This window comes from Leptospira wolffii serovar Khorat str. Khorat-H2 (genome assembly GCF_000306115.2).
Classification (GTDB): Bacteria; Spirochaetota; Leptospiria; order Leptospirales; family Leptospiraceae; genus Leptospira_B; species Leptospira_B wolffii.
In genome coordinates, this window is record NZ_AKWX02000014.1 from 25,001 (window position 1) to 73,472 (window position 48,472).

General features: G+C 45.5%; 45 protein-coding genes and 2 tRNA genes (1 of these 47 only partly in view). 23 read left to right on the forward strand and 24 right to left on the reverse strand.

Annotated features, from left to right (window positions below; genetic code table 11):
* The 3 genes from LEP1GSC061_RS12275 to LEP1GSC061_RS20855 all read right to left on the reverse strand — a co-directional run.
* Positions 1 to 513, reverse strand: the beginning of a protein-coding gene (locus tag LEP1GSC061_RS12275; protein WP_016545811.1) for a GNAT family N-acetyltransferase. It extends 954 nt beyond the left edge of the window; 513 of the gene's 1,467 nt are visible here — the first part of the coding sequence; it begins with the start codon at positions 511 to 513; its stop codon lies off the left edge, out of view.
* Between the two features lie 231 nt (positions 514 to 744).
* A complete protein-coding gene (locus tag LEP1GSC061_RS12280; RefSeq protein WP_040508683.1) occupies positions 745 to 1,218 on the reverse strand; it encodes a DUF4411 family protein in 474 nt (157 codons plus the stop codon).
* A 4-nt stretch (positions 1,219 to 1,222) separates the two neighbouring features.
* Positions 1,223 to 2,401 (reverse strand): ImmA/IrrE family metallo-endopeptidase, encoded by a 1,179-nt coding sequence (locus LEP1GSC061_RS20855; RefSeq protein ID WP_016545819.1) that lies wholly within the window; start codon positions 2,399 to 2,401, stop codon positions 1,223 to 1,225.
* Positions 2,402 to 2,545: 144 nt separating this feature from the next.
* On the opposite strand from LEP1GSC061_RS20855, the gene LEP1GSC061_RS12290 reads away from it, so the two are divergent.
* Positions 2,546 to 3,673 (forward strand): Fic family protein, encoded by a 1,128-nt coding sequence (locus LEP1GSC061_RS12290; protein ID WP_016545792.1) that lies wholly within the window; start codon positions 2,546 to 2,548, stop codon positions 3,671 to 3,673.
* A 171-nt stretch (positions 3,674 to 3,844) separates the two neighbouring features.
* The gene (locus LEP1GSC061_RS12295) at positions 3,845 to 4,612 is read left to right on the forward strand and encodes a hypothetical protein (RefSeq protein WP_016545807.1); all 768 of its coding nucleotides are present in this window, start codon (positions 3,845 to 3,847) and stop codon (positions 4,610 to 4,612) included.
* A 42-nt stretch (positions 4,613 to 4,654) separates the two neighbouring features.
* Here the strand turns inward: LEP1GSC061_RS12295 and LEP1GSC061_RS12300 are convergent, their stop codons facing one another.
* Positions 4,655 to 5,845, reverse strand: a complete 1,191-nt coding sequence (locus LEP1GSC061_RS12300; RefSeq protein ID WP_016545791.1) for a trans-sulfuration enzyme family protein — start codon at positions 5,843 to 5,845, stop codon at positions 4,655 to 4,657.
* A 289-nt stretch (positions 5,846 to 6,134) separates the two neighbouring features.
* Here LEP1GSC061_RS12300 and LEP1GSC061_RS12310 point away from each other — a divergent pair, with 289 nt between their 5' ends.
* From LEP1GSC061_RS12310 to LEP1GSC061_RS12320, 3 genes are read left to right on the forward strand one after another with little or no spacing between them, the layout of a single operon-like run.
* Entirely contained in the window at positions 6,135 to 6,515 is a 381-nt protein-coding gene (locus LEP1GSC061_RS12310; RefSeq protein WP_016545774.1) for an ArsR/SmtB family transcription factor, read from the forward strand.
* Positions 6,516 to 6,573: 58 nt separating this feature from the next.
* Positions 6,574 to 6,957: a hypothetical protein gene (locus tag LEP1GSC061_RS12315; RefSeq protein ID WP_016545825.1), complete on the forward strand. Its 384-nt coding sequence runs from the start codon at positions 6,574 to 6,576 to the stop codon at positions 6,955 to 6,957.
* A 39-nt stretch (positions 6,958 to 6,996) separates the two neighbouring features.
* Complete coding sequence (locus tag LEP1GSC061_RS12320; RefSeq protein ID WP_016545805.1) at positions 6,997 to 7,470, forward strand: VOC family protein; 474 nt, start codon at positions 6,997 to 6,999, stop codon at positions 7,468 to 7,470.
* Positions 7,471 to 7,521: 51 nt separating this feature from the next.
* Here the strand turns inward: LEP1GSC061_RS12320 and LEP1GSC061_RS12325 are convergent, their stop codons facing one another.
* Positions 7,522 to 8,004 carry an SRPBCC family protein gene (locus LEP1GSC061_RS12325; protein WP_016545780.1) on the reverse strand — a complete coding sequence of 161 codons (483 nt, stop codon included), beginning with the start codon at positions 8,002 to 8,004 and terminating at the stop codon, positions 7,522 to 7,524.
* A 177-nt stretch (positions 8,005 to 8,181) separates the two neighbouring features.
* On the opposite strand from LEP1GSC061_RS12325, the gene LEP1GSC061_RS12330 reads away from it, so the two are divergent.
* Together LEP1GSC061_RS12330 and LEP1GSC061_RS12335 are read left to right on the forward strand one after the other, a co-directional pair.
* Complete coding sequence (locus LEP1GSC061_RS12330) at positions 8,182 to 8,988, forward strand: helix-turn-helix transcriptional regulator (RefSeq protein WP_016545790.1); 807 nt, start codon at positions 8,182 to 8,184, stop codon at positions 8,986 to 8,988.
* Positions 8,989 to 9,017: 29 nt separating this feature from the next.
* On the forward strand, positions 9,018 to 9,485 hold the full coding sequence (locus tag LEP1GSC061_RS12335) for an ankyrin repeat domain-containing protein (protein WP_156844555.1): 468 nt from the start codon (positions 9,018 to 9,020) through the stop codon (positions 9,483 to 9,485).
* Positions 9,486 to 9,497: 12 nt separating this feature from the next.
* Here LEP1GSC061_RS12335 and LEP1GSC061_RS12340 read toward each other — a convergent pair whose 3' ends face one another.
* From LEP1GSC061_RS12340 to LEP1GSC061_RS12380, 9 genes are all read right to left on the reverse strand, one after another.
* On the reverse strand, positions 9,498 to 10,349 hold the full coding sequence (locus LEP1GSC061_RS12340) for an alpha/beta fold hydrolase (protein ID WP_016545784.1): 852 nt from the start codon (positions 10,347 to 10,349) through the stop codon (positions 9,498 to 9,500).
* Between the two features lie 80 nt (positions 10,350 to 10,429).
* Positions 10,430 to 11,164, reverse strand: a complete 735-nt coding sequence (locus LEP1GSC061_RS12345) for a hypothetical protein (RefSeq protein WP_016545776.1) — start codon at positions 11,162 to 11,164, stop codon at positions 10,430 to 10,432.
* 10 nt (positions 11,165 to 11,174) lie between these two features.
* Positions 11,175 to 11,933 carry an alpha/beta hydrolase gene (locus LEP1GSC061_RS12350; RefSeq protein WP_016545808.1) on the reverse strand — a complete coding sequence of 253 codons (759 nt, stop codon included), beginning with the start codon at positions 11,931 to 11,933 and terminating at the stop codon, positions 11,175 to 11,177.
* A gap of 67 nt (positions 11,934 to 12,000) precedes the next feature.
* Complete coding sequence (locus LEP1GSC061_RS12355; protein ID WP_016545809.1) at positions 12,001 to 13,584, reverse strand: aldehyde dehydrogenase family protein; 1,584 nt, start codon at positions 13,582 to 13,584, stop codon at positions 12,001 to 12,003.
* Positions 13,581 to 14,972 (reverse strand): proline dehydrogenase family protein, encoded by a 1,392-nt coding sequence (locus LEP1GSC061_RS12360; RefSeq protein WP_016545781.1) that lies wholly within the window; start codon positions 14,970 to 14,972, stop codon positions 13,581 to 13,583. The genes LEP1GSC061_RS12355 and LEP1GSC061_RS12360 overlap by 4 nt, the downstream gene beginning before the upstream one ends.
* A gap of 295 nt (positions 14,973 to 15,267) precedes the next feature.
* Complete coding sequence (locus tag LEP1GSC061_RS22145) at positions 15,268 to 15,705, reverse strand: chitobiase/beta-hexosaminidase C-terminal domain-containing protein (protein WP_016545801.1); 438 nt, start codon at positions 15,703 to 15,705, stop codon at positions 15,268 to 15,270.
* 238 nt (positions 15,706 to 15,943) lie between these two features.
* A complete protein-coding gene (locus LEP1GSC061_RS12370) occupies positions 15,944 to 19,057 on the reverse strand; it encodes an efflux RND transporter permease subunit (protein ID WP_016545778.1) in 3,114 nt (1,037 codons plus the stop codon).
* Positions 19,023 to 20,315, reverse strand: coding sequence for a TolC family protein (locus LEP1GSC061_RS12375; protein WP_016545787.1), 1,293 nt, complete (start codon positions 20,313 to 20,315; stop codon positions 19,023 to 19,025). Before LEP1GSC061_RS12375 ends, LEP1GSC061_RS12370 begins: the two co-directional genes overlap by 35 nt.
* A 644-nt stretch (positions 20,316 to 20,959) precedes the next feature.
* Positions 20,960 to 21,442 carry a TfoX/Sxy family protein gene (locus LEP1GSC061_RS12380; RefSeq protein WP_040508688.1) on the reverse strand — a complete coding sequence of 161 codons (483 nt, stop codon included), beginning with the start codon at positions 21,440 to 21,442 and terminating at the stop codon, positions 20,960 to 20,962.
* 212 nt (positions 21,443 to 21,654) lie between these two features.
* Here LEP1GSC061_RS12380 and LEP1GSC061_RS21505 point away from each other — a divergent pair, with 212 nt between their 5' ends.
* Positions 21,655 to 21,798 carry a hypothetical protein gene (locus LEP1GSC061_RS21505; protein WP_016545794.1) on the forward strand — a complete coding sequence of 48 codons (144 nt, stop codon included), beginning with the start codon at positions 21,655 to 21,657 and terminating at the stop codon, positions 21,796 to 21,798.
* Between the two features lie 253 nt (positions 21,799 to 22,051).
* A complete protein-coding gene (locus tag LEP1GSC061_RS12385; RefSeq protein WP_156844556.1) occupies positions 22,052 to 22,501 on the forward strand; it encodes a hypothetical protein in 450 nt (149 codons plus the stop codon).
* A 9-nt stretch (positions 22,502 to 22,510) separates the two neighbouring features.
* On the opposite strand, the gene LEP1GSC061_RS12390 is transcribed toward LEP1GSC061_RS12385, so the two are convergent.
* Positions 22,511 to 24,790: an NAD(P)-binding domain-containing protein gene (locus LEP1GSC061_RS12390; RefSeq protein ID WP_016545799.1), complete on the reverse strand. Its 2,280-nt coding sequence runs from the start codon at positions 24,788 to 24,790 to the stop codon at positions 22,511 to 22,513.
* A 151-nt stretch (positions 24,791 to 24,941) separates the two neighbouring features.
* On the opposite strand from LEP1GSC061_RS12390, the gene LEP1GSC061_RS12395 reads away from it, so the two are divergent.
* The gene (locus LEP1GSC061_RS12395; protein WP_156844557.1) at positions 24,942 to 26,489 is read left to right on the forward strand and encodes a hypothetical protein; all 1,548 of its coding nucleotides are present in this window, start codon (positions 24,942 to 24,944) and stop codon (positions 26,487 to 26,489) included.
* A gap of 25 nt (positions 26,490 to 26,514) precedes the next feature.
* Here the strand turns inward: LEP1GSC061_RS12395 and LEP1GSC061_RS12400 are convergent, their stop codons facing one another.
* The 6 genes from LEP1GSC061_RS12400 to LEP1GSC061_RS12425 form a co-directional block, all read right to left on the reverse strand.
* On the reverse strand, positions 26,515 to 27,771 hold the full coding sequence (locus tag LEP1GSC061_RS12400) for a PQQ-dependent sugar dehydrogenase (protein WP_016545775.1): 1,257 nt from the start codon (positions 27,769 to 27,771) through the stop codon (positions 26,515 to 26,517).
* 94 nt (positions 27,772 to 27,865) lie between these two features.
* Positions 27,866 to 27,938, reverse strand: a tRNA-Ala gene (locus LEP1GSC061_RS12405).
* Between the two features lie 86 nt (positions 27,939 to 28,024).
* Positions 28,025 to 28,098 (reverse strand) — tRNA-Ile (locus LEP1GSC061_RS12410).
* Positions 28,099 to 28,237: 139 nt separating this feature from the next.
* Positions 28,238 to 28,912 carry an SH3 domain-containing protein gene (locus LEP1GSC061_RS12415; RefSeq protein WP_156844558.1) on the reverse strand — a complete coding sequence of 225 codons (675 nt, stop codon included), beginning with the start codon at positions 28,910 to 28,912 and terminating at the stop codon, positions 28,238 to 28,240.
* A 105-nt stretch (positions 28,913 to 29,017) separates the two neighbouring features.
* On the reverse strand, positions 29,018 to 30,229 hold the full coding sequence (locus tag LEP1GSC061_RS12420) for an acyltransferase family protein (RefSeq protein WP_040508690.1): 1,212 nt from the start codon (positions 30,227 to 30,229) through the stop codon (positions 29,018 to 29,020).
* A 3-nt stretch (positions 30,230 to 30,232) separates the two neighbouring features.
* Positions 30,233 to 30,865: a Crp/Fnr family transcriptional regulator gene (locus LEP1GSC061_RS12425; RefSeq protein ID WP_040508691.1), complete on the reverse strand. Its 633-nt coding sequence runs from the start codon at positions 30,863 to 30,865 to the stop codon at positions 30,233 to 30,235.
* A gap of 161 nt (positions 30,866 to 31,026) precedes the next feature.
* Here LEP1GSC061_RS12425 and LEP1GSC061_RS12430 point away from each other — a divergent pair, with 161 nt between their 5' ends.
* From LEP1GSC061_RS12430 to LEP1GSC061_RS12465, 8 genes are all read left to right on the forward strand, one after another.
* Positions 31,027 to 32,115 carry an SMP-30/gluconolactonase/LRE family protein gene (locus LEP1GSC061_RS12430; protein ID WP_016545814.1) on the forward strand — a complete coding sequence of 363 codons (1,089 nt, stop codon included), beginning with the start codon at positions 31,027 to 31,029 and terminating at the stop codon, positions 32,113 to 32,115.
* A gap of 21 nt (positions 32,116 to 32,136) precedes the next feature.
* Positions 32,137 to 33,312 (forward strand): acyl-CoA dehydrogenase family protein, encoded by a 1,176-nt coding sequence (locus LEP1GSC061_RS12435; protein WP_016545782.1) that lies wholly within the window; start codon positions 32,137 to 32,139, stop codon positions 33,310 to 33,312.
* Positions 33,313 to 34,356, forward strand: coding sequence for a phosphotransferase family protein (locus LEP1GSC061_RS12440; protein WP_016545820.1), 1,044 nt, complete (start codon positions 33,313 to 33,315; stop codon positions 34,354 to 34,356). It abuts the gene before it with no gap.
* Positions 34,357 to 34,362: 6 nt separating this feature from the next.
* On the forward strand, positions 34,363 to 34,758 hold the full coding sequence (locus LEP1GSC061_RS12445) for a DUF6285 domain-containing protein (protein ID WP_016545824.1): 396 nt from the start codon (positions 34,363 to 34,365) through the stop codon (positions 34,756 to 34,758).
* A 7-nt stretch (positions 34,759 to 34,765) separates the two neighbouring features.
* Entirely contained in the window at positions 34,766 to 35,497 is a 732-nt protein-coding gene (locus tag LEP1GSC061_RS12450; RefSeq protein ID WP_016545803.1) for a histidine phosphatase family protein, read from the forward strand.
* A gap of 135 nt (positions 35,498 to 35,632) precedes the next feature.
* Entirely contained in the window at positions 35,633 to 37,750 is a 2,118-nt protein-coding gene (locus LEP1GSC061_RS12455) for an ATP-binding protein (RefSeq protein WP_016545816.1), read from the forward strand.
* 101 nt (positions 37,751 to 37,851) lie between these two features.
* On the forward strand, positions 37,852 to 39,747 hold the full coding sequence (locus tag LEP1GSC061_RS12460; RefSeq protein WP_040508703.1) for a PAS domain-containing sensor histidine kinase: 1,896 nt from the start codon (positions 37,852 to 37,854) through the stop codon (positions 39,745 to 39,747).
* 96 nt (positions 39,748 to 39,843) lie between these two features.
* The gene (locus LEP1GSC061_RS12465; protein WP_016545789.1) at positions 39,844 to 40,227 is read left to right on the forward strand and encodes a hypothetical protein; all 384 of its coding nucleotides are present in this window, start codon (positions 39,844 to 39,846) and stop codon (positions 40,225 to 40,227) included.
* A 165-nt stretch (positions 40,228 to 40,392) separates the two neighbouring features.
* Here LEP1GSC061_RS12465 and LEP1GSC061_RS12470 read toward each other — a convergent pair whose 3' ends face one another.
* The 3 genes from LEP1GSC061_RS12470 to LEP1GSC061_RS12480 all read right to left on the reverse strand — a co-directional run bounded on the left by LEP1GSC061_RS12470 (position 40,393) and on the right by LEP1GSC061_RS12480 (position 42,198).
* Positions 40,393 to 41,007: a glutathione S-transferase family protein gene (locus LEP1GSC061_RS12470; RefSeq protein ID WP_016545817.1), complete on the reverse strand. Its 615-nt coding sequence runs from the start codon at positions 41,005 to 41,007 to the stop codon at positions 40,393 to 40,395.
* A 116-nt stretch (positions 41,008 to 41,123) separates the two neighbouring features.
* Entirely contained in the window at positions 41,124 to 41,558 is a 435-nt protein-coding gene (locus tag LEP1GSC061_RS12475) for an MAPEG family protein (RefSeq protein ID WP_016545785.1), read from the reverse strand.
* Between the two features lie 61 nt (positions 41,559 to 41,619).
* Positions 41,620 to 42,198: a PaaI family thioesterase gene (locus tag LEP1GSC061_RS12480; protein ID WP_016545827.1), complete on the reverse strand. Its 579-nt coding sequence runs from the start codon at positions 42,196 to 42,198 to the stop codon at positions 41,620 to 41,622.
* Positions 42,199 to 42,445: 247 nt separating this feature from the next.
* On the opposite strand from LEP1GSC061_RS12480, the gene LEP1GSC061_RS12485 reads away from it, so the two are divergent.
* The 5 genes from LEP1GSC061_RS12485 (at position 42,446) to LEP1GSC061_RS12505 (ending at position 47,688) form a co-directional block, all read left to right on the forward strand.
* Positions 42,446 to 43,477, forward strand: coding sequence for a zinc-binding dehydrogenase (locus LEP1GSC061_RS12485; RefSeq protein ID WP_016545773.1), 1,032 nt, complete (start codon positions 42,446 to 42,448; stop codon positions 43,475 to 43,477).
* Positions 43,478 to 43,552: 75 nt separating this feature from the next.
* A complete protein-coding gene (locus tag LEP1GSC061_RS12490) occupies positions 43,553 to 44,365 on the forward strand; it encodes a hypothetical protein (RefSeq protein WP_016545802.1) in 813 nt (270 codons plus the stop codon).
* 8 nt (positions 44,366 to 44,373) lie between these two features.
* Positions 44,374 to 45,141: a hypothetical protein gene (locus tag LEP1GSC061_RS12495; protein WP_016545783.1), complete on the forward strand. Its 768-nt coding sequence runs from the start codon at positions 44,374 to 44,376 to the stop codon at positions 45,139 to 45,141.
* Between the two features lie 93 nt (positions 45,142 to 45,234).
* Entirely contained in the window at positions 45,235 to 45,954 is a 720-nt protein-coding gene (locus tag LEP1GSC061_RS12500) for a hypothetical protein (RefSeq protein WP_016545818.1), read from the forward strand.
* 279 nt (positions 45,955 to 46,233) lie between these two features.
* A complete protein-coding gene (locus tag LEP1GSC061_RS12505) occupies positions 46,234 to 47,688 on the forward strand; it encodes a hypothetical protein (protein WP_246838793.1) in 1,455 nt (484 codons plus the stop codon).
* Positions 47,689 to 48,472 lie beyond the last annotated feature (784 nt).

A 48,472-nucleotide genomic window follows, 5' to 3' on the forward strand; every position in this document is an offset into this window, starting at 1 on the left:
ATCTTTTTCATCCAAATTATAGACGAATGTTCTTTCGACTATTTCAGGTATTTGGACCTTGCCGGGAAATAATCTCGAAAGCAGGTCGCTTACTTCGTTTAGACTGAGGACTCTGTCCTGAAGCCCAAGAGACTTAGCTTTCTTTCTCAGGTTTTGGTCTTCTGTAACGAAATAATCGACTGCGTTATGATAGACGGAGGCAAGCATCTCTATATCAATTTCATCATGCGAATTAGGTCTTGGCTTTCCGATGATCTCAGTCATCTCCGTTGATAAGATTGGTGGTTTATGCAGTTCTTTATATTTTTGATACGCCTCTAATCGGATTTTGCCTCGTACCTGATCCTTGTCGTTTGATATGTCCCTTTTTCCCGCAGGATGTAGGAAAATTTCAATATTATTGTTTCTACAGATTGAAGTGAAATCTAATGCTGACTGACGTTTCGGCTCTATATCCTCGCCGTGAACTGGTTCGAGGGGAATCAGTATGTTGGTGTCGATTAGAATCTTCATGGACTCTTTTTCTATAATCGGAACTAACGGATTGATTTTTAGATATTTAATTTGCAATTTTTTGCGCAAGGAATCAAATTCTACTATTCATATATTCTGTTGTCTCCATCATATTTAACACTCCCATTCTTACCTCTTGAAAGTTTTAAACCATTTCGACTATTTTCATTCCATTCCGGCTTGGTCTCAGAACTCTTTTAGCTCTTCTGTAAAAGAGACAGTTGGAAACCTTTAAAACTTCCAGCCTTCCATTTCGATCAGCTTGCCAAAAGAAAGGCACTTGACTTTGTAATCTCTAGCAACATCTGGAATTTTTAATTTTTTCTTGGAGTCGACAGCCGATTTTTCCTCAGTTACAATAATTGTATCAGTATATTTCGCTAATGCGATAACGTAGGGATCGGCTTGGATCTCTGCAATGTTTAGATCGATGATTTTAGGATGGGACTTCATGATCTCCGAAAGAATTTCTTGGGGTTTTTCTTCCAATTCTATAAAGGCAGGTTTGTGGAGTTTGGCCCATTTGAGTAGATCGTCGGACCCTCTTTCTAATTCGTCTAATACTTCTCTCGGTGAGATAATGATTCCTTGATTCAGGGCTTCGCCGACTTTCTTCCAAAGACTTTCAAAAATTGTGGGCGAGTAATGATGGCACCACGCAGTAATATACGAACTCGTATCCATACAATACTTTTGGGTTGGCATTACTTTAAGATCCGAACACTATTCCGGATAGAGAATTTAAATATTGAGTACGTATATTGAGAAATTGACCTGCTTGGAGGGGATTTAAAAGATTATTGTTATAAGCAGATAAAACTATAGAAGAGTATTTTCGACCATTGCGATTTAAATTGGTATATAAATGAGTGTTTACTCCACCCCCACCTTTCTTTTCCTTGCGGGCATTTTTGTATTTGATCCAATCTTTTTGAAATTCTCTTCTAAATTTTTTATATTCATTCTCACTAATAAGTCTTAGTTGGAAAACTCTTCTGGCGATTACCTCTCGACTTACGATGAAATGTTTACTAAGTTCTTCGATTTGCTTTATTTGAATTTTTGTTTTTGGATCATAGTTTTCCTGAATAAAATTGTAAATTTCCTCACTAGGGCAGAGTAAATTTGCGGAAAATTGATTACACCAGATTTCAATCTTGTCGGTATCATTCTTCGGAGTTTTGTCCTCAAATTCTAAATCACAAATTCCTCCTTCGCGTAACAAGATATGACCTAATTCATGAAAAAGAGTAAAGATTCTTCCGTGATAAGAATCTTCGGAATTAATTGCGATTACAGGAAATGGTAGGGCCGGGATGCTAAACCCACGAAATTGGCTTAGATTAATATTTTCAGTTTGGAAAACTAAGATATCCTTGGACTCAAGAAGACTTATGCAGTATTTTAGAAATTCTTCCGGCTTCTGATTTTTATACTGATATTCTCTATTAAAATCTAAAAAGCGCAATGTATCTGCTATCGGAGAGATTGGATTAGATATATGGGTTGCAGAAGGGTAGGAGGAAAAAGGCTTAACGTCTAATTCTTTTGCCAATTCAGCTGCGGTTTCCCTTCTAGATTCTGCCCATCGAAACATAAATAAAGCTTCTGGTAGAAATTGATTATCGGAGCGATTTTTTCTGAAATCTTTCGGCTTATTTTCAGATGGCGGTGGGGTAGCGAGAAAGAATATTGCAGGGGGTCGTCTTAAGCAATTGGCTAGCTTTCTAACCTGACTCATAGAAGGTAAGGAGCCTCCTTTTTCCCAGTCCAAAAGTTTTTCTGGCTTGGTATCCACTTTTAAGGCCAAACTTTCAACTGTATGACCAGATTCCTTTCTTGCCCAGGTCAATAGGCTAGGGTTGATTTTAGCTTTTGCTGTAATCATCTGTCCTCATGCATACTATATAGGTACTAAGTATATGAATCAAATGAATTTTAGCGGCTTCTTTCTTCTTATTTATTTAACTTTATCTCCATAAACTTAAATAATCTCCTTGCTTATTTAACCTTCTTGAAGATGCTCCTTCCTATGAAGTTCAAATCCGGTTCTTTTGTGAATACTGAACTAGGATTCCGTGCATTTCGGCCGGAATTTCTGAATGGGACGTATCGGTTCGACGAAGTAGAACTCCAGACGCTTTTGGAGCAGGCGAACTTAAAGCTGGGTGAGTTGAATGGGTATGCGGAAATCGTCCCAGATGTCGATCACTTCATTTATCTGCACGTAATCAAAGAGGCGACCGTTTCGAGTAAGATCGAGGGAACTCAAACGAAAATGGAGGAAGCGCTTTTACACGTCGAAGAGGTGGAACCGGAAAAAAGGGACGATTGGCAGGAAGTGAATAATTATATTTCTGCGATGAATGAGTCTATAGAAGGTTTGTCGAACCTACCTTTGTCTTCCCGGCTCTTAAAGCAAGCGCATCGAACCTTGTTGACCGAGGTGAGAGGAGAACATAAGCTTCCAGGTGAGTTTCGCTCTAGCCAAAATTGGATAGGAGGTTCTTCTCCTAAGAACGCCTTGTTTGTTCCTCCGATTTGGCAAGACGTAAATCCTCTTATGGGAGATCTGGAAAACTTTCTTCATAATGAAAATACGGGATTGCCTCATCTGATTAAAATCGCTCTTGCTCATTATCAGTTTGAAACAATTCATCCGTTCTTGGATGGCAACGGAAGAATCGGTCGTCTCTTGATTACATTATATTTTATTCATGCCGGAGTTATGAAAAAGCCTCTTCTGTATTTATCCGATTTCTTCGATCGAAATCGGTCCGATTATTATGAGTATCTAATGTCGGTCCGTACTCGGCACGATTTGAGGAGCTGGCTCCGTTTTTTTCTTATGGGGACCTTGGAAACGTCTAATAAGGCTATCGCTGGTTTGAAGAAAATAATAGAACTTAAGAAGGATTGCGAGACGAAACGAATTCCTAAATTGGGTAAGAAGATGAATACTGCTCTCGTTTTGATGCTGCGATTATTCAATCAACCTTTGATTCGTCCTGTGGAAGTCGCAGAGATTACCGGGCAATCCTTGGTCTCTACTTATAGTCTCATAGAAGACTTTGTTCGATTGAATATTTTAAAAGAAATTACGGGTGGGCAAAGGAATCGTATCTACATTTTTCAGGAATATTTCCGAGTTTTCGAATAGTCGATCTCTCATGACCGATTGCATTTAGAAAGGCGCTAATCGGCATATTCTTACGATATATTCATTGCTTATTTCTTATTAATCGCTTGCCATTCCTTCCCTTGGATTAAACTGAAAGGCTTTCTTTCTCCTGTCTTACGGATCAGGAAAAGAAGGACTGGATGATAATCGATGAAACAAAAACGAAAAGATCTTCTGCAAGCAAAGAGGGCCCATAAGAAATGGCGTCGGGATCCGGATGCATTTACTATTGGAGAATGGAAATTCTCCACTCCTGATTTTCATAATTTGTCGGAAGTCCAAAACCAAACTCCGAAAGAAGCCCGGGAGAAAAATTCCGTTTATGAAGAAAGGGAATTTTCCAAGCCGTACATTCCGGGCGATTGGTGGTATGCGACCCGGGAGAATCGTATCGTCTATTTCGTGATTTCTACTCCGGAGTTTTATGCCTCCTCCGAAGAGCTTGAAGTTGAAGCGCATTTAGAGAACGAAATCTCGGATAGATTTGGGATTCCTTACCCTTCCATTCATTCTCGCCGGATCCATCTTTCGAATCTATGGGAGACTCGGATGGAGATGGGAGTAAACGATCTGGCAATTGAAAGAATCGTAAAACAAAAAATCGGAATCAACATGGATGTGCTTTCTGGGGATTTGGATCGCATAAATGGGGAAGGCGATCGACTATCTGATATAAAAATCCGATCCGTCGCCAAAAATGATTTTATTATAACCATCCCCAACTCTTGGTTTTTCGAGAAAACATACGGAGAGATTCTACAAATCTGTTTGAAAGCAAGAGCGTCAAGTAGACCTTATGTTTCCAAATGGGAGGAGCTGTCCTACCGGATCAGGCGGGATGGAATCTTTGATTGGCCTCGGATCCAAAAAGAATTACAACGCTCCGGTTCTCAGATGAAAGATAAAAAAGCCCTTTAACTTGCAAAAAGAGAAAACCCTTTACCTCAATGCCCCCATCCCTCACAACAACTCCAATACACTCTCCAGATCTTCCCAGAGATCGTCAGGATCTTCGAGACCGACCGAGAAACGAAAGATCCCTTCTTCCGCATATTTACGAAATTCCGCCTCTTCAGCCGGACTGAGTCGAAAAGAATCTTTCAGGATCTCGTCTGTGGAGAGATAAAAAATCAGACTTCTATGGTGCCCTAAAGAAACCGCGTAGTGGATGTATTTAAGTTTTTCTGAAAATAGTTTTGCGAGCTTTTTCGGATTTTGTGTTCGGAAGGTTATCATTCCCGAGAAATTTTTCATCTGGGATTTGGCCAGTCCGTGTTGCGGGTGAGAGGGAAGGCCCGGATAAGTGACTTGCAGAATTTTAGGATGTTCTTCCAACTTCTTTGCGACCGCGAATGCGTTTTCTTCGTGAGCTTTCATTCGGAGGGGAAGCGTGGCGGCTCCTCTTAGGATCAGCCATGCGTTAAAAGGACTCAGTACGCCTCCGTTGCGGATGGCATCTATCCTCATTCGGTCGAGTCTTTCTTTTTTTCCGAGGACTGCTCCTCCGATTGCATCGCCATGGCCTCCTATATATTTAGATAAGGAATGGATTACGTAGTCAGCTCCCAACTCCAACGGTTTTGTAGATATCGGAGTTGCGAATGTGGAATCTACAACGAGAGGTACCTTTGATGATAGGAGAATCTCCGCTATTTCGGCAAGCGGAGTGAGCCGAAGGATCGGATTACAGGGAGTTTCCGCGTATACTAATTTTGTTTTGGGAGTGATCGCTTTCTTCAGATTTTCAGGATCCGAGAGATTGATCCGTAAAACATCTACTCCTAGCTTGGGCAATAGATGATTGCTTAATTCGGATACCGCGGCGTAAGACACGTCGCTTAGAATGAGTTGGTCTCCCGGCTCCAATAAATGTAGGAACAAATTCGAAGCGGCCGCCATTCCGCTGGCAAAAGCGATGCAATCCTCCGCATTTTCTAGTGAGGATAACTTCTGCTCCAATTGCCTTACGGTTGGATTTCCCCATCTCGTGTAAAAGTAAGAGGATTCGTCCATTCCTTCCACCGAGAAGGAGGCATCCGGATCTGTTAGAAAAGAAGTGGACATCACTAAATTGGGAGAACTGGCCTTCGTGATCGGGTCCGGGATTTCTCCGCCATGAATTGCTTTAGTTCTAAGTCCCGGTTCTTTCATTTGTTTCCTCCGATTCGGATTTTCTCCATCTCTCTATTTGGTATTCTCAGGGTGGAAGGACAGGAATTTCTCGGGATGTACGGCTTTTTTACCCTATTCTTGGATAAGTTTCTATCCAAATGTCCATCGCTCCATTTTGTCCGCGTTAAGGATCCGAAGGGCTTTAGTCCCGAAGGGATGAGGGCCTCCGCCCGAACCCGTAGGAGCCTGGCCCGGCCGGAAGGCAGGGCAACGCCCTATAAAAAATACTTGCTTTCTACTTTAATATAACCATATGGTTATATATAATATGGGTTATGCTCTAAAAAAAGAAGATCGCTTGGACGCGACTTTTGCGGCCTTAGCGGATCCTACAAGACGCGCCATTCTTGCAAGGTTGGCAAATGGGGAGGCTTCCGTTACGGATCTGGCCAAACCATTTAAGATGAGTCAGCCCGCCATCTCCAAACATTTGAAGGTGTTGGAAAAAGCGGGCCTGATTTCCCAAGGTTCGGAGGCACAGCGCCGCCCTCGTCGTATCGAAGCGACTCCTTTAGGGGAAGCGAACGAATGGTTAGAATCTTACCGTAAGCTTTGGGAAGCACGCTTTGAGAAATTGGACGAATTGTTGGAAGTCCTACAGTTGGAAAAAGGTATAAAGAGATCGAGGCTTTCTAAGAAATCTAAGTGATTTTCCTTTTCGCGAAGTCGTTTCTAATATTTATGAATTTGAGTTAGAGAGGTCGAGTATGGATAAGAAAATTTGGAAAAGTGTTTGGGCGGTTTTTGCCGCTCTTTTGGCGATCTTTGTGGTGACTACGATCATAGATATTATTCTTCATGGGATCCGCTTTTTTCCGGGTTGGGACCAGAAACTGAACGATCTTCACGCGGCCGTGGCTTCCGTTTACCGCGTCTTAACGGGTATCATGGGCGGTTATATCGCCGCGAGATTAGCTCCGAGTAAGCCGATGACTCACGCATTAATCTTGGGTTTTATCGGGGTCGTCATTAGCTCCTTAGGAGCTATTTTTATGGGGGGAATGGGACCTGCTTGGTATTCTATCGGTCTCATAGTTGTTTCCCTTCCTTGCAGCTGGCTGGGTGCCATGCTTTACGGTACAAAAGTATAATATTATAGAAATGAAATAAATAGAGTTGCGGAGATGAATATGCAGAAGATTACACCTTTCCTTTGGTTTGACGGTCGGGCGGAAGAGGCGATGAATTTCTATACGTCCATTTTTAAGAACGCGAAGGTGGGCGATGTGAGTCGTTATCCGAAAGACTCTCCTTTTCCGGAGGGAACCGTGATGTCCGCGAGTTTTTCTTTGGACGGCATGGATTTTATCGCTCTGAATGCGGGGCCTCAGTTTAAATTTACGGAGGCTATCTCTTTCTTTGTGAGTTGCGAAACTCAAAGCGAGATCGATCATTTTTGGAGCAAGTTAAGCGAAGGCGGGGAAGAACAACCTTGCGGTTGGCTCAAGGATAAGTTCGGGATTTCTTGGCAGATCGTTCCTCCGATTTTGGGCAAGCTTTTGTCGGATAAGGATCCCGCAAAATCATCCAGAGTCATGCAGGCTATGCTTCAAATGAAAAAGATCAATATCCAACTTCTTCAAGAAGCTTACGGCAAGAACTGAAATTTTTCGAATTTCCGTCGGTGGGAACGATTCGCTGAGAGCTTAAGGACATTAGGCGGATAGCTCTTTTAGCAAACTTGCGAGTCTGTCGTAACTTTGGCCCGCTCCGCCTTCCATCGGAGATTTGATGACGATGTCTCTGGCTTCTCGGGATTCATATAAAATGGTTAAATAGAAGGTCGTCTTGCCCGCTTTTTCTATGAATAGATTCGTAAGAATGGACTCTCCCGGATACCAGGATTCGTCGAAAGCTTCGGTGCACACGATCTTCTCGGGCGTTTGAATCTCCTTATAAACTCCTCCTGCCCCCATGTCCTCTCCAGTCTTTATATGTCTCCAGAGGTATCTGTATTTTCCTCCTACTCTCAGGTCTACTTCGCATTCCGCTAGGCTCCAGCCTTCGGGACCGTACAACCAACGCTTTAAAAGTTCCGGCTTGGTAAAGCAATCATACACTAGATCCCGAGACGCGTTGAAGACTCGGGTCATTATTATTTCCCGATCTCCCTTGGCTTCTACTTTCAATTCCTTCATCTCCGACCTTCCTTTTTTGAGTTCTCTCAGAGCATATTCTTAGTATTTTATATAACTATTTGGTTATTGAATAAGTTTTGCAATCTTTTTTCTCTTTCCGGAAGGGCGATCAAGAGCGTAAGCATTCTGGATTTCTCTGGACGTATTCTATCTGCCGGAATATTCTCATCTAAGCTCATGATTAGATTCATCTCTCCAGCGAAAGATTTATCCGATTTTGTGAAGGAATACTGGGTATGGGAAGGAATTCGATCCTCCGAATTACCATGGATCCTTCCTTCTTACGAGCCGGAGCTGGTATTTCATTTTTCGGAGCCTCCCGTTCTTCTCTTTCCGGATTCTTCCCGTTATAATTTGGATCGGGTTCATTGGATCGGCCCTCAGACTCGTCGATGGAAAGTTGAATCTAAAACGCCTTTGGAACTGGCATCGATTCGGTTTCATCCCGGTGCCTTATGGGAGCTATATTCTATTTCCTCGGCGGAAATTTCCGATCGCTTTCCTCCTGTGTCGGAAGTCTTGGAGTTTGGGTCGGATAAGAATTTTAGAATATATCGGAAGGACTCCGATCTTTCCGCTCATTTGGATTCTTTTCTACGCTCTAATATGGGGAAGAAGAGAGAAATTCCCGATTTTTTGAAATCGGCTTTAGAGGCCCTAAAAAAAGCCGCGAGGGTCGATGAGTTAGCTTCAGCGCTTGGAATTTCTCGTAAACAATTGGATAGAAAATTCAAAAAGATCTACGGACTTTCTCCCAAGGATTTTAGAAAATTGCATAGAGTCTTAACCCTGGTTCGCAATCCGATGCATTATAAAAACATAAATGAACATGTTAGATTGACGGATATCGCTTTGGAGAGCGGATATTCCGACCAACCCCATTTAATAAAGGAATTTAAGGAGATCTCTGGGATTTCTCCGAAAGAATGGTTCGATTTTTATAAAAAGATGTCCCATTTTTACAATTCGGATTCCGAGAAATAGGTTATAAAGGGAATTCGAGAGGGCAAGATATGAAGACTATTTTGGATGCAATTCGTAGTTACGGATATCGGACTAAGATGAGAGAATTCGTCTCGGCCATTTCCGACGGGAAGTTGGAGGATTTTAGGAACCTATTAATCGGATTAAGAAAGGAAGAGGATTTCCTGGACGCTTCTTCCATGCTTTTAGGCGTATCTTGCTCGGACACGAGCGATTTTTACTATTTGGAAGAGTTACTTTCCTGTGGCTTGGATCCGAATCGGTCGAATTCTTTCGGTATTTATCCTTTGCATATAGCCGTCGAGAATGGGAAACTCGATGCGGTAAAACTTCTTCTCTCCTATGGGGCGGATCCGAACGTTAGAGATTCGAACGGCGTGACCCCATTGCATATTTCCTATAGTTACGACGGACTTGCGGAAATTTCCGATCTACTCATTCGCAACGGAGCAAATCCGAATCTGAGGGACAATATCGGAAAGCGCTATTTGATGTAGATTTTTTTTTCTTTATGGGGCGAGATCTTCTATAAGAATTTTCTTAACTAAATCGAATCTCTTCCAGGGTATGAAATGACCTTCTCCCGTAAGCAAATAGGTTTTAAGGATTCTTTGGGGAGGAAAATTCTTCCGTACAAATTCCAGATTTTCAGGAGAAACCAATCCGTCTTCTTCTCCCTGAACGACGATCGTATCCGCTTGTATTTTTTTCCAATCCGGAGCAATCTCGGTCAATTGCTCTTTTAAAGGCAGCATTTCCTCGTTACTGTTCTTCCAGTCCTTTCCTAAAAGCGGTCCGATTATTTTCGCTATACGATTGTACCATCTGACTTCTTCGGTTCCCGGATCCATAGCCGGAGCGAGTAGAATCAGAGATCGGATTCTATCCGGAGAAATCACCGCCATTCTTGCCGCGACCGGCCCTCCGTAGGAATGTCCGAGTAATATTATATTTTTCTTTTTTTCCTTTCCCAAGATCGAATATAGGGAAGTAACCAGCTTTTCCGCTTGGGCATTCACATCCGGGATGGCCTTGGGAGATTTTCCGAATCCGGGTCGATCCATTCCGAGTAGACAATATTTTTTTTGTAGCTCCGGATCTTCGAAATAACGTAGATAATTCGCCCAATTTCCGGGAGATCCGTGTACAAACACCAAGACTCTTCTTATAGAGCCTTCTTCGCATCCTTGGACGATCCAATGGATGGAATCGTCTTCCGGAACGATAGGAAATTCTCTGTAAGAAGTTCCGGACGCTTTGAGACGCAACAAGGCTTCTTCTCCGCTCATACTCATTTCTTCATAAGGAGCGCATCCGATTCCGATTAGGAATATTGGTATTAGGATCCGGAAGATTTGCATTTGTATTTCTTCGAATAGTTCCTACAAAGCGAGTGGGAGTTACACGTAAAAAAACGACATCCTCTCCTTTTCGAAATCGCTCAATAGAGTATTTTGACGAAAAGAAAAATTCCCAGGTTCAAGGCAATGAGAGAATAGAGTAGAATTGGCGGAGAAGGTTCGAGTCTCTCGTCGATCGCCTTGTGGAAGCATTTATTGAGGGATTCTTCCAGAGATTCTTTTGTGAAAGATTCGTTTTCGGAATGCTTTTCGACTATTTCTCTGGCTATTTCTTCCAGATGTAAGCTCTTTAATATCTTGCGTACGAAAATTCGAACGATTGCCGGCCAAGAATCCTCTTCGTTTAGAAGTGCCGGAATATTCTTCAATTTCGCCAAGATAGCTTGTTTGACCGCTCCCGGATTTTCCGAATCGACTTTTTTCCAGATTTGATTGGTTGCAAATCGGGAAATATTATCCACGAACCAACCCTTATGCTCCGATATGAGTTTTGCGATTTCCCGACTCATCATATGAGACTTTACGGAAAGTAAATATGCGATCGGGAAGCCTAGTCCGAAAGAAGTGATCAGTAATACGATAGGCCACATCCCTATGAGCAGGAATAGGAGCGCAATCACGGCTCCGATCCCTCCGGCCCTTGCGATAGGCATGGCACCTATTTGGGATACGATGGACTTCATTTCCGGTATGCAAAGTATTAAAAAGATCACGTTGAATATGAGCCCTAATACCAAGGCTAGAAAGGAAAATAGTAGGATCTTTCCGGAGCTTTTGGCCGCAGTTTTCGCTAAAGAGATTAATTCGTCTTTCATCTTTTTTGATTCACTTCGAGTTTCGTTTTAACCAATCCAGCATGACCGAGTATATCTTTTCTTTTCCCGGCTCATCCACTAACCAATGCGCGTGTCCCGGGAAAACTTCGTATTCCGAGTTGGAGTATCTTCTGGCTATGGCTTTGGTGACTCGATTCGGTATGATTCTATCTTCCTTGCCTGCGAGAACTAGAACGGGGCAATCCACTTTATTTGCGTCTATCCTGTTTCCTGCAAAGGGATCGAAAAACCAGAAAGCCAATTCGAACAAGGCTCTTCCCGATTCCCAGTTTAAGGAATTATAAAGTTCTCTTCTTTTTTCTTTGGGGATCCTGTTTAATAGTCCGAAGTTGGCGCCTCGAAACGTGGGTTGGAAGGGTTTGGCCCAGAACTTCCATTTGAAAGGAACTTCGAGCAATGTGTATAACGGTGCGATCCCTAACGGAAATATTCCTCTGGGTGCCGCAGGAGCGAAGAGCACGAGTCTACTCGCAAGTCCTTCCGCCGCCAAGGCCTGAGCCAGCCAGCCTCCCATAGAATGCCCGATCAATACGGGCTTTTCCCAACCCTTCGCTTTGATTTCCTTGGTGAGATAGGAAACGTAATCAACCAATCTATAACTTCCCAATTCGGGGGGAGGGTTGGAACTGGGAACATGGAAGGGTAGGGTGGGAGCGAAGACCTCGTGCCCTGCCTGAGTTAGGGCATCCTTTAAAGCGGATAAAGTTTCCGCGCGGCACCACATTCCATGGATTAAAACGATCTTCATTCTTCCTTCCTTATAAAGGAGGAAAGAGAATCCCGTTCAAAGTATCGGTCAAGAATAAAACCGAGGTTTATGTTTCGGGAATGAAACCTCTACGCATGGTATTTTCCGTAATGCTAACGGGTTCTAAAAACTGCCTCAAGTAATCGGGGCCTCCCGCCTTAGCTCCCACTCCGGATAGTTTGTATCCTCCGAATGGTTGTCTATCCACGATAGCTCCCGTGATTCCTCGGTTGATATAAAGATTTCCGACTTCGAAATCCTTCTTGGCCGCTTCTATATTTTTAGGATTTCGAGAATACACACCGCCGGTAAGCGCATAGTCCACATCGTTTGCGATCCGAATCGCTTCTTCGAAATTCTTAGCCCGAAAAAGAGTCAGATAGGGACCGAAGAATTCAGTTTGTCCCAACGGAGAAGAAGGGTCCTTGCTTTCGAAAACGATCGGCTCAACGAAATTACCGGAGTTTTTCAGATCCTCGGGTATCGTATATTTGCTTAGAATAGAACTCCGAAATTGTTCGGCGATTTCTTCCAGTCTTTGTTTCGCTTCGGAATCGATCACCGGACCGATCTTAACCGAAGGGTCTTCTGGAGCGCCCACCTTCCAGGATTGGAGAGCGTCCACCAAACGTCTCTTAAACGGTTCGTAACAGGACTCCACCAAAATCAATCTGGACAAGGCGCTGCATTTCTGCCCTTGGAAACCGAAGGCGGATTGCAATGCTCCGCTTACCGCCTCGTCTAGATCCGCATCCTCGTCCACGATGATGGCGTTCTTCCCTCCCATCTCCGCGATTACCTTTTTTACGAATTTTGAATTTTGGTTGGCAGCTTCCCGGATCATTCCGAGCCCAACCGCGCGGGAACCCGTAAAATTGACGGTATGAACGGATGGGTGTCGAACTAAATAGGCTCCTACTTCTTCTCCCTTGCCGGGTAAAAAATGTATGGAAGACGGGGGAGCTCCGGCCTCTAGGAGAATATTAAAGAATTCGAAAGCGATGGCGGAGGATTGTTCCGCCGGTTTCATAAGGACTGTATTTCCAGTCACTAACGGCGCAACCGTCATCCCGCATAAAATGGCCAACGGAAAATTCCAGGGAGCAACGACTAAAGTGGTCCCTCTGGGAATGTAAGAGTAAGCGTTTTCCTCTCCCGGTAGATTGCGAACTCTGGGTTGAAAAACGGTTTCGGCTTCTTCGGCGTAAAATTCGCAAAAGTCGATGGCCTCCGCGATTTCCGCATCTATGTCCTTGGCTCCTTTCCCGACTTCTAAGGAGAGAATGGCGCTTAGCCGATTTTTTCTCCCTCTTATGAGTTTGGCCGCTTTTTTTAATACGGAAATTCTTTCCTTTGGATCGGTCTTTTTCCAGGTCTCAGAGTATGCAGTTGCTTCTTTGGCCGCTCTTTCCGCATCTTCTATGCTAGCGTAATGTGTTCTTGCGATCTCTTCCGAAGTTCGGGCCGGATTAGTCCATACCGCCATTTCGCCGGTTCGGATTTCTTTTCCGGAAATCACCGGACCGAAACGAAAGGGGAGCTCTTTTCTCACCTTTTGGATTTCGGAGAATAGCGCGGATCTTTCCTCTTCTTTGGAAAAATCCCTTAATGGCTCGTTCTGAAAAATGGAATGCTTACCGTTATCGCTCATATTGCTTTTCCCGTATCCAGGTATAGGAGTTTTTCCCGATCCTTTTTATTCGCGTTTATGTTTCTTAGAAACCCTTCGTTCGTGGAATTTTCTAGTAGCCTTCGGACCAAATAGGCCATACCGGGGATCACTTCCCCGATAGGAGAATATTCTCTGACTCCTATGCCTAAGGATCGAATCGCCTTCTTGAAGGAATCTCCCATGCCGTAGAGCATTTGAACTTCGAAGAAATCCTTAGGAACGGATCTTTCTTCGGCACCAACTAATGCGGATGCCAGGCTTCTTATATTATGCGAAGCGAATGCGGGACGGATGAAGGGATACGCGTCTAGAAGTATTACGGTACATTCTTCGTAATTTGCGTCCGTCTCGTTTTTTTTCAGGAAGACGGGAGGTTCCCAACCTTTCTGTAAAGCCTGGGTCATTTCGTATTCCCAATAGGCCCCTTTAACCAGGCGGATCGTCAGAGGATATTTTCTTTTTTTAGAATATTCTATGATTCTACGTAAGTCTGTTTGAGAGGACCTTAAATAGGCTTGGATTACGATTCCGAAATGGGGATAGTCCGCGAATTCCGGTTCGGAGAATATTTGCATTGCGGTATCGAGTAGGATCTCCTTCGTCTCGTACTGTTCCATATCCAGATTAATGAATATATTCTTGTTCACAGCCGACTTAAGAATCGGTCTTAATCTTTCTTTTAGGGCGGATACGGAGGAAGAATGGGCTAACGGATCCAATTGAGAATAGAGAGAAGAGCATTTCACGGAAACATTGCCTACCGGCTCGTTTCGGAAATTTTCGCTCCTGATTCTGGAGAGCTCGGAGTCGGAGTGTATCCCTTCCAGTAACTCGAGATACTTACGTGAGTATTCCCGGGCTTCCTTTTCGGATAGAACGGCTTCTCCCAAGATATCGACTGTCGTGCTTACCCCGTTTTCGTATCTGGAAAGAATCTTGTCCCTTCCTTCTTTATAATTTGTTCCTAATATGAAGAAACGGGCCACCAGACGAATTCCCAGCTTAGCGCCCCATGCCGCGAGGGCGGAGCTGATCGGATTGGAAAGCACTAGGGCGAGAGGAAATAATAGGATCCTAGGTAATTCCACCGGTGTAGATAGGAAGTACAAGCGGATGTATTTCGATATTAAGGATAATGAATTCAAGCTCGGAAATAGGTCCGCGAAACGGAATGCCTGGAGTTTTAATCTAGGCCTGTGATCCATGAATCGCAGACCGAAGGAAAATATTTTGTAGGAACTAAAAGGGCCGCCTTCGAAGGAATCGCTTAGGAGAAATAGCTCTTTTCCCTTATCTATAATCCTATTCTCCGCCGGATTTCCGGGGTGAGTGTCCGGACGATCTTTTTTATTTTCCGAGGTCTTCATTCGATTCTTTCCGACCATGCGATCCTTTTGGAAAGTCTTCCGCAGCAATTATTCCTAAGGGAATTATTACGAGTCGGATAAAAGAAAGGACTCGATTTTTGCTCCGAGCTTGGGGAGATAGATTCCCGCGATTGCTTAAGGAGTCCTATTCTCATTTATCTTCTCGTATAGATTTTATCACAGATGATAGGAAGATATCTAAAGGATTCCTGATTTAGTTTTGAAAAGCGGGCAATTTTAATCGGAACTTCTCCTTACGCTTGAGAAAGGAAGGCTCGCTTGGAGATTTGTAGGATTATTGGCAAAAGCCGCTCGAGCAAACGGAGCCTGGACATTGGCTATTCATCGAGCAAATATTGCAGTTGAATCCGGAAGAGCTAATCGCGGAAGTTATACCGTCTTTTATTGCTACGGCTTTTAGGGTAAAGGCAGGGATATAGCAAGTGATGGGTCCCGAGTAGAGCGTGTCGGATGCCGACGGATTGGATCCGTTCTTCGTATAGTATATGTTGGAGCTTGCAGTGATCGAACTGATAGTGATCGACTGTCCTCCCGAATATGAACTTCCTCCCGCCGGAGAGAAAAGAGGGGCTTCGGGCTGGACAACTTCTGGATTTTGATTGATTAAGAGAAGAGCCCATAGGTCATTCTCTTGGGATTTTCCGCAATGAAGTAAAAGCGACGCGGTGAAAATGAAGAATGAAATGTAAAAGAGAGATACGTTATTTCGCATGAGTATTTTCCTGCGGATAAGCTAATGGCACCATTGTGAATTGCAATCCAAAATTCGATCCGGCTCTTCGGTCTTGGGCCGATGCCCGAGCGAAGGCTTGCCTTGGATTTTCCATTTTGGGACCTCTCGGATTCCCATGCAGAATTCGGATGGGCATGAGTTTACAAGAGGTCCGATTTATGGAAATAATAAATTTATCGTCTATTCTTTCTTATTAAAAAGACAAACCCTTCCCTTTTCATCGAGACTCCTTCTCTAACCAGTAATAGAATACGGGTAATAATATGAGGGTGAGAATCGTAGAAGAGACGATTCCCCCGATTACCACCGTGGCCAAAGGCTTCTGCACCTCGGAGCCTAATCCGCTACCGAACGCCATGGGTAAGAATCCTAAGGAGGCTACGAGGGCTGTCATGATGACCGGTCGGATCCTACTTACGGCTCCCTGCAATACCGCTTCTCGAACGGAAAGTTTTTCCTCGATTCGGATCCGATCTATCGTTGCGAGTTTCACAAGACCGTTCAATACCGCGATTCCGGAAAGAGCGATACATCCTACGAATGCCGAAACGCTCAGATCCATTCCTCTTAAAAATAGAAACCAAATCCCGCCCGTTAATGCGAATGGGACGCAGAAGAATACGAGCAAGGCCTGCTTTACCGATTTCAGTCCCAGATAGAGAACGGTAAAGATCATGAAAAGTGTGGAAGGGATGATCAGGCCCAATTTGGATTTCGCATTGGCTAGGTTCTCGATTTGGCCTCCCCAAAATAAGGAATAACCTTCGGGGATTTCCAATTTAGATACCTTCTCCTTTGCCTCGGAATAAAAACCTTCCAGATCCCTACCTCTCAAGTTGACCGAAACGGCGACGAACCTCCTGGATCGATTGCGCGAGATAGTCATCACCTTGTCCTCTTTACGAATGGACGCCAAAAGTTTGATGGGAATCATACCTCCATCGCTGGTACCTACATCGATCTCTCCTATCTCTTTTTCACGATTCCGAAATTCCTCCGAGATCCAGATCTTAATCGGAAATCTTACCTCTTCTTCGTAATATCCTCCCAGCTCGAATCCGCTCATGGAGCTTTCTACCGCCGAATTGAAGGCAGGAAGTGAAATATTATAATATTTTAATTTTGTAGGATCGGGGACGATATCGATCACGCTGGAATTCCGAAGTGCCATGATTGGATCCAGTTCCACTTCCGCGGCTCCCGGAATGCTCGCCAAGGTTCCTTTGAGGGATTCCTGTAATCTTAGTAGAGTATTTAGATCCTTTCCCAGAATTCGAACGCTGATATCCGCGCGACTCCCCTCTAATAATTCGTTGAATCTAGCCTCCAAGGGCTGGCTTAACGTAAGTTCCGATTCCGGGAATTTATCGCTTACCTTTTTTCGGACGCGGGTCAGGAAGTCGTCCCATTTCCCGGAGGATAGCAGATCCGTAAGAGATTCCTTATTCAAAATAATGAATGTATCCGCGTTAAATGGACCCATCGGGTCGTTGGCCACGGAGCTTGTGCCTATACGAGAGAATACGCTTTTTATCTCCGGCATCTGCATGAGAAGTTTTTCGACTTCTTTCTGCTCCCTAAGGCTTTCTTCGATTCCTGTATTTCCTTCCCGAACGATGACCAGCATGAGGTCTCCTTCCATCAGTTTGGGGAGAAATACGGTTCCCATTCTGGAATATACGAAAAGGGTCACCGCAAAGAATAATGCGGACCAGATCACGATTTTACCGGGTTTCTCCAGAAGAGAAGGAAGTCGAGCTGCATAGAATTGGACGATCTTACTTTCTTTCTTCGGCTTATGCGACTGCACATTCTCGGGAGAAAGGAAGAAGTAAAGAAGGGGAGGCAGAAGAAATACCGCTAGGATCATACTGAAGCCTAAGGCAAGTAAAACGGTCTCCGCCATCGGACGGAACATTCTTCCCGGGATACCGTCGAGAGTAAGAATGGGGAGGTATACAAGCATGATCACTAAAATTCCGAAGGATACAGGCTTCAGGACTTCCAAGGAAGATTCCAGAATAGCTTTCTTCTTTGCCTCCTTGTCTCGATAGGTTCCTTTTTCGAATTTGCTCAATACGTTTTCCGTAATCACAATGGATGCATCGACTAACAATCCGAAGTCGATAGCTCCTAGGCTCATCAGATTCGCCGAAATTCCGAATATTCTCATGAAGATCGCGGCAAGAAGCATGGACCCCGGTATGATGATCGCTACGATCAGAGAGGCCCTCAGATTCAAAAGAATCAGAAAGAGGGTGAGAATCACGAGGATCGCTCCCTCGGCCAAGTTCTTCAATACAGTTTGGATCGTGGATTGGATGAGAAAGGATCTCTCCAGAAGAATCTTAACCGTTACGTCTTCGGGTAGTTTGAGTTTGGAAATCGCTTGGTTCAGATCTTCGTTGACCTTGTAACTATTCTCCCCTCTCAACATGAGAGCGGTGCCGAGTACGATTTCCTTTCCTTCGGAACTGGCTCCTCCTAATCTAAGGCTGCCGTGTTCGTTTACTTCCGCTATATCCTCGACCCGAATCGAGGCGCCGGTCAGAGTCCTTCTTACCGTAACGGAAGAGAGTTCCTTCAGATTCTTCTTGATTCCGTAGGCTCTAACGATGGAGATCTTATCGTTTTGTTCTATGAAACCTCCACCGAAGCTTTCGCCTATCGTGGATAAATCCTGTACTAGTTGGTCTATGGGAATTCCCCAACGTTTCATTTTGGAAGGGTTCAAATCGATATGGATTTCCTTTTCATATCCTCCGTTGGAGTCCACTTCCACGATACCCGGAACGAGGGCCTTTAGTTGAGGGCGAACCGTATAATCCTGGATCGTTCTCAAATGCAATAACTTCAATTTTTCGGGAAGTTTATCCAAGGCGGACCCTGGCTTCGCTTCCACGGAGTAAAAGAAAATTTCTCCTAGACCGGTCGTGTTCGGAGTGATTTTGGGAGAGAGACCTTTAGGAAGTTTGTCCTTAGCGCTGGAAATTCTTTCCAATACCATAGATCTGGCTTGGTAGATATCCGTACTCTCCTTAAAGATCAACGAGATATTGGAGAGACCGTATTTGGAAACGGATCTAACGTCGATTAGGTTCGGAAGTCCTAGAAGTTCCGTCTCCAAAGGAAATGTGACCACTTTCTCGACTTGTTCCGGATCCAAGGATCCCGTCGCGGTGGTTACGATCACCTGGACATTGGTGATATCGGGAACCGCGTCTATCGGAACTTCCCGGATGGTGAAGAAAGAGAATAGGAATAGAAAAACTACGATTCCTACGGAGAGATAAGGATTACTTAGGCTGATATTCAAAAGTCTGGACAGCATTATCGAAAATACCTACGATTTCTTTTTCGTTCGTTATATACAAAAGATTCAGGAGGCTTTCCACATGGGACATTTGCGCGTCCAGAATCGCGTGATGTGCTTCATGGAGTTGATTTTCCAACTCCAAATAGCTGATTAATTGGATTCTTCCTTTTTTGAATTCCAAGTCCGCGAAGTTCAGGTCCTTGTCGATCCTGTCCAACTTCTTTAGGTCGTATAGTTGCAGATTCTTCTTTGCTTGCTCGTAATCCAGAAATGCCTGTCTAAAGGAAGTTCTAATTAGATTTTCTTGATGGGTTAATCTGTCTTGTTTTGCCTTAAGATTGGTTTCGGCGGAAGCGACCTTGTTCTGGAATTGGTCCCAGACAGGAAGTCGGAACTTTATGCCGAAATCGTAGAATCGGTTGGCGACCCCTGACCGGTCTTCTCCGACCTGGCTCATGACCGAATAGTCCGGATATTTTTCCAGATTCGCCAATCTGAGTTCCGTCCTGGCTCTTTCCAATTCTCCCTGAGCCGCCAATATGGAAGGATTGTGGATGACCGCCTTTTTTTGCATGTCATCGAAGTCGAATTTTACTCCGTCCTCGAAAAAAGGAATTCTTAGAACGGGGACCGATTTCGCCATCAGATATAAGTTTATGGATTCGTAATCCTTGGCGGCTCCCAATTCCAAGTCGTTGAAATGTTTTCTCAGTGCGAGGATTCTAGTCTCGATGATGAACAGATCCGTCTTGGCTTGAGGAGTAACGAACGGACGGGCCTTGATGTAACTTTCTATCAAAGAAAGCCTTCTCAATCGTTCCTTGACGTGATTCCGCTTATCGGCGGCTACGAGATACCTATACGCGAATTTGACCGAGTTTAAGCGTATGGAATTCGCGGCTTCAATGTTTTGGATTTCCTTGATCTTGGAATCGTTATCGACCAGCAATTGTCGGAGTTCCTTCCTTCCCGGGAAATATATCGGTTGCTCTATCTGCATGGCGTATTCCGAGCCGGATTCGCTGGCCGCGGTTCTTTGACCGTAATCCAAAGTGACGGAAGGGTTCTGGGTCTTGCCTTCCTGCTTTTTCCGGAAGAATAAGGACTCCAGATCCGAATGAAGTGCGGTGAGTAACGGGGAATTCTTCTCCGCTGTTTCGATGATTCCTCTTAGGTCCAGCTCGTTTCCGTTTTTTGCGGAGGTCGGCGACGTTTCGGAAGAAAATAGAATTAATAAAATTAGAATATAATGAATATTGCGTAGATGACGCATAAAAACCTCTCTATTCGTATGAATTGAACGAGAGATTTTAAATCAATAACCGTATGGATGATAACTCGGAGGAATTGCGGGACCCGGGAAACAACTCCTCGAATAAGGATACGCAAAGAGTCGAAGAAATTTCGAGTCTGGTACGGAACGAATAGGTCGAAATGAAATTTAGATCTGCCGTTTGTAGGAAGACCTTGAAAGCGGGAGAATCCACCTTTTCCAAGGAAATCGAACCGGAATCCCATTCGCATCCCGGACCTTACCCGTTACCTTCTTGGTGACAAGGGGAAGATTCGGATGACGTAGGAACTCCGACAGGATCTGCCTCGCAAGTCGGACCGCAGTTAAAAGAAAGCACAAGCGTTGAAAGCAGTGCCATGCTTAAAAGACTTTTAAACAAAGTCGACTTCATACCCTAATCCTAAACCGGGAGGATTAAAGTAAAATGAAAAACTATAAAAGCGATTTGGGCGGCTCCCGCGATCCTTCGACAAGCTCAGGACCCGGGACCGGGCTTGCTTCGGGCTTCGGTCTCGTGCCGAGACTGCGTCGCACCCTCCGCATCCCTGCCGCATATTGATTCGCAATCTCTAGAGCGACGAGACGCCGTTTTGTGGGAACTCCTACAAAACGAAAAAATCATATTAAGATTTGCGCTTCTTTCTCGCGGGAACTTTCCGTTTACTAGTCTTCTTCTTGGGGGCCGACTTGGATTTCTTCCGTGCGGTTTTCTTTTTAGGCGTCGGTTTGGTCGAGCGAACGGATTTCTTGGGAGTCTTGCGAACTTGAACCTTCTTCTTAGGAGCTGCCGCTTTTCTCGCTTCGGCCAAGGCCTTCTGGAACCAAAAGCGAAGATCTTCGTCGTCTTCCAGAACTTCTTCGGGGACCTGCCAATAGGATACTCTCACCAATTTTCCGTCTTTTCCGGAATAGGTAAAGGGAGCCATACCCGCGGATTCATATTCCGCCTGATTGCTCGGACCGACTCTGAAATACAGATTGTCTTTTATCACCATGGCGAAGATCTGGGGGCCGGAGTAGATTCCGAAACCTCCGAACATATTTTTGAACGTAAGAGGACCGCAAACCTTCATCCTGTCTTGGACATACTCTAGAAAAGAACTCATAGACGAAGGAGACTAATCTAAGAGCAAGAAATTGACAAGAAAAAACGGATCGTCTATAGAGCATCTGTTACAAAATTCGAATCATCGACCCCGTATTAAAATTCCGCGAAAAGGATTTATATTTATTTACAATCGGATATCGTCTTTCCGAATGAATGCAGACAGGAGTCTTCATTTCTCTAATGCAAAGACTCTAGTTTAGGAGATGATTTGTGTCCGTCGCGGAAACCTTAAAGGCAGAAGCCAGATTGGAAGTCGCTCGTAAAATGATCCAAAAAGGGATCGAATTAACCATCGTTTGGCGGGTCACCGGCCTGACAGAGGAAGAGCTGAAAGCCAACGGGATCATTAAATAATCCCGAAGATTTCTCTTCTTCCGGTTTTTCAGGATTTTGTCCGACTTTCGTGTCCGCGAGGGGTCCCGGTACGGGTTTTATTCTTATGAAATTCTTCCTAAAGCGAATTCTCTTTTATATCCCGCTTCTATTCTTTCTCCTTTCGGGATGTTCAAGAGATCCTTATATTCGTGAACTTCCGCCTCCTCCGATAGAATCTGAGGTCCAACTGGATTTCAAATTCGATAATTCCCTCAAACCGGAATACCGGGAAATGAGTGCGGACCTTTTCTGTGTAGGAAGAACGGAATTCGATCTTGAAACTAATTGCGAGACCCAACCCATCTTAAGATATGTTCCCGTTTCTCCCCACGGTTCTCTTCTGTTGAAATTGAGCGAGGGTAGGTATCCGTTCGCTAAAGTCGTTCTGACGGCAAGAGGAGGCTCTAGGCCAGTGGCGGTGACCGTTTTCTTTTCCGACGATTATACGATGAAGTCCAAATCGAATTGTGAAGTGAAAGGGATGCATCTGGAGGGGAGCCTAAGTCGTTTAAGATATAATTGTAAGGGATTAAGTTTTCGGGCCAAAGAAAAGCATACTTTGCGTTTACGAATCCTGGACGAATCCATCATGGACGGACTTCTTTTTTATACGATGCTTTTAAAGCTCCCTATGGGCTCGGAATTACAAGCCGCGGACGTATCCTATACGATCGCTAAATGAGCTACAAAATCAGATCGTGGCCCTAAGCCTGTCCAAAACGGGTTTTCCCGCTTCGATTTTTCCGAAGGATAATACTTTTGTAGGACATCCTACAACGCAGGCAGAGCAACGAACGCATTGCACGCTGTCCATGGGCCTTCCCTTATTTGCATAATTCATTACGTCGATCCCTTGGTGGCAGACGCTAGTGCATATATTACAGGAAATGCATCTCTTCTTATCGGAAAAGATCCGAAACTTGCTAAATCTGGCGTAGATATGCATAAGAGCGGAAAGAGGACAAAACATTCTGCACCAGATCCTTCCGGAAAAGACGAAATAGGCCCCTACTCCTATGATTCCTCCGAGCCCCATATCCACAATCAAATCATAATATAATTTGATCGAGTCGGCTCCGTATTCCAAAGGCCAGAAAAGGTGCCCAGAACTTCCGATCAATTTAGCCAATGTGAGAATTGCCGCTATGAGTAGGATCCATTGGCCGGAATGCTCCAACTTATAGGCAAGCTTTCCGTGGGGCATTCTGGTCCGGAATTCGTCTCCCAAGGTCTCCGCAAGTCCGCCGCAGGAACAGATCCATCCGCAATAAGCTCCTTTCCCGTATTTGTAGACCAGGATAGGAATTAGAACGAAACTTATAAAGAATCCGTAAATCAGCCAGAAGGTGGTGATGCTTCCGTCGTATAGCACTCCCATATTCAAAGGCCAGGCAAGAATCAGGCCGTATGCCTTCCAATACGCTCCATCCGGAAAAACCTGAGTGAGCAGGAATCCGTTGTTCGGTCCCAAGAGTCCCCGGTCTCCTAAAAACGGCAGTATGATCTCGGGCAATAGGAATAGTGGAAAGATCTGGATGAGAATCAGGGTCCAGGTTTGGAGTTTGATATAGGGAGTAGGGCGGACCTTCATTCTTCTCAAGCCGAAGAATAGGATCGTAGACGAATACAGGACGGTATAGTGAAAGCTGGGGTATTTACCGAATAGGTACCATCCGAAGTACTTCGCTCCGAAATATATTATGATAAAATAAACCGCTGCGGATATCAGATAGGAATTCCGTAATAGATTCCAATTGAGCGATATATGAAAATTTCGAGCGCGTAAAATGAGCCAACCGATGAGTGAGGCCGCGAATCCGACCCATCCGAATGCGGCCGCCCAGGCATACCATTCCGTTCCGTAAAACGAGGCTTTTCCGAAATATAAGGAAAAGGAAAAGAAGAAAAGGGCTAAGAATCCTAGGATTTCTCCGGAAGAAAAAACGCTTCGAATACGTATTCCCACTTTCCTCAAAAAGGAAATCGGAGGCTCCGAACCGATCAAGACCAGGGTGGAATCGACTTTTTCGGAGATTTCCTTTCCTTTTCGGGAAAGTATCACTTCTCCATTCCGGATTTTTAATGGATTGGATTCGGGAAGGAAACGTATCTTATTCTCCCGGACCGCCTCCTGGAATCGGATCCGATTCTCCTCTTTGGGGCGGGATAGTTCCCGGCTTCTGTAGGAAAGTAATACGGAGGAGGCGGTATCCGAGAGTGCGAGGGCGGCTTCGACTGCGCTATCGCCTCCCCCTACCACCAAAGTTTTACGTCCTTCGAAATCCTTCGGATCTATCAGTCTATGAAAAACGTTTTCCGAATCCTCTCCCGGGATATTCAATCGTCGGCTATCGCCCGATTTACCGATTGCCACGATTACGAATTCGGACCTGAATTCTTTTCCGGACTCCGTGCGGACCAAAAATCGGGAGGACTCCCTTCTGTCGCGAAGAATGGAATCCGCTCTTTCTCCTTCGAAGAGATTTAATTTATGTTTTTTTAATTCTTTGGATAGATCCGAAAGTAATTCTTCCTTCGTTCCGTTTCGAATGATAAGAGGGGATGACGGTTGGAGTTCCTCGGGTTCGGCGAAGATTGGTTTTCCTTTGGGATAGCTCGTGACGGTATGGAAGCTACGATTTGCCTCCAGGACGATATATTTCAGTCCTTTCCGGGAGGCTTCTATTCCGGCCGAGATTCCGGCGGGTCCTCCTCCTATGATGACTAGGTCCAGGTCCTCCTCTTTTTTCTTTCCGACGCTAGGAGATAAGGAGGATGCGATATTCTTTCCGCTCTCCACCGCGTATTTGAGCAAGGGAACTCCTGTCAGATCTCCCGCAACGAAAAGTCCCGGTACGGAACTTTGGAAATGCGAGTCCAGTTCCGGAAACACCTCTTTGTCTCCTTCCGGCGCGTCGTTTCTCAGCCAGGTAAAATAGCGGGAGAGAATGGATTGGTTCGACTTCTTCATTCTTTTATAAAATGGGCTTGCCCGACTCGGGAAAAAGGCAAGAATCCGTTCCTAGGTTATCTTATTGTTTCCGATTCGATCCTTTGTCGCCCGATTCCCGATTATATCCTTCGTTTGTTCCTTGGCAACGTTTCTAATTGCCTTAGGAAAAGTGGCGTCTTTCCCGGAATTAGCGAATCGATTCTATAATGCAGATTCCTTGTTCTTTCCGATTATCTACCAGGAACTTTTTCTAAGGCCGGGAGCAAACTTTTTAAACGGATGGAAGGACCTGGCTTGGACTCCCGCCTTTTATTTTTTCCCCGATTTGGTGCAATATTTTAGTCTTAGGACTATTTTCTTAGCCTTGGATTCCGGCGCTTGGGAATCGACCCATTTAGTTTACGCATTTCTGCAATGGACTCTTTTGATCCTAGGCATAGTACGCCTGGCCCGTCCGGATTTTAAAGAGGTTCTTTCCGGGAGGGAGGCGTTTCTTGCACTTGCTTTCGGATATTTTTTCGGAGCGGCTTTGCTTTTCTTCGGAAAAACCGTCTTCGTATTCCTTCCCGGGTTTCATGGAGGGATTCTCGTCGGTCTTGTATGGACCTGGCTTCTCTATTTGGAATGGTTGAGAAAAAGGGGCCGGGTTCGTTTCCTTCTACTCTTCCTTGCCGTCTTTTTGTTCTCTTTGAGTGACCTTCTATTCTTACCTTATTTTCTGCTTCCTATTCTCGTCTCCGATCTGAGTCGTTTTCGAAAATTCGGGAAAGAAGGGTATTCTACTCGGATTTTCCTTCGGTATGTTCCCGTATTATCGGGACTCTTTCTATCATATATCGTTTCTATAATATTCTTCCGAAATCCTCTCGTCTTCTTTCCGGGAAACGCTCTTCCCTTGAAGGTAGAATGGAAAAGAATCGGTTCGAATTGGAATATTTCCGAATTTGCGGGCTCATTCGCCTTTCTAGTCGGAGAGAATTCGATTTATCTGTTTATTATATTCTTGGCGTATTTATTCTTGAGATTCCGGAAAGAATGGATTTCGGATTCGGAAGGAAACCGTTTGCGATTCTTCTTTTTGGTTTTAGGGACTCTCGTCCCTCTGGCGTTTTTGATCTACGGAATTTTGTTCGGCCTATTGGGCAAGGGAGGATTTCAGACGATTGACCGTTATTTCGGTTGTATTCTTCTCTCTTCTTTAGGTCTTTCCTTCTTATCCATCTACTCTCTTAAGAATGAAAATCTCGCTTCTTGGTTATCCGGCATTCTGATTTTCGGGAATCTATTTCTAATTCTCCATACACGAGATAGGGATCTTCGTTTGATTCATACTCCCAACAGGCAAGCCTGCTTGGAAAAATTAGCCGAAACTCATTCTTTACGAAGAGGTCTTGCGAGTTTTTGGTATGTGAGGCCGATGCGGATTTTTTCCAAATCGAAATGGGAGCCGGAAGATTATTTATACGATCTGACGCTGTTCTATTGGCAGAATAGACTGGAATGGTTCGAGAAGGAGGCTCCGTATTCCTTCGCGATTCTGGACGGGTTAGACGAGAAAATCGTGAGAGAAAAATTCGGAGAACCGAAATCCGTATTGGACTGCGAAGGAGCGCCTGTCTTTCTCATAGAAGATCCGAAAGGAGAGAAATCAAAGCGCTTTACGGAGGAGAATCGGACCAAGATCCGTCTCTGGAGGAAATCGGTCGGAAGAGATTAAATTTTTGGAATAGTATCTATTCTTCCTATTTCGCGGGATCGATTCTTAAAATCTGTCCTTGCTGGAAATCCGCCAAATACACGGAGCCCCGAGCGTCCTTTCCGAAAGTGGAGACGAGTATAGGCCATCTTCCCAATGCGAATGCTTCCTTGACTTTGCTTCCGTCCTTAGGAATGTCGATGGCCCAGAGTCTTCCCGTCATAAAATCTCCGAAGACGTATTTTCCTTGTAGGTCGGGGATCCTATCGTTTGTGATAACGTATCCTCCCGTGATGGACATTCCATCTTCTCGGTCGTATTCGTAGACAGGCAGGGTGAGCCCTTTGGTATCGCAATCCGTTTTGGGTTCGAAGCAATGAGTGGCTTCCATCTTATTCCATCCGTAATTTTTTCCGGCTTCCACCACATTGATCTCCTCGAAGGAATCCTGGCCCACATCCGCGACGATGAGTCTGCCGTAAGGGTCGAAGGAATATCTCCAAGGGTTACGAAAACCGTACGCAAAAGTCTCGGGAAGAATCTTAGGTTGTCCTAAGAAGGGATTGTCCTTGGGTACCGCGTATTCTTTTCCCGGATCTTTGGAGTTTACGTCGATTCTTAAGAAGGATCCGAGATAGGTGGAAGGATTCTGTCCGTTTGCCTTAGGATCTCCCATCCATCCTCCGTCTCCCCAACCAATATACAGCATCCCGTCCTTGCCGAAGGCCAGTTGTCCCGCATTATGATTTCCGTACGGTTGCTTGAGTTCGAATAGGATCCGTTCTCCGGAGAGTTTTGCCTTTTTAGGATCCTTGGGCAGATCCATTTTCCATTCGGAGACTCGACTTGTTTCTCCATTCTTCTTGGCAACGTAATTCAGATAGATAAGCGGCTTTTCGGGAAAATCGGGATGTAGAACTGCGCCTAGAAGTCCTTGTTCGGAATCGGTGGAGATTCCATCTAGCTTTAATAATATACCGGAGCTACCGTCCTTGGGATCCAGCCATTTCAGAGCCCCTGTCTTTTCCGCCACTAGGAAGATATCCGGCCCGGGAATGATGAGAAGATCCGTGGGTTGGTAGAAACCGGTTCCGATCGTGGTGAGAGAAATTTCTATCTTCTTTCTCTTCTCGTCCTTTTGGGTGAAGGAAGCTTTTAGTCCCGATTCTCTTCCTTCCGCCTTGTACTTGGCCATATCGTCCACCTGAGCCACGAGAAGATGGCGGATGGCATCGCAATTGAATGAGGTAAAGGATAGAACCGATACGAAAGAAAAGCGTAGAAGGATACGGAAAGACTTCATGGATCGCAATCCTATGAGGAGGATAAGCGAAGATCCAGCCTTTTTCCTGGCGAGAGACTTAAGTTAGATGGGGAAGAAAAGGGAAAAAACGAATTGGAGCGTATCGGGATCGAACCGATGACCTTCTGAATGCAAATCAGATGCTCTCCCAGCTGAGCTAACGCCCCTTGTATCAGGGATGAGTGGACATTTCGAGCGATCCGGAGTTTCGGGAGGAGTTCCTACCTATTTCCACTCTTCCGATCGCTAAACCTGGGCCTGATAAGACTTGAACTTATGACCCCACGCTTATCAAGCGTGTGCTCTAACCAACTGAGCTACAGGCCCGGTAAAAGACATGATTTTTCTCCGAGACCGTCTGGCAAGGGATTTTTAGAAAAGAAAGTCCGGATTCTCCTAGGATTTTTGTAGGAAGATTTCTCGCTCACGGAATCCGATTTCGTTTCCCGAAGAAGGTTTAGAGAGATTAGAATTTTTCAAGCCCGTATACGGAGTCGTTTCGGTAGTTTTCCTTGAAAGGGCTATGCGCTGCGTCCGATTCCAGATATCCTTTATTGACCCAATAGATATGTTCCGCAGCGATATCCTTCGGATGATAAAAATAGATCAAATCGTCTTTTAGGTCCCATTTACCGGAACCGCCATCTTCTACGCAGCCATCTCCGTCGCATCCTCCGAATAAACTGAACTCAAAAGTATGATCCGTATTGATTCGGATATAATATTCGGAGTTCTTGGATTTCTTCCATTCTCCGATGATATCGGATTCTCGGATTCGATCCGGCTCCGAAACGGGAGTCGGGTATTCGTTGCAATCCACCTTTAGATAACCGGAATATACCCAGGCGCTTTTTCCTTGGTATTCTATGACCGCCCAAGGATGGACCCTACCGTCTATCCTCTCCTCTTTACCGAATCCTTTCACCTTTACCACCGTTTGGTAGGGTAGAAGTTCGAGTTCCTTCGCTTGTTTACTCGAATCTTCTCTGACCTTCAGTCCTTTTTTCGTGCCTACGCACATGATCTGGGAATTGTCTTCCGGAGGTACAGCGTTCCGGTTCGATTCGGATGTGGGGGGATTTTCTTTTTTACAGAAAAGTAAAATGGAAAAGAGAAGAATCAAAAAGTAAAAGGTCCGCATTTGGAAATCCTAATTTGTGGAAGAAGACTTTCGAATACGTTTCGGTAGGAAAATCGAAACGTCTATTGGAATTTCGATATTTATGAATACGGGTGAAATTTTTCTTTAAGCTACGGTCCGGTTCTTCTTTCCGAAGCTAAGCCCTCGATTTCCGAGTACGGTCAGCCAGAAATTGGATCCGCGGATCACGAAATGATACAATGCGAACGTAACCGCATATACTAGGACGATATGCAGGGTAAATTTAAGCCAAATGGAAAATCCCGTTTCCACGACTAAGAATCCGATTCCTAAAGAGATCGGGTGGTGGATCAGATATACGGGTAGACTCGCTTCCCGCAAATAAGCGCTTAGGGAATTGGTTCCCGAAGCGAATCTCTGGAAAATTCGGATGAAGAATACGATCCAAATCCAACCGCCCAAACATTTTAGGAAAATGTGGAGGATTCGGATGCCGATTCCCGCATAACCGAAATAGGACCAATAAGGATCTACGGTGCTGATCCAGTAAAAGACTCCGAAAAATAGAAGGGAAAGAATTCCTAAAACCGATATCTCCGTATTTGAAACGTTTCCTTTCAGAAAGAGTTTTTCTCTTCCGAATAGAAAGGTTCCGAAAAGGAAAAAACTTAGGTCATAAACGAATTGTACCGGCTCTATATTCAGGTATTTTTCGTCCTTTAGGAAAAAGTAATTGATTCCGCAAGTGAATAGGGCGCTCCAAAGTCCGGCGATCAAAAGAGCCTCCCATTTTCGTGTGGGATCCGCTTCCGAATTCTCCTCTCCGTATCTGGAAATCGGGAGTATCCATGTGCGGATACGGGAGGTCAGGGGACGTATCCCCAAATACAGAAAAGTATACAGCGCCAAGTATTCTATGAACCAAAGGTGAGAAGGGGCCGGGTTCTTGAGTAGGAACTCTTCCCATAGGAATCGGAAATAATTTCCTTGGTATCCTTCCTGTAACGCATTTACATAATATTGCATCGGAGCGAAAAGGATGATTCCCGGGATTAAGGGTAGAATGATTCGTAACCCCCTGAGTCTTAGGAATTCCTTCAAGCTTTTGGAAAGAAAAGTTCTCTCGGTGAAGTATCCGGATAGAACGAAGAATAGAGGCATTCGGAATAGATGCACCCATTCTCCGAACACGTCGAATGCGACGGATCTCTCTTCGTTTCTAAGAGGGTATATGATTACCGCTGCGTATACGATTGCCACGTGAAAGGCCAATCCCAGAAGAAGGGCGAAAGAGCGGAGATTGTCTAAATAATCCAACCTTGCCTGAGGCGAAGGCGCTGTTCGGTTCAGTGACAAGTCTTACTGATCCAATGTGTATTTGAAGAAGGATTCGCGAATGAGAATATGGCTGGGATCGTTTTTAGGTTGCTCTACTAGTTTGTCGCGGACCAGGAGATTGATGGCGGAAACCAAATCCTGGTGTTCCAATCCCACTCTTAAAATCGCCCATTTGATGAATGCAGCGAGATGCACCTTATAGAGTCCGCCTTCCTGTTCTCCCCTGGTCTGCGTGAATGTGATCAACGCCGACGTCACTATATTCTTACGATCTCCTCTGAGTAGGCTTGCGATCGTTTGGTTCGTTTCCCTGAGTCTAGAGGAAAGCATTTTGACCATCTTTAAGGAGAAGGAGGGATTGGTTTGGACCAGATTATAGAATACGCTTTCGGTTATCGCAAATAGTAGTACGTCGGTCTTGGCAATCGCTCTCGCGCTTCGAGGCTTTCGGTCCACTAAAGCCATCTCCCCGAACATATCGCCTTCTTTTAATTCGATGAGAAGTTTGAAGGCTTCCTTAACCTTTTTATGGATTCCCACCTTGCCGGATAGGATGAGATACATTTGATCGGCGGGTTCGTTTTCGTCGAAAATCACGGAAGATTCCTTAAAGCGAATCCCGTGTTTCTGAACCATATCTTCCGAAATCTTCATTTGAAAAAGGGCTCTATCGGAGCCCACATGTACGATATCGGCGATTGGTTGGGGGCCGCAATCAATAATTCTTCCTACATGAGGTAGGGATGGGAATTTTCCGTTGACTCATCCACCTTTCCGAATAGCGTCTTCAATCGTTTTCCCTTTAGGAGGGGATCGTGAACACGAAAAGAATCCTCCTGCTATTAACGGCATTTCTTCTCATTCTTGTAATAGGTTTTATAGGCAAACCTTCTCCCATCGAACCGATCGCGTATGAACCGCCCGAGGATCCGGGACTTGTAGGCGCATTCCAACAGAATCGAAGTCTCGAATCCGCAGAGCTTCTCGCTTTAGGAAAGATACACGGGCCGGAAGATATAGAACCCGACGAGCAAGGTAACGTGTACTCCGCTAGCGAAGACGGCAAAGTATATCTGATCGAGAAAAGCGGCGAGATCAAAGCGCATGCATTCACTGGAGGTCGTCCTCTCGGAATGAAATTGTTATCCGACGAGGTGTTGATCGTCGCCGATGCGTTGAAAGGTCTTTTGAGAATTGGTAAGGACGGTAAAGTCGAAATTTTATCGACGGAATCGGAGGGACTTCCGTTTAAATTTACGGACGATCTGGATGTCACAAAGGACGGAACGATCTATTTCTCCGATGCTAGCTATAAGTACGGATCGGCGGAATATTTGTATGATCTAATGGAATCTGTTCCTCACGGAAGGTTATTAAAGTTTGATCCTCGAACTAAAAAGACGACCACGCTTATGAAAGATTTATTTTTTCCTAATGGAGTTGCGCTTTCCAAGAACGAAGATTTTATTGTGCTGAATGAAACCTATAAGTATAGGATTCATAGGTATTGGTTGAAAGGACCCAAGGCCGGAACGAGCGAGATATGGGTGGAGAATCTTCCCGGATTTCCCGACAATATCTCCTCCGACGGAAACGGTCACTTCTACTTAGCCTTGTTTACCGTTCGGAATTTCATGGTGGATAAGATCCTACACACCCGTCCTTGGGCCAAAAAGATCGTGGCCAAGCTCCCGAAATTCCTGTGGCCTAAGCCCAAACCCTACGGATTCGCGGTGATTTTAAACGAAGATGGAGTCGTAGAGGCGAGTTTTCAGGAACCCGCCGGAAAACATCTGAAAGAGATCACTTCGGTCAAGAGAAAGGGCGAGTTTCTATACTTAGGAAGTCTTCATAACGATAGAATAGGGAAGTTCAAGCTTCCCCAGGAATTTCTGGAAAAATAAATTAAGGAAATTTGATATATTATGGATTTATCCGTTCCAAAAGAAGTGGAAGAAGTCAAGCAGAAGGCGAGAGCCTTCGTGGACGAAGTCGCAATCCCTGCCGAGGATCGTTACGATTACGAAGACGGTAGAATGCCGGAGGCTCTCTGCCAGGAACTCAGACAGGAAGCCAAAAAAAGAGGATTATGGACGGCTCACCTTCCTAAATCGGAAGGAGGGTTGGGGCTCGATATGGTCGGAACCGCGCTCGTCTTTAGCGAACTAGGTCGTTCTCCTATCGCTCCCTATCTTTGCAATTGCGATGCTCCCGACGAAGGGAATATGCACCTTCTCCACCTAGCTGCAAACGAAGAACAGAAAAAGAAATATTATTACCCGCTTGTGGAAGGAAAGATACGGTCCGGTTTTGCGATGACCGAGCCTCCTCCCGGAGCGGGTTCGGATCCGACGACCCTATCCACCAATGCTGTCAAGGACGGGGACCATTATGTGATCAACGGTCATAAATGGTACTGCACAGGTGCGAACGGAGCCTCCTTCCTGATCGTAATGGCGAAAGTGAACGATAGCTTTCGTAGGACCTCGATGTTCTTGGTTCCTACGGACGCTCCTGGATACACCATGGTTCAGGAGATAGGAGTTCTAGGATCCCATGGACCGGGGGGGCACTGCGAGTTGAAATTCGAGAATGTGAGAGTCCACGAATCTCAGGTCCTGGGAAAAATCGCGGAAGGTTTCCGTCTTTCCCAAGAAAGATTAGGACCCGCTCGTTTAACGCATTGTATGCGATGGATCGGACTCGCCAGAAGATCCTTGGAAATCGCAAGAGAATACGCGATCAAAAGGGAATTGTTCGGAGGAAAACTTTCCGAACAACAGGGAATCCAATGGATGTTCGCGGAATCCGCTCTGGAAATAGAGTCCGGATTTCTTCTTACCCTAAAGGCGGCGGATATACTGAGGAAAGGCGGCGACGCAAGGCAAGCCGTCTCTATGGCCAAATGGCAGGTGAGCGAAACATTGAATAAATGCATCGATCGAGCCATCCAAATCTGCGGCTCCCACGGTTTTAGTCGTTATCTTAAATTGGAATTATTTTATAGAGACGCTAGAGCCGCAAGGATCGCGGACGGTCCTACGGAGACGCATAAGATGGTGATCGGAAGAAATCTAATGTCGGGAAAAGGGAGCTTCTAGGTGAAGGATGCCGAACTGAAAGAGAGACTCGAATCTTATCTAGGAGAAAGGCTGAAAAGTCCAGTGGAGATCAGTAATATGATCTCTCTTACGGGAGGTGCTTGTCAGGAGAATTTCTCGGCGGATATAAAGGTTTCCGACGGACCCGAAAAAGGACTCTACCAGACGGTATATCGTACGGACAAAGGGGCGGCGTTACTCGCCTCTTTGTCTAGAATCGATGAGTTCAAGGTCTGTAGAATGGCCTTCGAGGCGGGGGTCAAGACTCCGGAACCTTTTTGGTTGGAGTCCAGCGATCGGGTTACCGGCAATCCTTTTTATTTCATGAAAAGGATCCAAGGAAAGGCCACGGGTAGATTCGTGGTCAAGGATCCTAGTCTGAACAAGGTTAGAAAGCAACTCACTCAGGAGCTGGCGGAGAATTTGGCCAAGATCCATTCCGTTACTCCTGAAAAATGCAAGGACGAGTCCTTGAAAAAGGTATTGGACCTAGGCCAGGATGCTCGCACCCAAACCGTGGCCTTAGGATCCGTTGCCGCTCTTCGCAAGCAATTGGAATCCATGGACGGAGCCTATCCTGCCATGGAGATGATTCTGAATTGGCTGGAGACGAACGCTCTCGAAAGTGATGCGACCGTTTTGATTCATGGGGATTTTCGAACCGGCAATTTCATGGTTAACTCGGAAGGGTTGCAAGGAATCGTGGATTGGGAGTTCGCCCATTGGGGAGATCGTCACGAGGATCTGACTTGGCTTTGTATGCGCGATTGGAGATTCGGAAAATTGAATAAAGAAGCCGGAGGCTTCGCCGATCGTTCCGAATTTTACGAGGCTTATGAAAAAGCTTCGGGAGTGAAACTGGATCCAAGAAAGATTCTTTATTGGGAAGTGATGGGAAATCTGCGTTGGGCCATCGGTTGTATCGGCCAGGCGGAAAGGCATCTTTCCGGAAAGGATAAAGGGATAGAACTCGCATCCATAGGAAGAAGGGCCTGCGAGATGGAATACGAAGCTATGAGACTCATCGAAGAGTCTTTAGGATGAAGGGCTATGCAGGATAAACCGAGCGCGACGGAGCTATTGGAAGCAATTCAGGAATTTCTAATGAAAGATGTTCTCCCCGAATTTAAGGACAAGGACCTTCTATCCTACAAGACCTTAGTAAGCTGGAATATGCTGGGAGTGATTTCCAGGGAGATCCGATCCGGAGAGGAATCCTTGGACAAGGAACTTGCCCGATTGTCCTCTCTTTTGGGTAAGAAAGGTCAAATCCCCGGGACATGGAACGAGAAAAAGAATCTAGTCCAATCCTGGAATACGGAGCTAAGGGACAAGATTCGCTCCGAAAAGAAATCGGTGAAAGACGCGGAATTTTGGAAGCATGTCAAGGAAACCGTGCGAGAAAAGGTCGAGATCGTAAATCCCAGATTCACCACGGAATCGTAATATATCTATGTCCGTCATTCACCTGATTCGACACGGTCAGGCAAATTCTCAGGGAGAAAATTACGATATGCTCACTCCCAAGGGAAAGGAGCAAGCCTTCCTTTTGGGAAGGTATATGGCGGAGAATCAGGACTTTCCGGATCGGATTCTTACGGGTTCTTTGAGAAGGCATCGCGAGACCGCGGAATCCTTTTTGGAAGGAGTAAAGTCCGCGGATTCCGGAAGGTCCTATTCTCTTTCGAAACTCTCCATCGAAGATTCCGATTGGAACGAATTCTCTGCCGAACTTTGGAAGAGCTATGCGAAATACCTGGCTACCGTCCGTCCAGAATTCGCGGATACCTTGGCCACATTCTCAAAGATCAGACTTAAAGGCGGGATTCGCTCTGCCGCCATATTCTTCAAATTGACCGAAGAGATTTTGGAGTTTTGGAAGAAGGGAGAATACGTCCCGGAAGGGATCGAGACATACTCGGATTTCGAGTACAGAATCGAACGGGCTCATGACCGGTATTTTCTACCTTCTTCTTCGGAGAGAACCTTCATTTTTACCTCCGGCACGCCTATCTCTTTACTGCTTCGCAAGATTCTAAAACAAGATACGAACGTATTCACATGGATGCCTCTCATTTGGAATACTTCGGTCAGCACATTTCGTTGGATGAGGGGAGGGTTTTTGCCGGTAACTCTGAATGCTCTTCCTCATATTCCTGAGAAAAAAAGTCGGACTCTTTATTGATTTCGAAAGAAATTGACGAAAGTTGTCCGACCGGGTAGCGCGGATTCCGAATTGAGAAAAACGAAGCTTCTCTTAACAGAAAAGGTGTGGACTGGTTTGCCGGGAAGGTTACTATCAACGCCCACGTTTTAGAGAATGGTTTCCGCAATCGACGCATCATCGAGTCTATCCTCTAAGGATAAGAATTTAGGGTTTCTAATCTTCTATATTGGATCCGCTAGTATTCTTTTTCTTTTCGGGTTCATCTATTTCACGGAGGATATCCGGCTTCTTAGACTTTACGATAATGTCCACTGGACTCTCTCCGTCGTAGTAAGTTGTATCGCGGCCTGGTTCGGATACAGAAATTCGGAAGGAGAGGTAAGAACTTTGAAGTTCTGGTTCTTTCTGGGATTCGCGACCTATATGACCGGACAATTCGTTTGGGTGGGTCAGGTCTTGGCGGATTTCTATAGCTTTCCTGCTCCTAGCGATCTATTCTATCCTTGGCTCGGGCCTTGCTTTATCATAGGCTTCCTACTCTACTTAAAAGGAAAGGTTCCGAAAGCCAGAATTAAAGTCGCTGCTATGGACGCGATCGCTTTGACCATCGCGGTTATAGGAGTCGCGTTGGTTCTTTATCTTTCCAGGAAAGAAGATCGCACTTGGCTGCAATTACTGTCTCTTTCCGTTTATCCGGTTTCCATTCTCTCCGCCGCAACGATAGGGATTTTAATGAAACCGTCCCTTCGATTGAAATTCGACCTTCCTTATCTTTGTCTGATCCTGGGCTTGGTAGAAATGGGAACCAGTTGGTTGCAATGGAATTCGATTTTTCTAATCAGCGTTCCGAAGGACGGAACTTTTATCAACGCCCTCTTTTCCATCGGAGGTATGACCTTAGGATACGGAGCCTTGACTTGGACTCCCCGATCTCAATTCTCCAAACAGGAAGCCGCAACGGAAAGCACGCTTTTAAGGGTGCTCCCTCTCTTAGAGGTGATCGTCTCTTCGGCAGCCATCATACTATCTTTGACTCTCTCCGGAGTTCCCGAAGCGATCCGACTCGTAATTTGGTTTTCGGCGGGAGTGATGGTGGTGATCGCTAGTCTACGCCAGAGTCTTCTTGTCTCCGACCTGGCCGTCGCGGAGAAAGTCATACGAGACGCGAACGAAGCTTTGGAAAACACCGTGGCCGAAAGAACGGAGGAGCTGAGATCTACGAATCAGTATTTGGTTCATACCAACGATAAGCTTAGCACTGCGATGATCGAATTAAAGAAAACGCAAGAAAATCTGGTCCGATCGGAAAAGATGGCCGTACTCGGAAGGTTGATCGCAGGCATAGCTCATGAATTGAATACGCCTCTAGGAGCGATTCGATCCTCTACGGAGGGGATTCGTTCCATTTTTAACGGACCATGGGAGGAACTCATACGCGATTATTCCGGATTGAATCGGGAAGAGATGGAGCTATGGGGGATTCTATTCAAAAGAGGAAGAGTCACGAATTCGGATTTTGATTCCAAAGAGGAAAGAAAGAAGAGAAAACTTTCCGAATCCATACTCAAGGAAGTCGGTGCCCAAAACGCTTCGATCATGGCCGATATGCTTACGGATATGGGGAATTCGCCGGAGCAAGTAAGGGAGATTTCGGAGAGATTACCTAAGGGAGAGAGAGGCTGGTTGATCGTAAACAATGCCTCGACGTTATCCAGTCTGTCCCGATCGAGTCAGTTGATTCTTGAAGCCTCGATCAAGGCATCGAGAGTGATTCAGGCTTTGAAAGGTTACGCTTCGGGAGATGGCGATTGGACTCCGAATTTTGAACCGGTTTCTCCGAAAGAACAAATAGAAAATATTATAACATTATATTATTCAAAAATAAGAGGCAAGGTGTCGGTCGATATCGGGATTCCTGAAACCGCACTTGTGCAGGGCGATCCCGAAAGACTTTATTTGTTATGGACGAATTTGATTACAAACGCCTTACACGCGATGAATTATTCGGGACGGATTTTCTTGGACGCTAAGCCGATCGATGGCAATTGGGAGATCTCCATCCGGGATACTGGTCGAGGAGTTCCCGAGGATATCAGAGATAGGATATTCGATCCGTTCTTCACTACGAAATCCCCCGGAGAAGGAACCGGGCTGGGGTTGGATATTTGCAAAAGCGTCGTGGAAGAGCATAAAGGAACAATCCGTTTTACTACTTCGGATTCCGGGACCACGTTCTACATTCTTCTCCCTCGTTATAAGAAATCGAGTTAGACCTCATTTGCGTGATCCGTATCGCGAAATATTCGGTTGATTCCGAGGAACAAGATCGGAAGAATAGTGTGAGATCCCGACTCGGATTCTTTCCCGATACTATGAGCCAGATCGAAAATAAGAACGTATATCGAGCCTTGTTCGAACAATCTCCCATCGGACTCATGATTTTCGATAAGCACGGAACGATCATAGAGGCCAACGAATCCTCCCTGAATTTTTTGCGTGCGAGCAGGGAGAAAATCATAGGACTTTCCTATTTAGATCTAAAAGACAAGACGGTAGCCGAACTATTGGGGCGCGGACTCAAAGGAGAAGCCTCCGATTACCAAGGTCCGTATAGAACCACTATCAGCGATCTATTATTACAAGTCAGGTTCAGGGTGAATCCTCTCTTTGAAAACGGAGAGTTAGCCGGAATCGCTTTGGTCTTCGAGGATATGACAGAGAGGATGGAGACCGAGGCAAAACTCGAAAACGTTCTTTCTCAGAGATTAGCTGCCGAGGCCAGCTCCAAAGAAAACGAGGCTCAGTTTAGGTCGCTTTTCTTATCGGCGGGCGAGGCGATCTTCATCATGGACGATCGTAACTTCCTGGAATGCAATCCCAAGACGGAAGAGATGTTCGGATGTCGGAAACAGGATATCGTAGGAGCCTCGCCCGTGGATTTTTCTCCCGAGTTCCAGCCCGACGGCTCCCCTTCTTCGGAAAAAGCCAAAGAGAAGATCTCTTTGGCCATGGCGGGAGAGCCTCAGGTTTTCGAATGGCTGCATTGCAGAAAAGACAAGAGTACGTTCGACGCGGAGGTTTCTCTTACCTCCGTCACCCTGGGAGGAAGGACTCTTTTGCAGGCGATCGTTCGGGATATATCCGAAAGAAAGAGAGCGGAGGATCAGATTCGCAAGCTCAACGAAGAGCTTGAAATCAAGGTACTACTCAGAACGGAAGAACTCAAATCCGCGAACCGTTTCTTGGAGACCACCAATAAGGACCTTCTTCATACGTTGGAGGAGTTGAAATCCACCCAAGCGCAATTGGTGCAATCCGAAAAGATGGGAGTACTCGGCCAATTGATCGCTGGTATAGCTCACGAGGTTAATACGCCTTTAGGAGCGATCATCTCTTCTAATGAGGGAATACAAAGCGTATTCAGAAGCGATTGGGAAAAGCTTCTTTGCGATTATGCGGAATTCGGAGATAGGGAAAGGGAAGTATGGCGAATGATCTTCTCTAAGGGCAGTATTTTCCCGGAGTTTTACGATTCGGCCGAGGAACGACGGAATAGAAAGGCTATCAAAGAGGAATTGGCAAGTATGGGCTATTCTTCCCTGGATACGATGTCGGAAAGTCTCGCGGAACTCGGAATCGGACCTAAGGATCTTCTGGCGTTGATTCTAAATATTCCGAAGGAAATTTTACCCGCTCTAGTGGCGAACGCTTCGAGTTTATCCGGAATATTGAGATATAGTAATGTGATTCGCGAGGCCGCCGTCAAAGCGGCCGGAGTGATTCGAGCCCTCAAAACGTACGTATACCAGGACCAGAGTGGAATCGGAATCGTGGATATCCGAGAACAAATGGATATCGTATTAACATTATATTATAATAAGGCGAAGCTTGGAGTGGAGATCGTTAGGGATTTTTCGGAAGATTCTCTTGTACTCGGTCAGGCGGACCAATTGACTCAAGTTTGGGCGAATCTGATCAATAACGCCTTCCAAGCCATCTCCTACCAGGGCAAATTGGAATTGGTGTCGGTCGTGGAGGGCAAGGATCTAATCGTAAGCGTTACCGACGACGGCCCAGGAATTCCGGAGGAGATCCAGGATCGGATTTTCGAGCCGTTCTTCACGACCAAAATGCAAGGCGAGGGAAGCGGTCTAGGACTGGATATTTGTAGGAAGATCGTCGAAAGACATAACGGTAGTATAGATTTTGTTTCCCGTCCAGGAAGGACTAGTTTTCGGGTAAGACTTCCCCTTGCGGAAAGGAAGTGAAAGATTCGGACTCGGTCGGTTTTTCGATTCGGATTTCCATTTAAGAAAGAAAAATCCGAATTTACAAACCGGAGTTAAACGGGCAAAAGAATCCGCATGAAACAGATCTTTTTGCGAGTCTTAGGATTCGGTTTTCTAATTTGGCTCGTTCCTTTTATCGTAGCCTTCGGCTTCTATACCCCTGAAGGAAAATTACAGGGAGATTTCTTCGTTTTTAAGACCACGATGCTTCTCGTGGGAAATCTTACGGGTTGTTTTTTTCTCGCCCTTCTTTCCAAACGAATTTCCCGCCCTGCCTTCGGAACTTTTTTGGGGATCAGTATCGTCTGGCTTTTGGAAAATTGGGGTCTTGATTTTCTGATCCTGCTTCCCATGAATAAAATGGGAGCCTACGATTATTTCGTCCAAATCGGACTTCGTTATCTGACCATGCTGATGATCGGACCTGCCATCGGTTACGCGATCGACAAACACAAGTAATAATAACGTATTGTTGTTTGCGATTTTTCGGTCGGGAGAATGGAAAAACCAAACGTTTATTCTCCTATGTCTGCGAAGAACGGCGGAATTATTGGCGAAGGCGTACCAAGGATCGGGCAACCCGGAAAGAGCGGCCTTCCTGATGGAAGGCATCTCGAGTTCGATTTAAGTCTTAGGGATCTCGCTTCCTTTGATAAAACCCGGACGGTTTCCGAGTTTCTCTTCCCAGGCTTTCAATTTGGGATAATCTTCCAGACCTAGATCGATATAACTGCGACCTTTTACCCAAGGCCAGGTGGCGATATCCGCGACGCTCAATTCGTTTCCTGCCAGGTATTCCGATTCGGAGAGTCTTCTTTCCAGGACGGAATAAAGACGTTTCGTTTCGTCGTAGTATCTCTTCATGGCGTACGGAATCTTTTCGGGAGCGAATTTAATGAAATGGTTGGCTTGTCCCTGCATCGGGCCCACTCCTCCCATTTGGAACATCAACCATTGTATGGCGATGGATCTCTCTTTCGGATCCTTGGGTAGGAACTTTCCCGTCTTTTCCGCCAGATAGATAAGAATGGCCCCCGACTCGAAGACGGGAAAATTGCCGTTATCCGTGTCTACGATTGCGGGAATCCTTCCGTTCGGATTTATCTTCAGGTACCATTCTTCTTTTTGTTCGAGCTTTCCTAGATTGATGGGATGCACGTTATAGGGAAGGCCTAATTCCTCCAACATGATGGAAACTTTCTTTCCGTTCGGAGTTCCGGCCGTATACAATTCGATCAAAGTATTCTCCTTTCGATAAGACTTAGACGGAATCGTTTTCAGGAAAGCGGATTTTTGTAGGAACTCTCCGGGACACTAACGGATCATTTCTCAATGACGGTCCCGGAGATCGACTTTCAGAAGCCGGAGAATACGGATTGTAATATATGGAAGGAGATCGCGAGCATACTTCCGATTCCCAGATCGTAAGAGATATTTCTCCAAGGTTGACGAGGAATATAGTAAAAGATCGCGTGCAATATCCGCGAAAGGACGAATAGTCCGGAGTAGAGTACGGTTCCTTCCTCCCAGCAGTCCAATTGAACGTATCCCAATAGAAGAAAAAGAAAGATGGGAATGTTTTCCAAGTCGTTCCGGAAAAGATTGGAAGCTGTGATAACGATCGGATCGTCGTGATTTGCCGGTTCCGATCTTGTGAAGAATGTGGCGTCCTCCTTATGCCGGAAGGTTTTCGTTTTGATTCGGAAGAGACCCTGCACGATCGCATTGGATAAGAGTTTGAAAAATAGTAGTACCGCAGTGACGGCATATACTTGCCAGGAAAATTCCATCTTGCCTCCGTTCGCAGCGAATACGATCCGGAGGGTTTTAGATTTCTTCCAGCAAAAAACGTTATGCGGATTTTACTTTTTCGCGTTTCAAACGCTTCCGGATTTCCTTTCCTCGTTTCTGGTTTTCTTCCAGAACTTTCAGGATGGTATCCACTGGGAAAGCGGTGCCTTGGAACATTCTCGCAAAAACGCGCTCGGGCATATCGTACCAACGTGCCTTGGAAGAAAGCAGTAATTCTCCGGTTTTTTTGAGGTGAACGGTGGCTTTGGTGTAAAGTCGTCTCCGCCTAACCATCGTTACCCAGCATCTCACTTCCAACTCTTCTCCTAAAGGGCAGGCTTTATAATATCTCATATAGAGTTGGTCGGTCATGACGAAATGGCCTAAATGAAAACAAAGAACTCCTTGCGCCTCGTCCAAGAGGGTCGCCAAAGCTCCGCCGTGAGCGTATCCGGGAGCACCTTCGAAATCCCTATCTATCGTCCAATCGAAACGTACTTCTCCGGAGGCTTCATGAAAAGGGAAGCTCGCATGTAGGCCCCGGGGATTTTCCGGTCCGCATCCGAAGCAATTCTTATGATGCCAATCCTGTCCGTTTTGACTCGCTTTGATATGTCTATATATGTCTTGTTTGGTCATCGTTTATCACAGCTCTTGCGATCTATAACCATGGAAAAACGAGAGTGTTCTCGAACAAGGAGGAAATACGGAAACGTAGAAACGACTCTATAGCGAACGGCGTATTTTAAAAGCAGAAGGAGGAAGTGAATTCCTAAGGATTTAATTCTTCAGCCAAACTAAAGCTTTCTTAGAACGAAGACTCAAATCCCTTGACCGGTCGGAGCGCTTTCCGTAATCTCATTTCGTCGTCCTTTAAGGAGTGAGAATGAAAGCCGCAGTATTGGAATCCGGAAAAAGAACTCTGAGCATACAGGAAGTTTCCGTCCCTAAAGTAGGACCGAACGAGGTCAAGGTAGGCATCAAGGCCTGCGGGATATGCGGGTCTGATATACATCTCATTCTACACGGAACCTTGAAGTGCAAACATTACCCTCAGATCCCCGGACACGAGGCATCGGGAGTCGTGGAAGAAATAGGGGAGAATGTGACGCGATTCAAGAAGGGAGACAGAGTGGTTCTCGCGGCAGGAACCAGTTGCGGGCAATGTCCCGCTTGTAAGAGCGGAAGGGAAAATCTATGCAAGGAAATAGGCGTTTTCGGTTTCGATCGCAGCGGCAGCTTTGCGGAATACAACGTGGTCGAAGAACGTTATTTGTATCCTCTTCCGGATTCCATCCCCTTCGAACAGGGAGCGATTCTGGCGGACGCCGTATCGACGCCGTATAACGCGATTAAGTTTCGCGGTAAGATCCAGGACGGGGATACTGTCGCGGTATTCGGTTGTGGAGGATTGGGGATTCACGGGGTCGCAATCGCAAGAGCCTTGACCAAGGGCAAAGTGATCGCTTTGGATGTGGATAAGGGAGCCTTGGAAAACGCTCTCGCCTACGGAGCAAACGAAGTAGTGGATCTAAAAAGCGTCAAGAATGCCGGTAAGACCCTAAAGGAAATCTCCAAGGGAGTGGATCTACTCGCGGACTTCTCCGGAAGGATGACGAATATAGAAGAATCATTACGCGCCATGAATCCGGGGGGGAGAATGGTTCTGGTGGGGATCGGTAGAGAACCGCTGAAGTTCGCGATACCGTTCTCCATCATAGAAAAGCAGATCACCGTGGCAGGTTCCTACGGTTCGGACCATAGGGCGATTCCGGAGTTGATCGATCTTTATGTGGAGGGAAAATTGAATTTATCCAAATCCATAACCGGGATCCGTAAATTGGACGAAATCAACCAAGGATTGCAGGACCTGGAGGACAGGAAAGGGAACCCGATCCGGTATATCATTTCTCCGTAAGGAGCACGAAAACCAATCGTCTTTTTCGGGGAGGTCGAAAAACTGCGAGAAACGCGGCCTCCGCGAGAATGGACTATGAACATCGCATTAGAATATAAGAAATATCTACTTTCCCTCAGATCGTTTTGGGTTCTCTGGCTATTGGGAGAAGTGCTCTCCTATTATGCCTTATTCCAATTCATCGATTTCGCAAAAAGCGATCCTTCTACCGCTCAGCCTCCCGGACAATTTCTAATCACCTTTTCCAAGCTCGGATTAAACCTTCTGATCTTATTCTCTCTTAGAGCGGGGATGGAGAAGCCGGTATCTTTCGGAGATTACATACTCTTCCTACTTAGATACCTGGGCTTCCTTCTTATACTAGGAGTCATACTCATCGTATTGATTCTTTTGGGAGGGATCGCAATCGCGATAGGAATGGGTGCGGGTTGGATTCCGAAATTCGAATCCGGTCCCGAAGGGTATTTGGGAATCGTTAAGATTCTCGTAGATATCGTGCTGGTACTGGGATTAGTCACGACCCCCGTATTCGTTTGGCTTTTCTCCGCTCAGTTCGCTCGATTGAAAGTGTTGCCCGGTTGGGGAAATATGAAGGCGGCATTGGGAGAAGGAGAATATAAAAAGGCACTTGCCCTGGTTTCTATCGCGATCCTGGGAGTGTTCTTTATCGGATATTACGGTTTGGATCTAAAATCGTTTTGGGATCTCGCGGCGAAACCTTCGGAGCAAGTCGTGAAAATGAGGGAACTCTATGTGAATAGGGAAATACCACTCTATATTATGGAAATTGTAAATTCTCTTTTTGTGATTTTATACGGTTATGTGACTTACGTATTCGTGAAGAATGTGAAAGGCTTCGAGCCTCCGGCCGAGACCGAAGGGGAATAGGCGTCAAAATGGATCTTTTCTTAGAGTGTAAAGATTATGTAATGCGCTCCAAGGCTTTTCTTGTAGCGTGGATCGTCCGAACCGGAGCGGTATTCTTTACCTACGCGTTTACATTACAGGAACTGGAAAAGTTCAAGAACCAGGATTATTCCGCTTCCGGGGCCTCCTGGATCTATCCGGTTTCGATCGCACAATTCGTTTTGATTTTCGGGAATATTTTTCTATTTAGAAGAAATATAGAATCGGAGAGGAAAGTAACGGGAGAAGGTTATATTCTTTTCTTATTAAGAATGCTCTTATTTATAGTGGGACTAGTCGCTTTGATCGTTTGCATAGCCTTCGGAGTGAGCCAATTTTTCCAGCTTCCCGTGGAATTCGCAAAGGATCCGAGTGTGACCACTAAGTCCGCAATTCTAGGGCTCATAAATCTTCTTTTTCCTTCCTTTTTGGTATATTCCGCTTTGGCTACGGCAAGATTTCGAGTTTTGCCCAAATGGGAGGATACCAAGAGAATCTTTTCGGACAATACCTTCCGGATCGGGTGGTCGATCCTTTTGCTTCTGTTCGGAATCGTTTTCTGGGGACCGGTGTTTGCAGTCGGCTTTCCGAATCCGGAGGACATGGACGCCCAATATTCTTACGCTAAGATTACGATCTATACGGAAATGTTGCCTTTGGTATTCGTAGAATTGATCCATTTCGGATTGATCTTCGTGTTTGTCCGAAAATTCGGAGGAATAGAGATAGAAAGCAGAGAAGAAGAAATAGAATCCTAATCTCTTTCCGGATTCCGAACCCGGGAAGTTTTTCCCGGAACTTTGCTTGCTCCAATCTCGGTTCCTGGAAATCCTATCTGAAGAGCTTCATCTATGTTCCAACAGTATCTCCAGTATATTCTGAACCGCGGCAGAATCCAATTGGTCGTGATTTTGAGATCGATCATTCTTATCCTTATCGCTCTCACGATTTCCTCCGGTCAGATGTCGATTCCTTTATGGATCGCGCTCCTGGGCACTTATTTTGCGAACGGTTATCTGATCCGATCCAAAATGGATCCGTCCGATCCTGTGGACCTAAAAAGATATTTTATATTTTTCTTATGGATGTGCCTGGCTTGCTTCGTGATGCTTCTCGTCATCAATCTGTTCGTATCTCCTTTCATCACTCCGGAATTGCAGGCTCAGTTCGAGAAGCATTCCCAGGATAGGACCCAACCTCTTCCTCCGGAACTATCTCGCCTTCTTTTGGTTTCCTTTTTCGTGATAGGATTGGTCTACTCTTTGGTGGTTCCGGTTTGGATCGCCAAGGCAAACGTATTGCAGGGAATTCGCGCTCTACCTTCCTATCTGGTAAGAGCGGATTATATCCAGGCGGCTTGGACACCTTATGTGATTCTATTCGTCCCGGTTCTCATTCTATTCCTGATCTCAGGATCCGAAGAGATGAGGCTTTCCTTTTGGGGTCAGATTCTAGGATTGGTGTTGCTATTCTTCACATTGACTTTCGACGTTATCCTACAATTTCCCGTTTTCCATATCGTTCGGGGAGAATTGAAGAGGAGAGAGGAGAGTAATAATTCCGAGGCATAAGAATATAGAGGCCAAGGAATTCTTTAAGAATTCTTCCTTACCCCGAATTAGAACGTGTGTTATAATCAATAGTTTCTTTCGATTTCAGTTAACATTCTATTCTATTCTTCTAAGCTTGTCTATCGTCCATCTCGAAGTATTGTAGCGATCGTTATACAATTGACAGGTATGGATCTCTGGTTAATCTCGGGTTACTAAAACCGACTAATATAAAACAAGCGTTATAAATAGGGGAGAAGAGGAATGGAAGCTATTACCAAAAAAATGAGAAAGGATAGAATGCGAAGAATCTTATTCGCATGGGCGACGGGGATACTTCTGCTTACGGTAGGATCCTTATCCGCCGCCTACTCATTGAAACAGATTCCGGATTCAATCGGTCCGGATGGTAGGAACATATCCAGACAATTCTTCCAATTCCTGAAGACCGTGGTGATGAAGAACAAGTACGACGGAAGAGCAGTGGGTTTTCATAAGTATTTGGATCGGTCCTTGGAGAGATTCGAATTAAAAAATCTTTATAATTCGGAATATATGGAGAAGGACAGTAACGGTCAGCATTTCGTTACCTATCGGGGAAGATTCGCGCCGGACGGTTATAAGGTAAGTCTCGAACCGATTCGTTTGAAGGACGTTCCGATTCCTAATTTCGGGGACTTTTCCGCGGAGTTCGCATTGAAACATAATCCGAATCCTACGTTCGGTGGAAATTCCTACTCCGGGAATTTGGATATAGCGACTCATATGGGGCCGTTCACGCATAAACACGGATTGAACGCTATGGATTCCGGTTTGCATTTTCTGGATTCGGGAAATTTGAAATCGATTGCGGCTCCCGAAACCACGGCGTTCAAGAAAATCAAAGACCCGGAGGCAAGAAAGGCCATCAACGATTTTACCGCGTCCTATCCGGCTCTGGCAAAATTCATGAACTACTATTTCGGCTTGGATTCCTTATTGAAGGTTTATAGCGAGGGGAAACTCCCGGGAGTGACTGCGTTTGCATTCGAGGGGAATATTGATCAGACTCTCATGAGAGATTATCCTTATTTAGGAGATTATCTGGATGATATCAAATATTTAGGTTTCATCAAGGTAAGGCTGACTAACTTGCAAGGGCGTTCCTTGGCGGAGTTCTCGATAGAATCCAAGACGAGAGAAATCCGTTTTAAATTCTTCACTCAGAACGGTAAGGTGATTCCCTATGATAGCAAAGGGAATTTTTATCCGCAGGATGCATTTTCACTCAATTCCCTTACCGAATTTCCCTTCGTAGCCAAGGCAAGCGTAGAGGCCAATCTATACGGACTGGTTTTGGAGAATTCCGATATCCAATTATTGGGAAGATTTACGAATACCGCAAATTCGGGAGTATTGAACTTGAAGGTGACTAAGATCCAAGAGTTCGAAGTAAGCGGAGCCTTCGCGTATTTCGCTCCTTCTTGGGCGATCAATTTGTTCATTCCCGGAAACTTGCAGTCCATCATCCACGAGTTTACCGAAACTCTTGTAAAGGCAAACGACGGAAAAGGAACGAGTATCGTTCTAAGATGGGATAGAGAAGCGGCTAAGACTATCATGAAGACTCGAATCGAGACGGAGTTTCTGGATAATTTCTTTATTCGCTTCGGTTTGAAAATTTGGAACCATAGGGTCCTTCCGGATGAGGATGCGAAAGACGATATCCGGGCCGTGATCTCCAAGCAGATCGAATTACTACTCCAAGGAATTTGATTCAAGTAGAGCCCGGGCTTTTACCCGGGCGGAGAAAATACTTTGAGAAGACGATCGCGCTGCGAATCGGTGCAATCTGCGATTGCAAACGATACGGCTGTTTGAAATGGCAACTAATAGCTGATCGAAAACCTTTCTTTAAAACTCTCCCCACCCCTTCGGAGCGCCCTTAGTAAGCGAGAAGACGATCGCGCTGCGAATCGGTGCAATCTGCGATTGCAAACGATACGGGCAATATAAATGTAACCCACTGAGCGATCGAAAGCTATTCTTTAAAAGCGTGCCCCACCCGAGTGGGTGGGGGCCGGTGCGGTGGTACCCCGGCTACCAATGAGTGCTTCCATATCACATGTCCTTCGTTTAGGCGAGACAAAAATGGGTAGGCTTCTTTGTGAATATGGAATCCGCTTTCTGTGAACTCAATTGCGCGAATGGAAATTCTATTCCGTTTGATATAATCTACTGTTGGAGCTCCAACACTTTCTCCGGTAAAAGACAAGTTGTAAAGTTGCGGAAAATATGATATAGGATCCGTGCTTCTCCCACTGAGGACCCGCCTCCACCACCCGTGTACGTCCGGGAACATAGGTAACAGTTTAGACCGGAGACATGGGTTACACTTTTAATATCCTAGAGACCTTCTGTCTTTTTTCATCAAATATTCCTATTTTAACAAAGCTAAAATAAATTGTCCAAATACCATCCTCCACTGGCTCGAAGCCTATATACTCGCCCCCTAAACTTTTAGTAACAAAGAACCTTTTATTCTTCCAATAAAAATTCC

Excerpts from the sequence above, each read along its gene's own strand:
- LEP1GSC061_RS12280 (WP_040508683.1), bottom strand. The coding sequence starts at position 1,218 with ATGCCAACCCAAAAGTATTGTATGGATACGAGTTCGTATATTACTGCG.
- LEP1GSC061_RS20855 (WP_016545819.1), bottom strand. The coding sequence starts at position 2,401 with ATGATTACAGCAAAAGCTAAAATCAACCCTAGCCTATTGACCTGGGCA.
- LEP1GSC061_RS12290 (WP_016545792.1), top strand. The coding sequence starts at position 2,546 with ATGAAGTTCAAATCCGGTTCTTTTGTGAATACTGAACTAGGATTCCGT.
- LEP1GSC061_RS12295 (WP_016545807.1), top strand. The coding sequence starts at position 3,845 with ATGAAACAAAAACGAAAAGATCTTCTGCAAGCAAAGAGGGCCCATAAG.
- LEP1GSC061_RS12300 (WP_016545791.1), bottom strand. The coding sequence starts at position 5,845 with ATGAAAGAACCGGGACTTAGAACTAAAGCAATTCATGGCGGAGAAATC.
- LEP1GSC061_RS12310 (WP_016545774.1), top strand. The coding sequence starts at position 6,135 with ATGGGTTATGCTCTAAAAAAAGAAGATCGCTTGGACGCGACTTTTGCG.
- LEP1GSC061_RS12315 (WP_016545825.1), top strand. The coding sequence starts at position 6,574 with ATGGATAAGAAAATTTGGAAAAGTGTTTGGGCGGTTTTTGCCGCTCTT.
- LEP1GSC061_RS12320 (WP_016545805.1), top strand. The coding sequence starts at position 6,997 with ATGCAGAAGATTACACCTTTCCTTTGGTTTGACGGTCGGGCGGAAGAG.
- LEP1GSC061_RS12325 (WP_016545780.1), bottom strand. The coding sequence starts at position 8,004 with ATGAAGGAATTGAAAGTAGAAGCCAAGGGAGATCGGGAAATAATAATG.
- LEP1GSC061_RS12330 (WP_016545790.1), top strand. The coding sequence starts at position 8,182 with ATGATTAGATTCATCTCTCCAGCGAAAGATTTATCCGATTTTGTGAAG.
- LEP1GSC061_RS12335 (WP_156844555.1), top strand. The coding sequence starts at position 9,018 with ATGAAGACTATTTTGGATGCAATTCGTAGTTACGGATATCGGACTAAG.
- LEP1GSC061_RS12340 (WP_016545784.1), bottom strand. The coding sequence starts at position 10,349 with ATGCAAATCTTCCGGATCCTAATACCAATATTCCTAATCGGAATCGGA.
- LEP1GSC061_RS12345 (WP_016545776.1), bottom strand. The coding sequence starts at position 11,164 with ATGAAAGACGAATTAATCTCTTTAGCGAAAACTGCGGCCAAAAGCTCC.
- LEP1GSC061_RS12350 (WP_016545808.1), bottom strand. The coding sequence starts at position 11,933 with ATGAAGATCGTTTTAATCCATGGAATGTGGTGCCGCGCGGAAACTTTA.
- LEP1GSC061_RS12355 (WP_016545809.1), bottom strand. The coding sequence starts at position 13,584 with ATGAGCGATAACGGTAAGCATTCCATTTTTCAGAACGAGCCATTAAGG.
- LEP1GSC061_RS12360 (WP_016545781.1), bottom strand. The coding sequence starts at position 14,972 with ATGAAGACCTCGGAAAATAAAAAAGATCGTCCGGACACTCACCCCGGA.
- LEP1GSC061_RS22145 (WP_016545801.1), bottom strand. The coding sequence starts at position 15,705 with ATGCGAAATAACGTATCTCTCTTTTACATTTCATTCTTCATTTTCACC.
- LEP1GSC061_RS12370 (WP_016545778.1), bottom strand. The coding sequence starts at position 19,057 with ATGCTGTCCAGACTTTTGAATATCAGCCTAAGTAATCCTTATCTCTCC.
- LEP1GSC061_RS12375 (WP_016545787.1), bottom strand. The coding sequence starts at position 20,315 with ATGCGTCATCTACGCAATATTCATTATATTCTAATTTTATTAATTCTA.
- LEP1GSC061_RS12380 (WP_040508688.1), bottom strand. The coding sequence starts at position 21,442 with ATGAGTTCTTTTCTAGAGTATGTCCAAGACAGGATGAAGGTTTGCGGT.
- LEP1GSC061_RS12385 (WP_156844556.1), top strand. The coding sequence starts at position 22,052 with ATGAGTGCGGACCTTTTCTGTGTAGGAAGAACGGAATTCGATCTTGAA.
- LEP1GSC061_RS12390 (WP_016545799.1), bottom strand. The coding sequence starts at position 24,790 with ATGAAGAAGTCGAACCAATCCATTCTCTCCCGCTATTTTACCTGGCTG.
- LEP1GSC061_RS12400 (WP_016545775.1), bottom strand. The coding sequence starts at position 27,771 with ATGAAGTCTTTCCGTATCCTTCTACGCTTTTCTTTCGTATCGGTTCTA.
- LEP1GSC061_RS12415 (WP_156844558.1), bottom strand. The coding sequence starts at position 28,912 with ATGCGGACCTTTTACTTTTTGATTCTTCTCTTTTCCATTTTACTTTTC.
- LEP1GSC061_RS12425 (WP_040508691.1), bottom strand. The coding sequence starts at position 30,865 with ATGAAGATTTCGGAAGATATGGTTCAGAAACACGGGATTCGCTTTAAG.
- LEP1GSC061_RS12435 (WP_016545782.1), top strand. The coding sequence starts at position 32,137 with ATGGATTTATCCGTTCCAAAAGAAGTGGAAGAAGTCAAGCAGAAGGCG.
- LEP1GSC061_RS12445 (WP_016545824.1), top strand. The coding sequence starts at position 34,363 with ATGCAGGATAAACCGAGCGCGACGGAGCTATTGGAAGCAATTCAGGAA.
- LEP1GSC061_RS12450 (WP_016545803.1), top strand. The coding sequence starts at position 34,766 with ATGTCCGTCATTCACCTGATTCGACACGGTCAGGCAAATTCTCAGGGA.
- LEP1GSC061_RS12455 (WP_016545816.1), top strand. The coding sequence starts at position 35,633 with ATGGTTTCCGCAATCGACGCATCATCGAGTCTATCCTCTAAGGATAAG.
- LEP1GSC061_RS12460 (WP_040508703.1), top strand. The coding sequence starts at position 37,852 with ATGAGCCAGATCGAAAATAAGAACGTATATCGAGCCTTGTTCGAACAA.
- LEP1GSC061_RS12465 (WP_016545789.1), top strand. The coding sequence starts at position 39,844 with ATGAAACAGATCTTTTTGCGAGTCTTAGGATTCGGTTTTCTAATTTGG.
- LEP1GSC061_RS12475 (WP_016545785.1), bottom strand. The coding sequence starts at position 41,558 with ATGGAATTTTCCTGGCAAGTATATGCCGTCACTGCGGTACTACTATTT.
- LEP1GSC061_RS12480 (WP_016545827.1), bottom strand. The coding sequence starts at position 42,198 with ATGACCAAACAAGACATATATAGACATATCAAAGCGAGTCAAAACGGA.
- LEP1GSC061_RS12485 (WP_016545773.1), top strand. The coding sequence starts at position 42,446 with ATGAAAGCCGCAGTATTGGAATCCGGAAAAAGAACTCTGAGCATACAG.
- LEP1GSC061_RS12490 (WP_016545802.1), top strand. The coding sequence starts at position 43,553 with ATGAACATCGCATTAGAATATAAGAAATATCTACTTTCCCTCAGATCG.
- LEP1GSC061_RS12495 (WP_016545783.1), top strand. The coding sequence starts at position 44,374 with ATGGATCTTTTCTTAGAGTGTAAAGATTATGTAATGCGCTCCAAGGCT.
- LEP1GSC061_RS12500 (WP_016545818.1), top strand. The coding sequence starts at position 45,235 with ATGTTCCAACAGTATCTCCAGTATATTCTGAACCGCGGCAGAATCCAA.
- LEP1GSC061_RS12505 (WP_246838793.1), top strand. The coding sequence starts at position 46,234 with ATGCGAAGAATCTTATTCGCATGGGCGACGGGGATACTTCTGCTTACG.